A 57,267-nucleotide genomic window follows, 5' to 3' on the forward strand; every position below is an offset into this window, starting at 1 on the left:
GGATCCAACCATCCACGACATTCGTTTCGTGGAAGATAACTGGGAAAACCCAACGCTGGGTGCCTGGGGTCTGGGTTGGGAAGTGTGGCTGAACGGCATGGAAGTGACCCAGTTCACTTACTTCCAGCAGGTTGGCGGTCTGGAATGTAAGCCAATCACCGGTGAAATCACCTACGGTCTGGAACGTCTGGCGATGTACATTCAGGGCGTAGACAGCGTTTACGACCTGGTCTGGAGCGACGGCCCGCTGGGTAAAACCACCTACGGCGACGTGTTCCATCAGAACGAAGTGGAGCAATCCACCTATAACTTCGAATACGCGGATGTGGACTTCCTGTTCACCTGCTTCGAGCAGTATGAGAAAGAAGCGCAGCAGCTGCTGGCGCTGGAAACTCCGCTGCCGCTGCCTGCCTACGAGCGTATTCTGAAGGCCGCCCACAGCTTCAACCTGCTGGACGCCCGCAAAGCCATCTCCGTGACTGAACGTCAGCGCTACATTCTGCGTATTCGTACCCTGACCAAAGCCGTTGCAGAAGCTTACTATGCGTCCCGTGAAGCCCTTGGCTTCCCGATGTGCAACCGAAACAAATAAGAGGCGGCCATGTCTGAGAAAACTTTCCTGGTGGAAATCGGCACCGAAGAGCTGCCACCAAAAGCCCTGCGCAGCCTGGCTGAATCTTTCGCTGCGAACGTGACCGCCGAGCTGGATAACGCTGGCCTGGCTCACGGTAAAATTGAGTGGTTTGCTGCACCGCGCCGTCTGGCGCTGAAAGTGGCAAATCTGGCGGCGTCTCAGCCGGATCGCGAAGTTGAAAAACGTGGCCCGGCGATTGCCCAGGCGTTTGACGCGGAAGGCAAGCCGAGCAAAGCGGCTGAAGGCTGGGCGCGCGGTTGCGGCATCACCGTTGATCAGGCCGAGCGTCTGACTACGGATAAAGGCGAATGGCTGCTGTACCGTGCGCACGTGAAAGGCGAAAGCGCGGAAGCGCTGCTGCCGGACATGATTGCCACTTCTCTGGCGAAGCTGCCGATTCCTAAGCTGATGCGCTGGGGCGCCTCTGACGTGCACTTCGTGCGTCCGGTGCACACCGTGACCCTGCTGCTGGGCGATACCGTTATTCCGGCGACCATTCTGGGCGTGGCGTCCGATCGCGTGATCCGCGGCCACCGCTTTATGGGCGAGCCAGAGTTCACCATCGACAATGCCGACCAGTATCCGCAGATCCTGCTGGAGCGCGGTAAGGTCATTGCCGACTACGAGCAGCGTAAAGCCAAAATCAAAGCGGACGCGGAAGACGCGGCGCGCAAGATTGGCGGTAACGCAGACCTGAGCGACAGCCTGCTGGAAGAAGTCACCTCTCTGGTTGAATGGCCAGTTGTGCTGACCGCGAAGTTCGAAGAGAAATTCCTGGCCGTTCCGGCTGAAGCGCTGGTGTACACCATGAAGGGTGACCAGAAGTACTTCCCGGTCTATGCCAACGACGGCAAGCTGCTGCCAAACTTCATCTTCGTGGCGAACATCGAATCGAAAGATCCGATCCAGATTATCTCCGGTAACGAGAAAGTGGTGCGTCCACGTCTGGCAGATGCGGAGTTCTTCTTCAATACCGACCGTAAAAAGCGTCTGGAAGATCATCTCCCGCGCCTGCAGACCGTGCTGTTCCAGCAGCAGCTGGGTACGCTGCGCGACAAGACCGACCGCATTGCGGAGCTGTCCGGCTGGATTGCCCGTGAAATCGGTGCAGACGTCAACCACGCGACGCGTGCAGGCCTGCTGTCCAAGTGCGACCTGATGACTAACATGGTGTTCGAATTTACCGACACCCAGGGCGTGATGGGCATGCACTACGCGCGTCACGATGGCGAAGCGGAAGACGTGGCCGTCGCCCTGAACGAGCAGTATCAGCCGCGCTTTGCGGGTGACGAACTGCCGTCCAACCCGGTTGCATGTGCCGTCGCAATTGCCGATAAGATGGACACCCTGGCGGGTATCTTTGGTATCGGTCAGCATCCGAAAGGCGACAAAGATCCGTTTGCGCTGCGTCGTGCCGCGCTGGGCGTGCTGCGTATCATCGTTGAGAAGAACCTGAACCTCGATCTGCAGACCCTGACCGAAGAAGCGGTGCGTCTGTACGGCGACAAGCTGACTAACGCGAACGTTGTGGATGATGTGATCGACTTTATGCTCGGTCGTTTCCGCGCGTGGTATCAGGACGAAGGCTACACCGTTGACACTATTCAGGCGGTGCTGGCGCGTCGTCCGACCCGTCCGGCTGATTTCGATGCGCGTATGAAGGCGGTTTCCCACTTCCGTACCCTGGAAGCGGCATCTGCCCTGGCCGCGGCCAACAAGCGCGTATCCAACATTCTGGCGAAATCCGACGAGACGCTGAACGAGCGCGTGAACGCCGCAACCCTGAAAGAGCCGGAAGAGATCGCTCTGGCGATGCAGGTTGTGGTGCTGCGCGACAAGCTCGAGCCGTACTTCGCGGAAGGTCGCTACCAGGAAGCGCTGGTGGAGCTGGCCGAGCTGCGTGACGTGATCGACGCCTTCTTCGAGAAAGTGATGGTGAACGTAGAAGATAAAGAACTGCGTATTAACCGTCTCTCCATGCTCGAGAAACTTCGCGAGCTGTTCCTGCGCGTAGCGGATATTTCGCTGCTGCAGTGATGTGCCGCTGTTACACATGCTAAAAACCCGCTTCGGCGGGTTTTTTTATGGGTCTTTTGTAGGCCGGATAAGCGCAGCGCCATCCGGCAGGTTTAGCCGATCGCGATTGTGCCTTCGTCTGTCTGCAGCCAGCGCGGTGCCTTCAGCGTATCGGCAAAGTAGCTGACCAGCTCGCACAGCAAATCTTCCATCACGATTTCAGATTGTCGCGGCAGTGAGCCGTTCATCAGCATCTGCGTAAGCTCCTGACAGTAGCGCCCCAGCTGATCGCATTCGGGTTCGAAAGCCGGAACGCGTGACGGGAGTTCCTTCACGGTCAGGCCGGCTTTTAAAGCGTCCGGAACAGGTTCCAGAAGCGTGGGTTGCAGAAGATTCAGACAGGCATAAAGTCTGCCGTAAAGCGCCATTTTTGGGGCGGGTTCTTCGCAATCTACCAGTGCGTCGGTAAAACGTTCGCAGTTATCCGCCAGTTCGGTGAAGTCGGTGGCATGGTTGAAGGGCAGGGTGATTAAAGAGTTAATCAATGACATAAAATAACCTCAGTGAGTGGTATATCTTCCGCCACGGGAGGTTCCAGGCTCGCTGGTGGCGGAACCGAACAAGGTTGGAACGACTGGCCTCACTGACACCAGCGCGCTTTGCAGCGCCCCTGTCCGGCCCGCCATTGAGATGCAACAGGCCGTACGACACAGAGCCTGTGTCGCCAGTGAAGTGATTCAGGGTTCCAATCCCGGCACCTGATTTTGCAGGTGCGAAGAGAACTTACTGCTCATCAAAACAGGCGGCAACAGTTTTGAGCTATGTCGCTGAGGATATTACCATTTCTGGAAAGAGGCTCGCAAAATTACCGTAATGAGAAGCATACTGCGGGTAGAGGTTTTACAGCGACGCCATGGCGGTGGCGATTGAGCCGCCCTGGCACGTTCACAGGCCATGTCGTTACAGAGTAGCAAGGAACAACCCCCACAGCCGTATGCTCCCCCTCACCCCAGCCCTCTCCCTCAAGGGAGAGGGGGCCGTCTGTGCAGGCAATATTTGGTGGGGATCCCTCAGCCCAAAGGGGGAGGGAGTATAAATCGACCAAAATTTAACCTTGAAATGGTCAACACATTACCGCTATCCTCAACGCGTTAACTTTCTCGCGCTGGAGCACCCCCCAAAAATGAACAAACACGACTGATGAATTTCAATCCTTGCTAAACGCCACCGCGTCGGCAGGGGATGTTTTGATTTCATTCAGGAGTGCTTATGGCTCATTTTGCGCAGTCCCCTTCTTTTATTTTGCATCAGGTCACCTGTCAGTTTCCGACGGGCGATACCCTTTTTGGTCCGCTGAATCTCACGCTGGAACCCTCCCTGTGCGCGCTGGTTGGCCGCAACGGCAGCGGGAAAACGCGTCTGCTGCGTCTGCTGGCGGGGCTGGATGAACCGGCTTCCGGTCATATTGAACGCTTTGGCTCGCATGCCTGGGTGGCGCAGCAGCACCTCATTTCGCCGCAGACGACGCTTGCTGAACTGCTCGGGTATGACGCTATTTTTGCGGCGCGTAAGCGCATCGACAGCGGCAATTACCAGCCTGACGATCTGGACACGCTCGACGGCCGCTGGGATGTCGCCGAGCGTCTGAGCGAGGCGTTTATCAATGCGCAGCTCCCGCCGTTTGACCCGGATAAACCCGCCGGTGAACTCAGCGGCGGCGAGCGCATTCGCGCCCTGCTGTGCGGGGCGTTTACGGCTGAAGCCGATTTCATGCTGCTGGACGAGCCCACTAACCATCTGGACCGACAGGGCCGGGCGTGGTTCTACGACCAGCTCAGCCGTTTTCAGGGCGGCGTGCTGGTGGCTTCCCATGACCGTGAGTTGCTGGCTCAGGTACCGCGTATCCTTGAGCTGAGCGCCTCGGGTCTGCGCAGCTACGGCGGGAATTATGCGGATTATCAAACCCAGCGCGATGCCGAACAGCAGGCGGCCCGCGCGTCGCTGGAACATGCTGCAACCGAGCGCAAACGCACCCGGGCACGCATGCAAAAAGAGCATGACGACAGCCAGCGGCGTTCGGCAAAGACATTGCGCACCGTCGATACCCTGAATATCGCGTCGTTCGAACGGGTCAAATATAAAGGCGCGGCAAAGGAGCGGATCGGCTCCTGGAAAAAACAGCACAGCGAGCAAAATGAAGCCCTGAACGCCGCGGTAAATAAGGCGCGTGAACGCGTTGAGGAAGATAACCCGGTAATGTTCACCCTGCCGGGGAGTCAGATCCCGGAGGGGAAGCAGGTGCTGGTGCTGGAGGATCTGGTGCTGCCGCATGTGCCTGTTCCTCCGCTCAACTTGCGAATGGACGGACCGATGCGCGTGGCGTTAAAGGGACCGAATGGCTGCGGAAAATCGACGCTGTTAAAAATCCTTCTCGGCGAAATTGCCCCCCGTTCGGGTACCTGTAAGGTTTCAGTCAGCTGCGCTTATCTCGACCAGCATCTCTCCCGGCTCGATCTTTCACAGTCGGTCATGACGCATCTCAACCTGAGTCATACGCCTCTGGAAGAGGGGGTATTGCGAACCCGTCTGGCGCAGCTTCAACTGGGTGCCGACAAAGTGACGCTCCCGCTGGCGGAGCTCAGCGGCGGCGAGCGTCTTAAGGCCGCCCTGGCCTGCGTGCTGTGGCGCGCGGAGGCTACGCAGCTTCTGCTGCTGGATGAACCGACCAACCATCTGGATTTGGCCTCGGTCCAGGCCATTGAAGCGGCGCTGGTCGGTTTCCCCGGGGCTCTGCTGGTGGTATCACACGATGAGGCTTTTTTAAGAGGCTTAACGTTAACGCATGAATGGGTATGGGAAGAGGCGGGCTGGCGTTGCGAGAGCCTTTAAAACACAAGCCCCCGCAAAGGCGGGGGCATTCAATCTTCACTACGCTATCTGTTTGCTGAGTGCAGGGTTGGCCTGAATCAGGCGCATCAGCCTTAACTCGGTTGGGGTGGGTTTCTCACGTTTTGACTCCCACTCCTGCACCATAGCCACGCTGACACCCATCGCTCTGGCGAATTCTTCAGTTTTCAGTCCTGTCCCTTTGCGCAATTGCTCATATTCTGTAAAGGGATTGGATTTTTGTTGCAGGGTAATCGCCTGCGGCACGTCTTTAAAAATGATCTGTTCCAGACTGCTCAGCAGTTCAAACTCAGGATCTTTATATTCCATTGAGGACTCCTCTTAAATCTCACATCGTGATCAAGAACATCAGAGAGCCAGTTAAGAATAGTCCCTAATACGAACTCAGGATCGTAACGGGTGTGATTAATCGTGCGATAACGATCGCTTTACCCGATTCAGCGATATGGATAGTTATGCTAATTACCTGATTAGTCATATGTCGGCTTCGGCAGGTATTTTTTTGTAAATGGTAAGAAATAAATCGGCAATAGCCGTTTTGCATGAAAAGAGTATCTTGCAAGGCTGACCTGGACTATCCTTGTCAGCGTCGGGCACGCGTGTGCCGGTGTGCGCTTTTTTGGGTGAAAGGAGTAATAAAATGGCGACAGGAAAGTCCTGCTCTCGCTGGTTTGCGCCTATTGCGGCGTTGTTGATGGTTGTTAGCCTGAGTGGGTGTTTTGATAAAGAAGGCGATCAGCGCAAAGCGTTTATCGATTTTCTGCAGAATACAGTGATGCGCAGCGGCGAGCGGTTGCCGACGCTGACTGCGGATCAGAAAAAACAGTTTGGCCCCTTTGTGTCCGATTACGCCATTCTTTATGGTTATTCACAGCAGGTGAGCCAGGCGATGGATTCCGGTATCCGCCCGGTAGTGGATAGCGTGAACGCCATTCGCGTTCCGCAGGATTATATGACGCAGCGTGAACCGCTTCGCCAGTCCAACGGTGCGCTTGGCGTACTGAGCCAGCAGTTGCAGAATGCGAAAATGCAGGCTGACGCGTCACGTTCTGCGCTGAAGCAGGGTGACGATCTCAAACCGGTCTTCGACAAGGTGTATGAGAAAGTGGTGACGAAACCGTCTGAAGCGCTGCAACCGCTGATTCCGGCCGCGCAAATCTTCACGCAGCAGCTGGTTCAGGTGGGCGACTTTATTGCCCAGCAGGATACTCAGGTGAGCTTTGTTGCCAACGGCATTCAGTTCCCGACCTCCCAGCAGGCAAGCCAGTACAATACGCTGATTGGGCCGCTGGCCTCCCAGCATCAGGCCTTTAGCCAGGCCTGGAGTGCCGCTGTCACGGCCACAGAATAAACCGAAAAAACCCCGCGCATGGCGGGGTTTTTTTATGCTTATCGAAAATAACGCTTGTCATTCTTCTACCACATCGGTATAACTATCCCCGTCGGTTTGTTACACAGACCTAAAGCAGTTTAGTAAAGCAGTCCAGATTGTTATCCATAGATACCCTTCGTTGTGACCCTTCCTTCATCGCTTAAAAATCTGTAACGCAATCCATCAAGCCGGAAGGCTCAATATATTTGTTAATAAGGTAATTTCTATGTCTGCTAAAATGACTGGTCTGGTAAAATGGTTCAACGCTGATAAAGGTTTCGGCTTCATCACTCCTGACGATGGCTCTAAAGACGTGTTCGTACACTTCTCTGCTATCCAGAACGATGGCTACAAATCTCTGGACGAAGGTCAGAAAGTGTCCTTCACCATCGAAAGCGGCGCTAAAGGCCCAGCAGCTGGTAACGTTGTAAGCCTGTAAGCTTCCAACCCAGTAGCACAAAATTCAAAAACCCGCCTTCTGGCGGGTTTTTTCATTTCTATCGTTGCACCTGCGGGTTCACGCAGTTTATCTCCACCTTTCCGCTTAGGGCGGCGATGAGATTATCGACCGCAGTGGCCGCCATGTTGTAGCGCGTCTCATGGGTGGCTGAGCCGATGTGGGGCAGGGCGACGACGTTTGGCATTGTCAGCAGCGGGGAGTCCACCGGCAGCGGCTCCTGTTCAAACACGTCCAGACCTGCGGCATGGATCTCACCGTTCTGCAGGGCTTCAATCAGCGCCTTCTCATCTACCACCGGGCCACGACCCGCGTTGATGAAAATGGCGGATTTCTTCATTTTTTCAAATGCGGATTTGCCAATCAGATGACGCGTTTCGTCCGTCAGCGGCAGAACCAGACAAACAAAATCGGCTTCCTGCAGCAGAGTATCCAGCTCGCAGTAACGGGCGTTGAAGCGTTCTTCGGCTTCACCGTGATGGCGACGCGCGTTATACAGAATCGGCATGTTAAAACCAAAATGCGCGCGCTGCGCCAGTGCCAGCCCAATGCGCCCCATGCCAACAATGCCCAGCGTTTTGCCGTTAACGTCCACGCCGAACCAGTCCGGTCCAATGCTTTTTGTCCATTCGCCCGCTTTCACGCGCTCGGCCACTTCCACCACGCGACGGGCCGTGGTGAGTACCAGCGCCATCAGCGTATCGGCCACGGTTTCCGTCAGGGCATGGGGGGTGTGCATCAGCAGGATCTTGCGGGCGTTCAGGGCATCCACATCGAAATTGTCGTAACCCACGGAAACGGTAGAGGTAGCACGAAGCTTCGGCATTTTCTCCAGCAGGGCGACATCCACTTTCTCGCTTGAACCCAGCAGGCCTTCGGCGCTGGCGAACGCTTCGGCGTGCTGCGCCACGGTTTCCGGGCTCAGGTTCTTCACCTGCGTGACGGTGAAGTGTTCTTCAAGGCGTTTCTGCAGATCTTCCGGCAGTGCTTTGTACAAAATGACGGACGGCTTCATGCTAATCTCCGTTGATTTTTAAGGATTCAGGCGTGGCGTGCGCCGACAGGATGCTGTTGATTATTAGCAGGCTTAACAATCAGAGTAAGCCACACGGAGGCGAAAAGCGCCACCCCCATAAAGATGTACGATGCGGACGGGCTGCCGGTGGCACCGTTCAGGTAGCCGACGAACCAGGAGCCGCAGAACGACCCCAGCGCACCCATACTGTTAATTAATGCCATCGCGCCACCCGCGACGTTACGCGGCAGCATTTCCGGGATGATGGCAAAGAACGGACCGTACGGGGCATACATGGCGGCACCGGCGACCACCAGCAGGGTATAAGAGGCCCAGAAGTGATTTGCACCCACGGCCCACGAGCCGATAAAGGCAAAAGCAGCGATCAGCAGCAGCGGCCAGACAAACAATTTTCGGTTCTGCAGCTTGTCCGACGCCCATGAGACGACGATCATGGCGATGGTCGCGGCCAGATACGGTACGGAAGAGAGCCAGCCCACTTCTACCATGCCGAGGTTTTCGCCGCCGCTGCGGATAATCGACGGCAGCCACAGCACAAAGCCGTACACGCCAATGCTCCAGGTAAAGTACTGCGCGCAGAGCAGGATCACGTTACGCGAGCGGAAGGCTTCACCGTAGTTGCGTACCGCCTTCAGACCTTGCTGTTCTTTATCCAGCTGCGCCTGCAGCGCCGCTTTTTCATCTTCGGAAAGCCATTTCGCCTGGGCAGGTTTATCTTTTACCAGCACCCACCAGCAGAATGCCCAGATCACTGCCGGGACCCCTTCGATAATAAACATCTCGCGCCAGCCGAAGGACTGGATCAGGTAGCCAGACACCACCGACATCCACAGCACCGTCACCGGGTTACCGAGGATCAGGAAGGTATTCGCGCGCGAGCGTTCAGATTTGGTAAACCAGTTGCTGATGTAGATCAGCATCGCCGGCATCACCGCCGCCTCAACGACGCCGAGGATAAAGCGAATGGCGGCCAGGGCAGGAATATTGTTCACCACGCCGGTCAGTGACGCGCAGGCGCCCCACAGGATCAGGCAGACGAAGATTAGCTTACGCACGCTGCGGCGTTCCGCATAAATCGCGCCGGGGATCTGGAAGAAGAAGTAGCCCAGGAAGAAAAGGGCTCCCAGCAGGGAGGAGATACCTTTGGTGATGCCAAGGTCCTCTGTGATCCCCGCCGCGGACGCGAAGCTGAAGTTGGCACGGTCAAGATACGCCAGGCTGTACGTGATAAACACGATTGGCATGATGTACCACCAGCGTTTTACTGCATTGGTCGAACTGTTCATAGGCTTGCCTCTGTTGTTGAGGTTGTTACCGCCGTTGTCTGTAGGGTACACGGTGGTTTAATTATTTGGTGTGGCTTGCTGCCCTCACCCTGGCCCTCTCTCGCAGGGAGAGGGAATTTAAACGCCGAGCTCTGCTCGCGTGGGTAATCCTTCGCTGTCGCCCTGCACCTGAATGGCCAGCGAGCCAATCTTGTTGCCTCGCGCCACGGCCTGCGGCAGCGTTTTGCCTTCCAGCAGGGCGCTAATCACGCCCACGGCAAAACCGTCGCCCGCGCCGACGGTGTCGACCACGTTCTCAACCTTCACCGCCGCGACCGCGCCCTGTTGGCCGTCGGCCGTCTTAAACCATGCGCCATCGGCACCGGTCTTCAGCACCACCGCTTTTACCCCTTTATTCAGGTAGAAATCGGCAATGCCTTCCGGCGTGCTTTCGCCGGTCAGGATCATCCCTTCTTTCAGGCCCGGCAGAACCCAGTCCGCTCTGAACGCCAGACGGTTGAGCTTCTCGACCATTTCCGCTTCGCTTTTCCACAGCACCGGGCGCAGGTTCGGATCGAAAGAGATCGTTTTTCCCTGGGCTTTCAGAGTGGCTGCCGCGTGATCCAGCAGTTCATACGAGCTGGCGGATAGCGCTGCCGCCACGCCGCTCAGGTGCAGGTGGCGCGCGGAGGCGAAATAGTCGGCGTGGTAATCCGCCACTGAGAGGTGGCTTGCGGCCGATCCCTTACGGAAATACTCCACGATGGGATCGGTTCCATTTTCGACCTTGGATTTAAGCTGAAAGCCGGTAGGGAAGCGTCCGTCGAGGGTGACGCCTGCGGCATCAATCCCCTCTTTTTTCAGCGAATCGAGAACGAAATGGCCAAAGCTGTCGTCCCCCACGCGGCTGACCCAGCCGACATTCAGGCCGAGACGCGCCAGGCCGGTCGCGACGTTCAGCTCTGCGCCCGCCACGCGCTTGATAAAGTGCTCCACCGCGCTCAGCTCGCCCGTTTCGGTGGCGACAAACATCGCCATGGCCTCGCCGATGGTGATGACATCCAGCGTCTTGTGCATGGTTTACTCCTCGCGCAGCAGGTTGACGTAATGGCGGGTAACGGCGGTTAAATCCGTCCCTTCCAGCGGGAACTCGATACCGCGCGGGGCATCGGCAGGCAGCTGGCCGAGCAGATCCAGCCAGCGCGCATCGGCGTGGTCCGGCGCCACGGCGCGGAAGTTATCTTTATGCGGCACGGCGGCTTTCACGTGGATATAGCTCACCGCAGGGGCAAGATGACGCGCGGCCTCTTCGGGGGAATCACCGACCCACAGCCAGTTGCCCATGTCGAAGGTCAGCGTGACGGGCAATGCCATTTCCCGACAGGCGGCCTGGAAGCGCTGCATCGGCGCGAGCTGTCCACAGTCGGTCTGATCGTTCTCCACGACCAGCGCCATGCCGCTTGCGTTCAGCAGGCTACGCAGGGCGTCGAGAGGCTGCGCGTCGCGGAAATGGCCCAGGGAAACCTTCAGCCACAGGGCGTTCAGGGTGCTGGCCTCAGAGAGATAGCGGGTCAGATCCGGGTTGAGGGTGCCGTCGGGCATAAACAGGGCGGCGGGGGCGGAGTAGCACGCCAGCAGGCCGAGCAGCTCAATGGATTCTCCCAGCGCAGGCAGCGTCAGCAGCTCTTCGCTGCTGAACAGTTCCCGGCGGATCTCCACGCCGTCTGCCCCTGCGCCTGCAATAACGGGAAGCATCGCCCGCTGACCGCCTGCCTGTCGCACCTGTTCCGCACCGTACGCGGCGGTGACCACCATAATTTTCCTGCCCATCTTCGGACTCCATCGCAACATAACAATACTATTACGCTAGATGGAACCGGTTCCAAAGAAAAGGTCACGATGTTGAATTTATGATCGGTATCACAAGGGAAAATTAACGCGCCGTGGAGCCGCGAACGATCAGCTCGCCGGAGAAGACCTGCTCGCGAACGGCATCGCTGGTGCCTTCAATGCGGCGAACCACTTGTTCAACAGCAGCATAGCCAATCTGCCAGGTGGGCTGTTTGAGTGTCGTAATGCCGACGCCCGCCAGCTCCGCCCACTCCAGTTCATCAAACCCCAGCAGACCGATATCGCTGCCCCAGTGCAGGCCAATGCGCTTGAGCGAGCGGGCGACCTGAAGCGTCAGCGCCCCGTTTGCGGAGATAACGGCTTTGCGCATCCCGCGATGGCGCGTGTGGAACTGGCGCAGGGTGTTGTCGAGCTGGTCGGCTTCGTGAAGCGGCGTTTCGGCATTTTCGGCGATCACGCCGGGATATCGCTCCAGCGTGGTGCGAAATGCGCTCAGGCGCTCGCGACGGGTATTGACCATCCCTAACGGTTCGCTCAGAAACAGAATGGCCTCGAAGCCCTGTTCGATCAGATGTTCGGTGGCGGTCGTGGCGGCCTGGGTGTTATCCAGCCCGACCACATCGCAGGCAAATTCCGGGATTTTACGGTCGATGAGGACCATGGGCAGGGAGGATTGCTGCAGGCGATTTAAACCCTCTTCCCGCATGCCCACCGCGTTAACCACAATCCCTTCGACCTGATAGCTGCGCAGCAGATCGAGGTAATGCAGCTCCTGGTCGACTTCGTTGTTGGTATTACAGACCAGCGGCGTGAAGCCCTTCTCGCGACAGGCGGCTTCAATACCGCTGAGGACGTTAACGGAATAGGGGTTGGTGATATCGGCGATGATAAGCCCGATAAGGCGGGTGCGGCCGCGTTTGAGCCCGCGCGCCATGAGGCTGGGACGGTAGTCGAGATCGGCAATGGCCTGTTCAATACGCGCCAGCAATGCGTCGGACAGCAGGTGTTTCTCGCCGTTAAGGTAGCGCGAAATGCTGGTTTTACCGGTTTTAGCGGCTTTCGCCACGTCGCTGATGGTGGCCCGGGCTGGTTTGCTCATCGCTGATTTCCTTGAATTTAGTGAGAATACCTTAACGGGAAAATCAGACGAATCAAGTAATTTGCCCGGTGGCGCTGCGCTTACCGGAGGGTGCGGTCTGGTGCCCTCACCCCAACCCTCTCCCACGGGAGAGGGTGCCACCACTAAAAACGGCAACGAGCGTTGCCGTTTTGCTTTTACCTACTGAATTGGGCTTAACGTAATCTCAACGCGGCGGTTCTGCGCTTTGCCTTCCGCCGTGCTGTTGCTGGCGATAGGGTTGGCAGGGCCCATGCCGCTGGTGCGGATGCGGTTGGCTTCAACGCCCTGGGTGATCAGCGAGCTGGCTACGGCATCGGCGCGCTGCTGGGACAGACGCATGTTCAGATCCTGGCTGCCGGTGCTGTCGGTGTAGCCCATCACGTTCACGGCGGTCTTGTTGTACTCTTTCAGCACCATCGCCACGCCGGTGAGCGTGTTCGCGCCCGCGGGTTTCAGCGTTGCGCTGCTGCTGTCGAAGGTCACGTTGTTCGGCATATTCAGGATGATGTTATCGCCGCTGCGCGTCACGCTCACGCCGGTTCCCTTCATTTTGTCGCGCAGCTTCGCTTCCTGCACGTCCATGTAATAGCCAACGCCGCCGCCCAGTGCCGCGCCCGCCGCTGCGCCAATCAGCGCGCCTTTACCGCGGTCTTTCTTGGAGGAGGAGAGCGCCCCCACGCCTGCGCCGACCAGCGAGCCGATACCCGCGCCAATGCCGGATTTACCCGCTTCACGCTCACCGGTGTAAGGGTTAGTTGTGCAGCCAGAAACAGCCAGTGCACCGCTCACCAGAGCGGCAATAACGAGTACGCGTTTTTTCATCTTCTTTCCTTAATCCTTTTTATTCTTTGCCACGGCGAGCGTGGCAGTTGATTATGACGTCCAGATACGGAGAAAATTCCGGGTATAACTCTGAAATTTGTGACAAACCATAAACTGCCTCAGAAAGAAGGCCGTAAACCTGCACGCAACCAGGAGCGCACGCTTGAGCACCTCAACGAAAACCATTCTGACCGCCGCCCACTGGGGGCCGATGCTGGTCGAAACCGATGGCGAAAATGTTCTGTCGTCCCGCGGGGCACTGCCAACCCAACATCCCAACTCGTTACAGACCGTCGTTCGCGATCAGGTGCACAGCAAAACGCGCGTGCGCTGGCCGATGGTGCGTAAAGGTTTTCTGGCCTCGCCGGATAAACCGCAGGGGATCCGCGGTCAGGATGAGTTTGTTCGCGTGAGCTGGGATGACGTGCTGGCGCTGATCCACGCCCAGCATAAGCGCATTCGCGACACTTACGGTCCGTCGTCCATTTTTGCCGGCTCCTACGGCTGGCGTTCGAACGGCGTGCTGCACAAGGCCTCGACGCTGCTGCAGCGCTACATGAGCCTGGCGGGAGGCTATACCGGTCATCTCGGGGATTACTCCACCGGCGCGGCGCAGGCGATCATGCCGTACGTCGTAGGGGGGAACGAAGTGTACCAGCAGCAGACCAGCTGGCCGCTGGTGCTGGCGCATACCGACGTGGTGGTGCTCTGGAGCGCCAACCCGCTCAATACGCTGAAAATTGCCTGGAATGCCAGCGACGAGCAGGGGATTGGGTATTTCGACGCGCTGCGCAAAAGCGGCAAGCGCATCATCTGCATTGACCCGATGCGCTCTGAAACCATGGATTTCTTCGGCGACAGCGCCGAGTGGATTGCCCCCCATATGGGCACCGACGTGGCGATGATGCTGGGGATCGCCCATACGCTGGTAGAAAACGGCTGGCACGATGTTGAATTCCTGACGCGCTGTACCACCGGCTTCGATAAATTCGCCGACTACCTGACGGGCCAATCCGATGGGGTGGCGAAAACGGCAGCGTGGGCGGCAGATATTTGCGGCGTTCCTGCGGATAAAATCCGCGAACTGGCGGCGTTGTTCCATAAAAATACCACCATGTTAATGTCCGGCTGGGGAATGCAGCGTCAGCAGTTTGGCGAGCAAAAACACTGGATGCTGGTAACGCTTGCCGCAATGCTTGGGCAGATCGGCACGCCGGGCGGGGGTTTTGGTCTCTCCTATCACTTTGCAAACGGCGGTAACCCGACGCGTAAAGCGGCGGTGCTGGCGTCTCTGCAAGGCTCGGTGCAGGGCGGCGTCGATGCCGTGGATAAAATCCCGGTGGCGCGTATTGTTGAAGCCCTGGAAAACCCGGGCGGTTTCTATCAGCACAACGGTCTGGACCGCCACTTCCCGGACATTAAATTTGTCTGGTGGGCGGGCGGGTCGAACTTCACGCACCATCAGGATACCAACCGCCTGATCCGCGCCTGGCAAAAGCCGGAGCTGGTGGTGATTTCCGAGTGCTTCTGGACCGGCTCGGCTAAGCATGCAGATATTGTCCTGCCAGCGACCACCTCGTTTGAGCGTAACGATCTCACTATGACCGGCGACTACAGCAACCAGCATATGGTCCCGATGAAGCGCGTAGTGGCCCCGCGAGACGAAGCGCGTGATGATTTTGACGTGTTTGCTGAACTGAGCGAGCTGTGGGAAGCGGGCGGTCGCGAGCGTTTTACCGAGGGGAAAAGCGATCTGCAATGGCTGGAAACCTTCTACCAGATTGCCGGCCAGCGCGGCGCAGTGCAGGGCGTGACGCTTCCGCCATTTGCCGAATTCTGGGAAGCGAACCAGATCGTCGAGATGCCGGAGAGCGAACAGAACGCGAAGTTTGTCCGTTTTGCCGATTTCCGCCGCGACCCCGAGAACCACCCGCTGAAAACCGAGAGCGGAAAGATCGTGATCCACAGCGAGCGCATCGCCAGCTTTGGCTATGCCGACTGCCCGCCACACCCTATGTGGCTCGAGCCGGACGAGTGGCACGGCAACGCCCAGCCGGAACAGCTGCAGGTGTTGTCTGCGCATCCCGCGCACCGTCTGCACAGCCAGCTTAACTATACGTCTCTGCGCGAGCAGTATGCGGTCGCCGGGCGAGAGCCGATCACGCTGAATACCCTCGATGCGAAAGCCCGAGGGATTGCGGACGGCGACGTGGTGCGCGTCTGGAACTCGCGCGGGCAGGTGCTGGCAGGGGCGGTGGTGAGCGACGGAATTAAACCGGGCGTGATCTGCATTCATCAGGGCGCATGGCCCGACCTTGAGCCCGCCGAGGGAGGGATCTGTAAAAACGGGGCGGTTAACGTGCTGACCAAAGATCTCCCCAGCTCGAAGCTGGGGAATGGCTGCGCAGGGAACACGGCGCTGGCCTGGGTAGAAAAATATCAGGGACCCGAGCTTACCTTAACGGCGTTTGATCCGCCTGCCAGCTCATGATCCACGTCGGGTGCTGGGTATCATCCTGCCAGGCGCTGTCTTCAATGCGAAAGCCCTGAGCATGGTAGAAATTCACCGCCCGCACATTTTTCTGATATACCTCAAGCGTTAAATGCGGGAAGCGCTGTTGAACATGGTTCAGCAGCGCGCGCCCGATGCCTTTCCCGATGCATGACGGTGCGACAAACAGCGCGCCGACAAACTGAGACTGCATCACGCTGATAAATCCGTATGGCTCGCCATCCTGTTTCCAGACCCAGGTTTCCGCCGACGGCAGGTAAACGTCCCGCACCATGGCCTCGTTCTCTTTCCAGTAACCCGGCTCGATAAACGGATGCGCTTCCGTGGTGCTTTCAAGCCACAGGCTCAAAAGCGGCGCGGTATTCTCACTTTGCCATTTGCGGATCATGATGGCCTCCCGGATGACAGAAGCAGCCGGTAACGTGGTCGTTGACCAGGCCACAGGCCTGCATAAAGGCGTAGCAGATGGTGGAACCGACAAACTTAAAGCCGCGTTTTTTCAGGGCCTTCGAGAGCGCATCCGAGGCCGGGGTAGAGGCCGGGATTTCCGCGAGCGAGGCGGCCTGTGTGACCTGCGGATCGTTGTTCACAAACGTCCAGACAAAATCTGAAAATGATTCGCCGTTTTGCTCCATTGCCAGGTAAGCGCGTGCGTTACCGATGATGGCCTGGATCTTACCGCGATGACGGATAATACCGGCGTCCTGCACCAGGCGTTCCACGTCTTCATCGGTCATCGCGGCGACGGCGACAGGATCGAACTGGTGGAAGGCGTTGCGGTAGTTTTCGCGTTTCTTCAGTACCGTAATCCAGGACAACCCCGCCTGCTGGCCCTCCAGGCAGATCATCTCAAAGAGTTTTTTGCCATCCGTTTCCGGCACGCCCCATTCCCGATCGTGATAGTCGATATAAAGCTGATCCTGGCTCACCCAACCGCAACGTTCCATCCGTCATCTCCCTTATTGATACTGATTTCGCAAAATTTTCATTCTGACTGGCTTGACGTGTTTACTATAAAGACAATAGTTAATACAAGGGCTATAAGCTCTTCCTGAATAACGACAAATATCGCCGAATTCGGCTCTCTCTGGGGTCGCGTTGATGATGATAAAAAAAATCAGTGGTCGCCATGCTGCTTCTGGCCTGGTGGGGATTTCAGCCTGCCTGTTTTTTTGTAATACAGCGTCTGCCTGGCAACAGGAATATATCGTTTCAGACGCCCAAAATAATACGGCGGAACGCTATACATGGGACGCGGATCACCAACCGCGTTATGAGGATATTCTGGCTGAGCGTATTCAGTCTTCGCAAAACGCGCCGGGTCTGGCCCTGAATATACCGTCTGGCAGCACGACGGAGGGGGCAATGAGCGTGGGCTGGAATTTTCCGGTTTCAGCGCGTATCACCACCGGCCCGGTAGTGGCGTGGCGGTACGACGGCACGGCTCCCATGATGATCAACGAGTTTGGTGATAGCGCGTCGACGCAGGCACTTACCGACCCGCTCTGGCATGCCAGCGTCAGCACGCTGGGGTGGCGCGTGAATACCCAGTATGGCGATCTCCGTCAGTGGGCGCAGATTAGCTATAACCAGCAGTTTGGTGAAAACCAGTGGAAATCGCAGTTTGGCATGCCGCAAACGCCAGCCCCTGCCCAAAACGGTAGCTGGATGGACGTCACCGTGGGAACGGATATTCCTTTTAATACGCACGTGGCGGCCTATGCGTCGCTGGCTCAGGGGGAGCACACCACCACCGGTGAGGAGTTTTTATACACCCTCGGCGTTAGCGCAAATTTCTAGAGTTGTTACTTTTTTAAACGTTACGATAACATCTCGAATACAACAACCACGGGCTTTACAGCGATAGCGTATACTAACACGCTGTCGCTTTATTCTCGGGCCAGGCCATTCATTCCTGATTCCAGGCATTTCATTCCGTTCCGCCTGCATTTCATGCCGTTTTACCCCAGGCGTATTAAGGTTTTGTTTATCGTTGTCCTCAGCGAACTTCCTTAATTTCTCTTGCAGGACAACTGCCATGAACACATCAACTTATAACCGCACGCGCTGGCTCACGCTCTTTGGCACCATCGTCACCCAGTTTGCGCTGGGGTCGGTCTATACCTGGAGCCTGTTTAACAGCGCGCTTTCCGACAAACTCGGCGCGCCGGTCAGCCAGGTTGCGTTCTCCTTTGGTCTGCTGAGCCTGGGTCTGGCGATTTCGTCTTCCGTCGCGGGCAAGCTGCAGGAGCGTTTTGGCGTGAAGCGTGTGACCATGGCGTCCGGCATTCTGCTGGGTTTGGGCTTTTTCCTGACGGCGCATTCCAGCAACCTGATGATGCTGTGGCTGAGCGCCGGCGTGCTGGTGGGTCTGGCCGATGGCGCAGGTTACCTGCTGACCCTGTCGAACTGCGTGAAGTGGTTCCCGGAGCGTAAAGGCTTAATCTCCGCGTTCGCCATCGGCTCTTATGGCCTGGGCAGCCTCGGGTTCAAATTTATCGACTCCCATCTGCTGGCGTCCGTTGGCCTCGAAAACACCTTTATGATCTGGGGCGCAATCGTGCTGGTGATGATTCTGTTCGGCGCCACGCTGATGACCGATGCGCCGCAGCAGGAGGTCAAATCCGTTAACGGCGTGGTGGAGAACGACTTCACTCTCGCGCAGTCCATGCGTAAACCACAGTACTGGATGCTGGCGGTGATGTTCCTGACGGCCTGCATGAGCGGACTGTATGTTATCGGCGTGGCGAAGGATATCGCACAGGGGATGGTGAAGCTGGATGCGGCCACGGCGGCGAACGCGGTGACGGTCATCTCCATTGCCAACCTCTCCGGTCGTCTGGTGCTCGGTATTCTGTCTGACAAAATTGCCCGCATCCGTGTGATTACGATTGGGCAGGTGGTTTCGCTGGTCGGCATGGCGGCGCTGCTGTTCGCTCCGCTGAATGAAGCCACCTTCTTTGCGGCGATTGCCTGCGTGGCCTTTAACTTCGGCGGCACTATTACCGTCTTCCCGTCACTGGTAAGCGAGTTCTTTGGCCTGAACAATCTGGCGAAAAATTACGGCGTTATCTATCTTGGCTTCGGGATCGGCAGCATCTGCGGCTCGCTGATTGCCTCCCTGTTCGGCGGGTTCTACGTGACCTTCTGCGTCATATTTGCCCTGCTGATTATCTCGCTGGCGCTCTCGACCACGATTCGCCAGCCGCAGCGTGAAGTATTCAAAGAAGCGCACGCGTAAGCAGTATGAAAGAGGCCTCTGCGGCCTCTTTTTTCTTTATGCGAGACGCTTCCCGTCTCGATATTTTGTAAAAATTTATACCGATCACACTCTCTGCTGCCACTTTTCTCTCCCGCTGTGGTCTACTTATCGCGCTTGTAGACGTTTCTAATAACGCTTCCTTACGCATTTACGTACTCTGTCCGCTTTCTCTTTGAGATTCGTCGGGTTTTTATACCCCTTCCCCCAGGGTTGTTTGCATGAAATACATTAGGTCTCTTACCCAGCAAAGATTGTGTCTGATGCTGGCTGTCTATATCGGATTATTTCTGAATGGCGCGGTACTGTTCAGAAGAGTGGAAGGTTATTTTGAACACCTTACCGTGAGTAATGGTATTTTTGCCGCCATTGAAGTGTTCGGCTCCGTCCTCGCTACCTTCTTCCTCTTACGCCTGCTGTCCCTTTTTGGCCGACGTACCTGGCAAATTTTGGCCTCGCTGGTGGTGATTATTTCCGCCGCCGCAAGCTATTACATGACCTTTATGAACGTGGTCATTGGGTACGGTATCGTTGCCTCGGTGATGACCACGGATATCGATCTCTCGAAAGAGGTGGTAGGGAAAGGCTTTATCGTCTGGACAGTTTTAACCTGTCTGATACCGCTGTTCTTTATCTGGAACAATACGTGCCGCTATACGCTGTTACGCCAGCTGCGCACGCGTGGACAGCGGATCCGCAATATCGTCGTTGTCCTGCTGGCCGGACTGCTGGTATGGGCGCCAATCCGCCTGATGGAAACGCAGCAAAAACGCGTCGAAAAAGCGACGGGCGTGGATATGCCAAGCTATGGCGGCGTGGTGGCAAACTCCTATTTGCCGTCTAACTGGCTGTCAGCGTTAGGTCTGTATGCCTGGGCGCAGGCGGACGAATCCAGTGATGTGAAATCGCTGATTAATCCACTGAAAAAATTCACCTACCAGCCGCCAGCCGACGGGATTGATGATACGTACGTCGTCTTCGTCATCGGTGAAACGACGCGCTGGGATCATATGGGTATTCTCGGCTATAACCGGGATACCACGCCAAAGCTGGCGCAGGAGAAAAACCTGGTGGCTTACCGTGGCTACTCCTGCGATACCGCAACCAAGCTCTCGCTGCGCTGTATGTTTGTGCGTGAAGGCGGTGCAAGCGATAACCCGCAACGCACGCTGAAAGAGCAGAACGTGTTTGCCGTGCTGAAGCAGCTTGGGTTTAGCTCAGACCTGTTCGCTATGCAAAGTGAGATGTGGTTCTACACCAACACGCTGGCAGATAACATCGCGTACCGCGAGCAGATTGGCGCAGAGCCGCGTAACCGCGGTAAAAACGTCGACGACATGCTGCTGCTGGAAGAGATGTCGCAATCCCTCAAGAACCATCCGCAGGGCAAGCATCTGGTTATTCTGCATACCAAAGGGTCGCATTACAGCTACTACCAGCGCTACACGCGTGATTTTGCGAAGTGGCAGCCTGAGTGCGTGGGCATTAATAAAGACTGCAGCAAGCAGGAGCTGATCAACGCCTACGATAACTCGGTGCTGTACGTGGATACCTTCCTGAGCCGGGTGATCGACCAGCTGCGCGATAAAAAAGCGATTGTGATTTACGCGGCAGACCACGGTGAATCCATCAATGAGAAAGAGCACCTGCACGGTACGCCGCGCAAGCTGGCACCGCCGGAGCAGTTCCGCGTGCCGATGATCATGTGGATGTCGGATAAGTATCTTGAAAATCCGGAGAAGGCGAAGATGTTTGCTCAGCTGAAAAAAGAGGCGGAGATGAAGGTGCCGCGTCGTCACGTTGAGCTGTACGACACCATTATGGGTTGTCTCGGCTATACCTCACCGAATGGTGGGATTAACGAAAACAACAACTGGTGTAAAGTCCCTGATAACAGCGTAAAAGCCGCGCAGTAGCTGCCCTGGCGAGAATATCGCCAGTTGAATGGCTTTTTGAAAATAAGGGATTGACGGGGGCGCACCTCAGCAGTAAGATGCGCTCCGCATTCGGCGAGTAGCGCAGCTTGGTAGCGCAACTGGTTTGGGACCAGTGGGTCGGAGGTTCGAATCCTCTCTCGCCGACCACATTCTGAAAAGGGCTAACCGCAAGGTTAGCCCTTTTTGCATTATGATCTTATCCCGTCAGAGTATCCAAAACGCCCCTTAGGCCTGCTTCTCCCTGCCTGTTAACGATTTTGTGACATAATCCATTGTATTTTTTTATATATAGATTGATCTTTTTTCGCGTTGCTTATGGATAACCTCAGCATTTTTCGCTGTGCGTTTTAACGTTCGCGGTATTTAGTGCTCAGATAATCACCATTCTGCAAGAAAATTTACCCATTCTGAATAAAAGTTAATCACTGATTGTTGCGAAATATGAAGAGACTTGTGCTGCAAGATAGCGAGTAGCATAAATTTCCCTGCTGAAAACTGGCATGCATAGTTTTTTTAATCTTTGTTTGCGGTTTCTCACACTCAGCGTAAATCCCCGTCACCTGTATTGACGTTTTCACATTCTGTTGACAGATTGTAGGGCATGAGGGGCATTTCAGGGACGATCTGCGCTGCAACTCAAACGCTCTTCTGAAAGGATTCTCCATCCCTTTAAAGCCTTCGGGCATCACCGACTGGACCGGGTAAAAAATAAATAAAGGTCTGGCGGCGTAACACAACAAAGCAAAACATCACATTGGAGCAGAATAATGAGTATTTCCTTGAAGAAGTCAGGGATGCTGAAGCTTGGTCTGAGCCTGGTGGCTATGACCGTGGCAGCAAGCGTACAGGCAAAAACCCTGGTTTACTGTTCTGAAGGCTCGCCGGAAGGCTTTAACCCACAGCTCTTTACCTCTGGTACGACTTACGACGCAAGCTCTGTACCGATCTATAACCGTCTGGTTGAATTCAAAACCGGTACCACGGAAGTGATTCCGGGTCTGGCCGAGAAGTGGGACGTCAGCGAAGACGGCAAAACCTATACCTTCCACCTGCGCCAGGGCGTGAAGTGGCAGGACAGCAAAGAATTCAAACCAACGCGCGACTTTAACGCCGACGACGTTGTGTTCTCCTTCGACCGTCAGAAAAACGCTCAGAACCCGTACCACAAAGTGTCTGGCGGCAGCTATGAATACTTCGAAGGGATGGGTCTGCCTGACCTGATTGCTGAAGTGAAAAAAGTGGACGATAAAACGGTTCAGTTCGTGCTGACGCGTCCGGAAGCGCCATTCCTGGCTGACCTGGCCATGGACTTCGCCTCAATTCTGTCCAAAGAGTATGCGGACAACATGCTGAAAGCCGGTACGCCGGAAAAAGTTGACCTGAACCCAATCGGTACCGGTCCATTCCAGCTGCTGCAGTACCAGAAAGACTCCCGCATTCTGTATAAAGCGTTCGAAGGCTATTGGGGCACCAAGCCGCAGATCGACCGTCTGGTCTTCTCCATCACGCCTGATGCGTCAGTGCGTTATGCAAAACTGCAGAAAAACGAATGCCAGGTAATGCCGTACCCGAACCCGGCTGATATCGCCCGCATGAAGCAGGACAAGAATATCAACCTGCTGGAGCAGGCTGGCCTGAACGTGGGCTATCTCTCCTTCAACACCGAGAAGAAACCGTTTGATGACGTGAAAGTACGTCAGGCGCTGACCTACGCGGTGAACAAAGAAGCGATTATCAAGGCGGTTTACCAGGGCGCTGGCGTTGCTGCCAAAAACCTGATCCCACCAACCATGTGGGGCTATAACGACGACGTTAAAGACTACACCTACGATCCTGAGAAAGCGAAAGCGCTGCTGAAAGAAGCGGGCCAGGATAAAGGCTTTACCGTTGAGCTGTGGGCGATGCCGGTACAGCGTCCGTACAACCCGAACGCACGCCGTATGGCGGAAATGGTTCAGGCTGACTGGGCTAAAGTTGGCGTTCAGGCCAAGATTGTGACCTACGAGTGGGGCGAGTACCTGAAGCGCGCCAAAGCGGGTGAGCACCAGGCGGTAATGATGGGCTGGACCGGTGATAACGGGGATCCGGACAACTTCTTCGCCACCCTGTTCAGCTGCGCGGCGGCGAAAGACGGTTCTAACTACTCTCGCTGGTGCTACAAGCCGTTTGAAGACCTGATCCAGCCGGCGCGTGCGACCGACGATCACAACAAACGTATTGAACTGTACAAGCAGGCTCAGGTTGTTATGCACGATCAGGCTCCGGCGCTGATTGTTGCTCACTCCACCGTGTACGAGCCAGTGCGTAAAGAAGTGAAGGGCTACGTGGTTGATCCACTGGGCAAACACCACTTCGAAAACGTATCTGTTGAATAATAAGTAGGGTGTTCTCCCTCTCCCTCTGGGAGAGGGCAGGGGTGAGGGGATGCATGCACGCCCTTCACCCTAACCCTCTCCCGCCAGGAGAGGGAATTTACATTTGTGAGCAATACAGACGTCACGCCACTGGTCGTGCGTCATCAGAGAGAATCCGGGTTATGTTGCAGTTCATCCTCCGACGTCTGGGACTTGTTATCCCCACGTTTATCGGTATCACCCTTCTCACTTTTGCCTTCGTCCATATGATCCCCGGCGACCCGGTAATGATTATGGCGGGCGAGCGTGGTATTTCCCCTGAGCGCCATGCACAGCTGCTGGCGGAACTCGGTCTCGATAAGCCGATGTGGCAGCAGTACCTCCACTATATCTGGGGCGTGTTGCACGGTGATTTAGGGATTTCGCTGAAAAGCCGTCTTCCGGTGTGGGACGAGTTCGTGCCGCGTTTTAAAGCGACGCTGGAGCTTGGCGTCTGCGCCATGATTTTCGCCACTGCGGTGGGTATTCCTGTCGGGGTACTGGCTGCCGTCAAGCGTGGCTCTATTTTTGACCACACCGCCGTGGGCCTGGCGCTGACCGGCTACTCCATGCCTATCTTCTGGTGGGGCATGATGCTGATCATGCTGGTGTCGGTGCAGCTTAACCTGACACCGGTCTCCGGGCGCGTCAGCGATATGGTCTTCCTGGATGACTCCAACCCGCTCACCGGCTTTATGCTGATCGATACGGCTATCTGGGGCGAAGAGGGCAACTTCATTGATGCCGTGGCGCACATGATCCTGCCTGCCATGGTGCTGGGCACCATTCCTCTGGCGGTGATCGTGCGAATGACCCGTTCATCGATGCTGGAAGTGCTGGGTGAGGATTATATCCGCACCGCGCGCGCCAAGGGCCTGACGCGTATGCGCGTCATCATCGTCCATGCGCTGCGTAATGCCATGCTGCCGGTGGTGACCGTTATCGGCCTTCAGGTGGGGACGTTGCTGGCGGGGGCGATCCTGACCGAAACCATCTTCTCCTGGCCGGGCCTTGGACGCTGGCTGATTGACGCGCTGCAACGCCGTGACTATCCGGTTGTGCAGGGCGGTGTACTGCTGGTCGCGACGATGATTATCCTCGTCAACCTGCTGGTCGATTTGCTGTACGGCGTGGTGAACCCGCGTATTCGTCATAAGAAGTAAGGGACCATCATGTCACAAGTCACTCAAAATAAAGTGGTCGCTGCACCGGTTCCTATGACGCCGCTGCAGGAATTCTGGCACTACTTCAGGCGCAATAAAGGCGCGGTGGTAGGGCTGGTGTATGTCGTAATCATGATCCTGATTGCGGTGTTTGCGAACTTCCTCGCACCGTATAACCCGGCGGACCAGTTCCGCGATGCGCTGCTCGCGCCGCCTGCGTGGCAGGATGGCGGTAGCCTGACGCACCTGCTGGGTACCGATGACGTGGGCCGCGACGTGCTGTCGCGTCTGATGTACGGCGCGCGCCTGTCGCTGCTGGTCGGCTGTCTCGTTGTTGTGCTGTCGCTGATCATGGGCGTTGTACTCGGCCTGGTTGCCGGTTACTTCGGCGGCATCGTTGATAACATCATCATGCGTATCGTCGACATCATGCTGGCGCTGCCAAGCCTGCTGCTGGCGCTGGTGCTGGTGGCAATCTTCGGCCCGTCGATAGGCAATGCCGCGCTGGCGTTGACCTTCGTGGCGCTCCCTCACTACGTGCGTTTAACCCGTGCGGCGGTGCTGGTGGAAGTGAACCGCGATTACGTCACCGCCTCTCGCGTGGCGGGTGCCGGTGCGATGCGCCAGATGTTCGTGAATATCTTCCCTAACTGCCTGGCGCCGCTGATTGTTCAGGCGTCGCTCGGTTTCTCTAACGCCATTCTTGATATGGCCGCTCTTGGCTTCCTGGGCATGGGTGCGCAGCCGCCAACACCGGAGTGGGGCACCATGCTCTCCGACGTGTTGCAGTTCGCACAAAGCGCCTGGTGGGTTGTCACCTTCCCGGGTCTGGCAATCCTGCTGACGGTGCTGGCATTTAACCTGATGGGTGATGGTCTGCGTGATGCGCTTGATCCCAAACTGAAGCAGTAAGAGGCACGAGATGGCGTTATTAAATGTAGATAAATTATCGGTGCACTTCGGCGACGAAGGCACCCCGTTTCGCGCCGTGGACCGCATCAGCTACAGCGTAAATCAGGGCGAAGTGGTTGGCATTGTCGGGGAGTCCGGTTCCGGTAAGTCAGTGAGCTCGCTGGCGATCATGGGGCTGATTGATTACCCGGGCCGCGTGATGGCGGAAAACCTGCAGTTCAACGGTCAGGATCTGAAGCGCATTTCTGAAAAACAGCGCCGCCAGCTGGTGGGCGCCGAAGTGGCGATGATTTTCCAGGATCCCATGACCAGCCTGAACCCTTGCTACACCGTTGGTTTCCAGATTATGGAAGCGATTAAGGTGCATCAGGGCGGGAATAAGAAAACCCGTCGTCAGCGGGCGATCGATCTGCTGAACCAGGTGGGTATTCCTGATCCGGCATCACGTCTGGACGTTTACCCGCACCAGCTCTCCGGTGGGATGAGCCAGCGCGTGATGATCGCGATGGCGATTGCCTGTCGACCAAAACTGCTGATTGCGGATGAACCTACGACGGCGCTGGATGTGACCATTCAGGCGCAAATCATCGAACTGCTGCTGGAGCTGCAGCAGAAAGAGAATATGGCGCTGGTGCTGATTACGCACGATCTGGCGCTGGTGGCCGAAGCCGCGCACAAAATCATCGTGATGTACGCCGGCCAGGTGGTCGAAACCGGAAATTCACACGATATTTTCCGCGCGCCGCGTCATCCGTATACCCAGGCGCTTTTACGCGCGCTGCCGGAGTTTGCTCAGGACAAAGCGCGTCTGGCGTCGCTGCCGGGTGTGGTACCGGGTAAATATGACCGTCCGCAGGGCTGTCTGCTCAATCCGCGCTGCCCGTATGCGACGGACAAATGCCGGGCAGAAGAGCCAGAGCTTAACCAGCTTGCTGACGGCCGTCAGTCGAAATGCCACTACCCACTCGATGATGCCGGGAGGCCAACACTATGAGTACGCAACAGGCCACCACGCAACAACCGCTGTTGCAGGCCATCGACCTGAAAAAATACTACCCGGTCAAGAAGGGACTGTTTGCCCCTGAACGCCTGGTGAAAGCGCTGGACGGCGTTTCCTTTAACCTCGAACGCGGTAAAACGCTGGCGGTGGTGGGGGAGTCAGGCTGCGGCAAATCCACGCTGGGCCGTCTGCTCACGATGATTGAAGTGCCGACCGGCGGGGAGCTCTATTATCAGGGGCAGGATCTGCTCAAGCACGATCCGCAGGCGCAGAAGCTGCGTCGCCAGAAAATCCAGATTGTGTTCCAGAACCCGTACGGTTCTTTGAACCCGCGTAAAAAAGTGGGGCAGATTCTGGAAGAGCCGCTGCTGATCAACAGTAATCTGAGCAAAGAGCAGCGCCGTGAAAAAGCGCTGGCGATGATGGCGAAGGTCGGCCTCAAAACCGAGCATTACGATCGCTATCCGCACATGTTCTCCGGCGGCCAGCGTCAGCGTATCGCTATTGCGCGCGGGCTGATGCTGGATCCGGACGTGGTGATTGCCGATGAGCCGGTCTCCGCGCTCGACGTATCCGTGCGTGCGCAGGTGCTAAACCTGATGATGGATCTCCAGCAGGAGCTGGGGCTCTCTTACGTGTTCATCTCCCACGACCTGTCGGTGGTTGAGCATATTGCCGATGAAGTGATGGTGATGTACCTGGGGCGCTGCGTGGAGAAGGGGACCAAAGACCAGATCTTTAATAACCCTCGTCACCCGTATACCCAGGCGCTGCTGTCTGCGACGCCGCGTCTGAACCCGGACGATCGTCGTGAGCGTATTAAGCTGACGGGTGAACTGCCAAGCCCGCTGAATCCGCCTCCGGGATGTGCATTCAATGCCCGCTGCAGTCGCCGCTTTGGCCCATGTACCCAGCTCCAGCCGCAGCTGAAGGATTATGGCGGCCAGCTGGTTGCCTGCTTCGCGGTCGATCAGGATGAAAATGGCGAGAAGCCACAGGCATAACGAAAAAAACCGGCGCTAAGCCGGTTTTTTTTATGTCTGCTAGATTATTTCCGCAGGCGAATCTGGTCGACGGCGTGCTTCTCGCTCTTGGTGAGGATCAGGCTTGCACGCTCGCGAGTCGGCAGGATGTTCTCTTTGAGGTTCACGTAGTTGATCTCATTCCACAGCCCCGTCGCCACGTTGATCGCTTCTTCTTCAGAAAGCTGGGCATAGTGGTGGAAATAGGAATCCGGGTCAGTGAACGCCCCCTCGCGGAACTTCAGGAAACGGTTGATGTACCAGTTTTGCAGCAGGTCTTCCGGCGCATCGACATAAATAGAGAAATCGACGAAGTCCGAGACGAATACGTGATGCGGGTCGTGAGGATAGTCCATCCCGCTTTGCAGCACGTTCAGACCTTCCAGAATCAGGATGTCCGGCTGGACCACGGTTTTATCCCCACCCGGGATGCGATCGTAGATCAGGTGCGAATAGACTGGCGCAGTCACGTGCGGCACGCCGGATTTCAGGTCAGAGACAAATTTCACCAGACGGTGCATATCATAAGAAAGCGGGAAACCTTTCTTCTTCATTAGCCCACGTTCTTTTAACACCTCGTTCGGGTGCAGGAAGCCGTCGGTGGTGATCAGCTCCACGCTGCGGTGTTCCGGCCAGCGGCTTAACAGCGCCTGCAGGACGCGCGCGGTGGTACTTTTACCCACGGCCACGCTGCCTGCGATACTAATGATATAAGGAATGCGTTGACCGTTCGTCCCGAGAAACTGCTCCAGCACGGCCTGACGACGCAGGTTCGAGCTGATATAGAAGTTAAGCAAGCGAGAGAGGGGGAGATAAATTTCTGCCACCTCTTCCAGGGACAGATCTTCGTTTATCCCTTTTAACCGTGCGATTTCACCTTCCGTCAGCGTCATAGGGACGGAATCACGCAGGGCAGCCCACTGGCTGCGGTTAAAGTGAAGATAAGGCGTCATTAACGTTTGCTCTTTTTTGCTCATAAGCATGCTTCAGTGAGCCAGCACCACACTGCCGGATCGTGGCTCATCACACAGTTAATTTTGGACAATGGGCAGGAGGTTAACACCAGATGACGGGAATAATAAGAAAAAAGATGGAAAGCGCTGCGTTACGCGGAAGCCGTCACGCTACGGTGAATACGGTGCAAATCACGATGATATGTTGAATATTTGACCTCAAATGACTACTTTTACAGCGTCCGATACGCTGTTCGCATAAAATGTGAGCGAAAGAACGTTTTATGCAAATTTTTAGTTGCATGACCGCGCAGGTATCCATAGAATGCGCGCTACTTGATGCCGACTTAGCTCAGTAGGTAGAGCAACTGACTTGTAATCAGTAGGTCACCAGTTCGATTCCGGTAGTCGGCACCATCAAGTCCGGTGGGGTTCCCGAGCGGCCAAAGGGAGCAGACTGTAAATCTGCCGTCACAGACTTCGAAGGTTCGAATCCTTCCCCCACCACCACTTTCTGGCAGCGTAAATGCCGCCGGAGCTGGTTGGAAAAATTAGCCAGCTCAAACTGAAAAAGAGAGAAATCTCTTTTTTTGTTACAGAAAGAACTGGGTAGCCGAGTTTCAGGATGCGGGCATCGTATAATGGCTATTACCTCAGCCTTCCAAGCTGATGATGCGGGTTCGATTCCCGCTGCCCGCTCCAATACGTGCTGATATGGCTCAGTTGGTAGAGCGCACCCTTGGTAAGGGTGAGGTCCCCAGTTCGACTCTGGGTATCAGCACCACTTCACTTCTCCTTCCCGTTTCTCTCTGTTTCAATTTTACTGTATTCAACAATTCAGGCATTTCGCCTGGTTGATGTGGTGATATCACCGATTTATCCGTGTCTTAGAGGGACAATCGATGTCTAAAGAAAAGTTTGAACGTACAAAACCGCACGTTAACGTCGGTACTATCGGCCACGTTGACCATGGTAAAACAACGCTGACCGCTGCAATCACTACCGTTCTGGCAAAAACCTACGGTGGTTCTGCTCGTGCATTCGACCAGATCGATAACGCACCAGAAGAAAAAGCTCGTGGTATCACCATCAACACCTCTCACGTTGAGTACGACACCCCGACTCGCCACTACGCACACGTAGACTGCCCAGGCCACGCCGACTATGTTAAAAACATGATCACCGGTGCTGCGCAGATGGACGGCGCGATCCTGGTTGTTGCTGCGACTGATGGCCCAATGCCTCAGACTCGTGAGCACATCCTGCTGGGTCGTCAGGTAGGCGTTCCTTTCATCATCGTGTTCCTGAACAAATGCGACATGGTTGATGACGAAGAGCTGCTGGAACTGGTAGAGATGGAAGTTCGTGAACTGCTGTCTCAGTACGATTTCCCGGGCGACGATACCCCAATCGTTCGTGGTTCTGCTCTGAAAGCGCTGGAAGGCGACGCAGAGTGGGAAGCGAAAATCATCGAACTGGCTGGCTTCCTGGATTCTTACATCCCAGAACCAGAGCGTGCGATTGACAAGCCATTCCTGCTGCCAATCGAAGACGTATTCTCCATCTCCGGTCGTGGTACCGTTGTTACCGGTCGTGTAGAGCGCGGTATCATCAAAGTTGGTGAAGAAGTTGAAATCGTTGGTATCAAAGAGACTGCGAAGTCTACCTGTACTGGCGTTGAAATGTTCCGCAAACTGCTGGACGAAGGCCGTGCTGGTGAGAACGTTGGTGTTCTGCTGCGTGGTATCAAACGTGAAGAAATCGAACGTGGTCAGGTTCTGGCGAAGCCAGGCTCAATCAAGCCACACACCAAGTTCGAATCTGAAGTGTACATCCTGTCCAAAGACGAAGGCGGCCGTCATACTCCGTTCTTCAAAGGCTACCGTCCACAGTTCTACTTCCGTACAACTGACGTGACCGGTACCATCGAACTGCCAGAAGGCGTTGAGATGGTAATGCCAGGCGACAACATCAAGATGGTTGTGACTCTGATCCACCCAATAGCGATGGACGACGGTCTGCGTTTCGCAATCCGTGAAGGTGGCCGTACCGTTGGCGCGGGCGTGGTTGCTAAAGTTCTCGGCTAATCGCTGATAACATTTGACGCAATGCGCATGAAAAGGGCATCATTTGATGCCCTTTTTGCACGCTTTCACATCAGAACCTGGCTCATCAGTGATTATTTTTGTCATAATCATTGCTGAGACAGGCTCTGCAGAGAGCGTATAATCCATAAAGGGATTAGCGTTTCGATTTGGCTCGCCTCGCAATCGCGGGGTGAAATTATTTGTAGAATTCTTCTGACAGGTTGGTTTATGAGTGCGAATACCGAAGCTCAAGGGAGCGGGCGCGGCCTGGAAGCGATGAAGTGGGTCGCTGTTGCCGTGCTGCTGATTGTGGCAATCGTTGGCAACTATCTTTATCGTGACATGATGCTGCCGCTCCGCGCGCTGGCAGTGGTGATTCTGATTGCTGCAGCGGGCGGTGTCGCGCTGTTGACGACTAAGGGTAAAGCAACCGTTGCTTTCGCTCGCGAAGCACGTACCGAAGTCCGCAAGGTCATTTGGCCGACTCGCCAGGAAACATTGCACACCACGCTGATCGTGGCTGCAGTGACTGCGGTAATGTCACTGATCCTGTGGGGACTGGATGGTATTCTGGTTCGCCTGGTTTCCTTTATTACTGGCCTGAGGTTCTAAGATGTCTGAAGCCCCTAAAAAGCGTTGGTACGTCGTTCAGGCGTTTTCCGGTTTTGAAGGCCGCGTAGCAACGTCGCTGCGTGAGCATATCAAATTACACAACATGGAAGAGTTATTTGGCGAAGTTATGGTTCCGACCGAAGAAGTGGTTGAGATCCGTGGCGGCCAACGTCGCAAAAGCGAGCGTAAATTCTTCCCGGGTTACGTGCTGGTTCAGATGGTGATGAACGACGCGAGCTGGCACCTGGTGCGCAGCGTACCGCGCGTGATGGGCTTTATCGGCGGCACGTCTGACCGTCCGGCGCCAATCAGCGACAAAGAAGTTGATGCGATTATGAACCGCCTGCAGCAGGTGGGTGATAAGCCGCGTCCGAAAACGCTGTTTGAACCGGGTGAAATGGTTCGTGTTAGCGACGGTCCGTTTGCTGACTTTAACGGTGTGGTTGAAGAAGTGGACTACGAGAAGTCCCGCCTGAAAGTTTCTGTTTCTATCTTCGGTCGTGCGACCCCGGTAGAACTGGACTTTGCGCAGGTCGAAAAAGCCTAAGCAGCGATCAAAAAAGCGGCGATTTAATCGTTGCACAGGGCGCGAGATTGGAATACAATTTCGCGCCTTTTGTTTTTATGGGCCCGGCCCGTAAAACGAATTTTATTCACGGGGAGCCTCCCTGAGGCGCTATCACCCAATCAGAGGATTTTACAATGGCTAAGAAAGTACAAGCCTACGTCAAGCTGCAGGTTGCAGCTGGTATGGCGAACCCAAGTCCACCAGTTGGTCCAGCTCTGGGTCAGCAGGGTGTGAACATCATGGAATTCTGTAAAGCGTTCAACGCCAAAACCGAATCCCTGGAAAAAGGTCTGCCAATCCCAGTCGTAATCACTGTTTACGCTGACCGTTCTTTCACTTTCGTTACCAAAACCCCTCCAGCAGCTGTTCTGCTGAAGAAAGCGGCTGGTATCAAGTCTGGTTCCGGTAAACCGAACAAAGACAAAGTGGGTAAAATTTCCCGCGCTCAGCTGCAGGAAATCGCGCAGACCAAAGCTGCCGACATGACTGGTGCCGACATTGAAGCGATGACTCGCTCAATCGAAGGTACTGCACGTTCCATGGGCCTGGTAGTGGAGGACTAAGAAATGGCTAAACTGACCAAGCGCATGTCCGTGATCCGTGACAAAGTTGATGCGACCAAACAGTACGACATCAACGAAGCTATCGCTCTGCTGAAAGAACTGGCAACTGCTAAGTTCGTTGAAAGCGTTGACGTTGCCGTTAACCTCGGCATCGACGCGCGTAAATCCGATCAGAACGTTCGTGGCGCAACTGTACTGCCACACGGTACTGGCCGTTCCGTTCGCGTAGCTGTATTTGCTCAGGGTGCAAACGCTGAAGCTGCTAAAGCTGCCGGCGCTGAACTGGTAGGTATGGAAGATCTGGCTGATCAGATCAAGAAAGGCGAAATGAACTTTGACGTTGTTATTGCTTCTCCAGATGCAATGCGCGTTGTTGGCCAGCTGGGCCAGGTTCTGGGTCCACGCGGCCTGATGCCTAACCCGAAAGTCGGTACTGTAACTCCTAACGTTGCTGAAGCGGTTAAGAACGCTAAAGCAGGTCAGGTTCGTTATCGTAACGACAAAAACGGCATCATCCACACCACCATCGGTAAAGTGGACTTTGACGCTGACAAACTGAAAGAAAACCTGGAAGCTCTGCTGGTTGCGCTGAAAAAAGCAAAGCCAACTCAGGCGAAAGGCGTGTACATCAAGAAAGTTAGCATCTCCACCACCATGGGTGCAGGTGTTGCAGTTGACCAGGCTGGCCTGAGCGCTGCTGCAAACTAATGCCTTTACGTGGGCGGTGATTTTGTCTACAATCTTACCCCCACGTTTGCTAACGAAAGTTAGCGGCTAAAAGATTTGTTCGTTGGAGCCTGGCCTAATCCAGGCCTCCGTCGAAGACCGCAGGTGTTTCGCAAGAGACTTAATCCCCTGCGTAGACGGTGACAGAACGCTAAGATTATTTTTGGATACTCTGGCTTGTTTCTGCTCACCGTATTAAGACGCTCTTTCCGTTTGGGAGAGTGAAGTGAGTTCCGGAACATGAGTTCCGGCAAACATCCAGGAGCAAAGCTAATGGCTTTAAATCTTCAAGACAAACAAGCGATTGTTGCTGAAGTCAGCGAAGTAGCCAAAGGCGCGCTGTCTGCAGTAGTTGCGGATTCCCGTGGCGTTACTGTAGACAAAATGACTGAACTGCGTAAAGCAGGTCGTGAAGCTGGCGTATACATGCGTGTTGTTCGTAACACCCTGCTGCGTCGCGTAGTTGAAGGTACTCAGTTCGAGTGCCTGAAAGACACGTTTGTTGGTCCGACCCTGATTGCATACTCTATGGAACACCCGGGCGCTGCTGCTCGTCTGTTCAAAGAGTTCGCGAAAGCGAATGCAAAATTTGAGGTCAAAGCTGCAGCCTTTGAAGGTGAGTTGATCCCGGCATCGCAAATCGATCGCCTGGCAACCCTGCCGACCTACGAAGAAGCAATTGCACGCCTGATGGCAACCATGAAAGAAGCTTCGGCTGGCAAACTGGTTCGCACTCTGGCTGCTGTTCGCGATGCGAAAGAAGCTGCTTAATCGCAGTTATCTTTATAAAGCATTTGCTTACGTATAAACTTATTCTGATTTTCAGGAACAATTTAAATGTCTATCACTAAAGATCAAATCATTGAAGCAGTTGCAGCTATGTCCGTAATGGACGTTGTAGAACTGATTTCTGCAATGGAAGAAAAATTCGGTGTTTCTGCTGCTGCTGCTGTAGCTGTAGCTGCGGGCCCGGCTGAAGCTGCTGAAGAAAAAACTGAATTCGACGTAATTCTGAAAGCTGCTGGCGCTAACAAAGTTGCTGTTATCAAAGCAGTACGTGGCGCAACTGGCCTGGGTCTGAAAGAAGCTAAAGACCTGGTAGAATCTGCTCCAGCTGCGCTGAAAGAAGGCGTGAGCAAAGACGACGCAGAAGCACTGAAAAAATCTCTGGAAGAAGCTGGCGCTGAAGTTGAAGTTAAATAAGCCAACTTTTCTGGTTGCAGCCTGAGTAATTAGGCTGATGGCTGGTGACTTTTTAGTCACCAGCCTTTTTGCGCTGTAAGGCATCAGTAGCATTTCACACTGTTTGACTGCTGATTGTCCTGACAATGCATGTTTCTATCGACGACTTAATATATTGCGACAGGGTGCTCGCTCTGTGTAAATCGCGACGAAATGATTTAAGCGTGATAGCAACAGGTATTGCGGAAAGTATTCAATTTTCCGGTCCACAAAATGGTGTTGCACAAACTGTCCCTTCGTCGGACAGATGGGTCGACTTGTCAGCGAGCTGAGGAACCCTATGGTTTACTCCTATACCGAGAAAAAACGTATTCGTAAGGATTTTGGTAAACGTCCACAAGTTCTGGACATTCCATATCTCCTTTCTATCCAGCTTGACTCGTTCCAGAAGTTTATCGAGCAAGATCCTGAAGGGCAGTACGGTCTGGAAGCAGCCTTCCGCTCCGTGTTCCCGATTCAGAGCTACAGCGGTAACTCCGAGCTGCAGTACGTCAGCTACCGCCTTGGCGAACCGGTGTTTGACGTTCAGGAATGTCAGATCCGTGGCGTGACCTATTCCGCACCGCTGCGCGTAAAACTGCGTCTGGTGATCTACGAGCGCGAAGCGCCGGAAGGCACCGTAAAAGACATTAAAGAACAAGAAGTCTACATGGGTGAAATTCCACTCATGACAGACAACGGTACTTTCGTTATCAACGGTACTGAGCGTGTTATCGTTTCCCAGCTGCACCGTAGCCCGGGCGTCTTCTTCGACAGCGATAAAGGTAAAACACACTCTTCCGGTAAAGTACTGTATAACGCACGCATCATTCCTTACCGTGGTTCATGGCTGGACTTCGAGTTCGATCCGAAAGACAACCTGTTTGTCCGTATCGACCGTCGTCGTAAGCTGCCTGCAACCATCATTCTGCGTGCGCTGCAATACACCACTGAACAGATCCTGGACCTGTTCTTTGAGAAAGTGATCTTTGAAATCCGCGACAACAAGCTGCAGATGGAGCTGGTGCCGGAACGTCTGCGTGGCGAGACCGCGTCGTTCGACATCGAAGCCGACGGCAAAGTGTATGTGGAAAAAGGTCGCCGTATCACCGCGCGCCACATCCGCCAGCTGGAAAAAGATGATATCAAACTCATCGAAGTTCCGGTTGAGTACATTGCAGGAAAAGTAGCCGCGAAAGATTACGTTGACGAGTCAACGGGTGAGCTGATCTGCCCAGCGAACATGGAGCTGAGCCTGGATCTGCTGGCTAAGCTGAGCCAGTCTGGCCACAAACGTATCGAAACGCTGTTCACCAACGATCTGGACCACGGCGCGTATATCTCTGAGACTATTCGCGTCGACCCAACCACCGATCGTCTGAGCGCGCTGGTAGAAATCTACCGCATGATGCGTCCTGGTGAGCCACCAACTCGCGAAGCGGCGGAAAGCCTGTTCGAGAACCTGTTCTTCTCCGAAGACCGCTACGATCTGTCCGCGGTTGGTCGTATGAAGTTCAACCGTTCTCTGCTGCGCGACGAAATCGAAGGTTCCGGTATCCTGAGCAAAGACGACATCATCGAAGTGATGAAGAAGCTCATCGATATCCGTAACGGTAAAGGCGAAGTGGACGATATCGACCACCTCGGCAACCGTCGTATCCGTTCCGTAGGCGAAATGGCGGAAAACCAATTCCGCGTTGGCCTGGTACGTGTAGAGCGTGCGGTGAAAGAGCGTCTGTCTCTGGGCGATCTGGATACCCTGATGCCTCAGGATATGATCAACGCCAAACCGATTTCTGCAGCAGTGAAAGAGTTCTTCGGTTCAAGCCAGCTGTCTCAGTTCATGGACCAGAACAACCCGCTGTCTGAGATTACGCACAAACGTCGTATCTCTGCACTCGGCCCAGGCGGTCTGACCCGTGAACGCGCAGGCTTTGAAGTTCGAGACGTACACCCGACGCACTACGGTCGCGTATGTCCAATCGAAACGCCTGAAGGTCCAAACATCGGTCTGATCAACTCCCTGTCCGTGTACGCACAGACTAACGAATACGGTTTCCTCGAGACCCCGTACCGTAAAGTGACCGACGGTGTTGTAACCGACGAAATTCACTACCTGTCTGCTATCGAAGAAGGCAACTACGTTATCGCTCAGGCGAACTCCAACCTGGATGACGAAGGCCACTTTGTAGAAGATCTGGTTACCTGCCGTAGCAAAGGCGAATCCAGCTTGTTCAGCCGCGACCAGGTTGACTACATGGACGTATCCACCCAGCAGGTGGTATCCGTCGGTGCGTCCCTGATCCCGTTCCTGGAACACGATGACGCCAACCGTGCATTGATGGGTGCGAACATGCAACGTCAGGCCGTTCCAACTCTGCGCGCTGATAAGCCGCTGGTTGGTACCGGTATGGAACGTGCTGTTGCCGTTGACTCCGGTGTTACTGCAGTTGCTAAACGTGGCGGTACTGTTCAGTACGTCGATGCATCCCGTATCGTTATCAAAGTTAACGAAGACGAGATGTATCCGGGCGAAGCTGGTATCGACATTTATAACCTGACCAAATACACCCGTTCTAACCAGAACACCTGTATCAACCAGATGCCTTGCGTATCTCTGGGTGAGCCAGTTGAGCGCGGCGACGTGCTGGCAGACGGTCCGTCCACCGACCTCGGTGAACTGGCGCTCGGTCAGAACATGCGCGTAGCGTTCATGCCGTGGAACGGTTACAACTTCGAAGACTCCATCCTCGTCTCCGAGCGTGTGGTTCAGGAAGATCGTTTCACCACCATCCACATTCAGGAACTGGCATGTGTGTCTCGTGACACCAAGCTGGGGCCAGAAGAGATCACCGCTGACATCCCTAACGTGGGTGAAGCTGCGCTCTCCAAACTGGATGAATCCGGTATCGTTTACATCGGTGCGGAAGTGACCGGCGGCGACATTCTGGTTGGTAAGGTTACGCCGAAAGGTGAAACCCAGCTGACGCCAGAAGAGAAACTGCTGCGTGCAATCTTCGGTGAGAAAGCGTCTGACGTTAAAGACTCTTCTCTGCGCGTACCAAACGGTGTTTCCGGTACGGTTATCGACGTTCAGGTCTTCACCCGTGACGGCGTTGAGAAAGATAAGCGTGCGCTGGAAATCGAAGAGATGCAGCTCAAACAGGCTAAGAAAGACCTGTCTGAAGAACTGCAGATCCTCGAAGCGGGTCTGTTCAGCCGTATCTATGCTGTGCTGGTTGCCGGTGGCGTTGAAGCTGAGAAGCTCGACAAACTGCCACGCGATCGCTGGCTGGAACTGGGCCTGACCGACGAAGAGAAACAAAATCAGCTGGAACAGCTGGCTGAGCAGTATGACGAACTGAAACACGAGTTCGAGAAAAAACTCGAAGCGAAACGCCGCAAAATCACTCAGGGCGACGATCTGGCACCAGGCGTGCTGAAGATTGTTAAGGTGTATCTGGCCGTTAAACGTCAGATCCAGCCTGGTGATAAGATGGCAGGTCGTCACGGTAACAAGGGTGTTATCTCTAAGATCAACCCGATCGAAGATATGCCGCACGATGCTAACGGTACGCCGGTAGATATCGTACTGAACCCGCTGGGCGTACCGTCTCGTATGAACATCGGTCAGATCCTGGAAACTCACCTGGGTATGGCTGCGAAAGGTATTGGCGACAAGATTAACGCCATGCTGAAGCAGCAGGAAGAAGTCGCGAAACTGCGTGAATTCATCCAGCGTGCCTACGATCTGGGTACCGACGTGCGTCAGAAAGTCGACCTGAATACCTTCAGCGATGAAGAAGTGCTGCGTCTGGCTGAGAACCTGAAAAAAGGTATGCCAATCGCAACGCCGGTCTTCGATGGTGCGAAAGAAGCTGAAATTAAAGAGCTGCTGCAACTGGGTGGTCTGCCAACGTCTGGTCAGATTACGCTGTTTGACGGCCGTACCGGTGAACAGTTCGAGCGTCCGGTAACCGTAGGTTACATGTACATGCTGAAACTGAACCACCTGGTCGACGACAAGATGCACGCTCGTTCTACCGGTTCTTACAGCCTGGTTACTCAGCAGCCGCTGGGTGGTAAGGCGCAGTTCGGTGGTCAGCGCTTCGGGGAGATGGAAGTGTGGGCGCTGGAAGCATACGGCGCGGCATACACCCTGCAGGAAATGCTCACCGTTAAGTCTGATGACGTGAACGGTCGTACCAAGATGTATAAAAACATCGTGGACGGCAACCATCAGATGGAGCCGGGCATGCCAGAATCCTTCAACGTACTGTTGAAAGAGATTCGTTCGCTGGGTATCAACATCGAACTGGAAGACGAGTAATTCTCGCTCAAACAGGTCACTGGTGCCGGGTTAACCCCCGGCACCAGATTGTGCTAACTCCGACGGGAGCAAATCCGTGAAAGATTTATTAAAGTTTCTGAAAGCGCAGACTAAAACCGAAGAGTTTGATGCGATCAAAATTGCTCTGGCTTCGCCAGACATGATCCGTTCATGGTCATTCGGTGAAGTTAAAAAGCCGGAAACCATCAACTACCGTACGTTCAAACCTGAGCGTGACGGCCTTTTCTGTGCGCGTATTTTCGGGCCAGTAAAAGATTACGAGTGCCTGTGCGGTAAGTACAAGCGCCTGAAACACCGTGGTGTGATCTGTGAGAAGTGCGGCGTTGAAGTGACCCAGACCAAAGTGCGTCGTGAGCGCATGGGCCACATCGAGCTGGCGTCTCCGACCGCTCATATCTGGTTCCTGAAATCTCTGCCGTCCCGTATCGGTCTGCTGCTGGATATGCCGCTGCGCGATATCGAACGCGTTCTGTACTTCGAATCTTATGTGGTTATCGAAGGCGGGATGACGAACCTGGAACGTCATCAGATCCTGACTGAAGAGCAGTATCTGGACGCGCTGGAAGAGTTCGGTGACGAATTCGACGCGAAGATGGGTGCGGAAGCTATTCAGGCCCTGCTGAAGAGCATGGATCTGGAGCAAGAGTGCGAGCAGCTGCGTGAAGAGCTGAACGAAACCAACTCCGAAACCAAACGTAAAAAGCTGACCAAGCGTATCAAACTGCTGGAAGCGTTCGTTCAGTCTGGTAACAAACCAGAGTGGATGATCCTGACCGTTCTGCCGGTTCTGCCGCCAGATCTGCGTCCACTGGTTCCGCTGGATGGTGGTCGTTTCGCAACGTCCGATCTGAACGATCTGTATCGTCGCGTTATCAACCGTAACAACCGTCTGAAACGTCTGCTGGATCTGGCTGCGCCGGACATCATCGTACGCAACGAAAAACGTATGCTGCAGGAAGCGGTTGACGCCCTGCTGGATAACGGCCGTCGCGGTCGTGCGATCACCGGTTCTAACAAACGTCCTCTGAAATCTTTGGCCGACATGATCAAAGGTAAACAGGGTCGTTTCCGTCAGAACCTGCTCGGTAAGCGTGTTGACTACTCCGGTCGTTCTGTAATCACCGTAGGTCCATACCTGCGTCTGCATCAGTGCGGTCTGCCGAAGAAAATGGCACTGGAGCTGTTCAAACCGTTCATCTACGGCAAGCTGGAACTGCGTGGCCTGGCCACCACCATCAAAGCCGCTAAGAAAATGGTTGAGCGTGAAGAAGCTGTCGTTTGGGATATCCTGGACGAAGTTATCCGCGAACACCCGGTACTGCTGAACCGTGCACCAACTCTGCACCGTTTGGGTATCCAGGCATTTGAGCCAGTCCTGATCGAAGGTAAAGCTATCCAGCTGCACCCGCTGGTTTGTGCGGCGTATAACGCCGACTTCGATGGTGACCAGATGGCTGTTCACGTACCGCTGACGCTGGAAGCCCAGCTCGAAGCGCGTGCGCTGATGATGTCTACCAACAACATCCTGTCCCCAGCGAACGGTGAACCTATCATCGTTCCTTCTCAGGACGTTGTATTGGGTCTGTACTACATGACCCGTGACTGTGTTAACGCCAAAGGCGAAGGCATGGTGCTGACTGGCCCGAAAGAAGCTGAGCGTATTTATCGCGCTGGCCTGGCCTCTCTGCATGCGCGCGTTAAAGTGCGTATCACCGAATATGAAAAAGATGAAAACGGCGAATTCGTTGCGAAAACCAGCCTGAAAGACACGACCGTTGGCCGTGCCATTCTGTGGATGATCGTACCGAAAGGTCTGCCTTTCTCCATCGTCAACCAGGCGCTGGGCAAGAAAGCGATCTCCAAAATGCTGAACACCTGTTACCGCATTCTGGGTCTGAAGCCGACCGTTATCTTCGCTGACCAGACAATGTATACCGGCTTTGCTTATGCAGCGCGTTCAGGTGCATCTGTTGGTATCGATGACATGGTCATCCCAGAGAAGAAACACGAGATCATCTCTGAAGCGGAAGCCGAAGTTGCTGAGATCCAGGAGCAGTTCCAGTCTGGTCTGGTTACCGCGGGCGAACGCTATAACAAAGTTATCGATATCTGGGCAGCGGCGAACGATCGTGTATCCAAAGCGATGATGGATAACCTGCAGACCGAAACCGTGATTAACCGTGACGGCGTAGAAGAGCAGCAGGTTTCCTTCAACAGCATCTACATGATGGCCGACTCCGGTGCGCGTGGTTCCGCAGCACAGATTCGTCAGCTGGCAGGTATGCGTGGTCTGATGGCGAAGCCAGATGGCTCCATCATCGAAACGCCAATCACCGCGAACTTCCGTGAAGGTCTGAACGTACTCCAGTACTTCATCTCCACCCACGGTGCTCGTAAGGGTCTGGCGGATACCGCACTGAAAACTGCGAACTCCGGTTATCTGACGCGTCGTCTGGTTGACGTTGCGCAGGATCTGGTTGTGACCGAAGACGATTGTGGCACCCTCGAAGGTATCACCATGACCCCGGTTATCGAGGGTGGTGATGTTAAAGAGCCACTGCGCGATCGCGTTCTGGGTCGTGTAACCGCGGAAGACATTCTGAAGCCGGGTACTGCAGACATTCTGGTTCCACGCAACACGCTGCTGCACGAGCACTGGTGTGATCTGCTGGAAGCGAACTCTGTTGACTCCGTGAAAGTACGTTCCGTTGTATCCTGTGACACCGACTTTGGTGTATGTGCGCACTGCTACGGTCGTGACCTGGCGCGTGGCCACATCATCAACAAAGGTGAAGCAATCGGCGTTATCGCGGCACAGTCCATCGGTGAGCCGGGTACACAGCTGACGATGCGTACGTTCCACATCGGTGGTGCGGCATCTCGTGCGGCTGCTGAATCCAGCATCCAGGTGAAAAACAAAGGTAGCATCAAGCTCAGCAACGCGAAGTCTGTTGTTAACTCCGCTGGCAAGCTGGTTGTGACCTCTCGTAACACCGAGCTGAAGCTGATCGACGAATTCGGTCGTACCAAAGAGAGCTATAAAGTGCCTTACGGTGCGGTTATGGCGAAAGGTGATGGCGAGCAGGTTGCCGGCGGTGAAACCGTTGCAAACTGGGATCCACACACCATGCCGGTTATCACCGAAGTAAGTGGTTTCATCCGCTTCACTGACATGATCGACGGCCAGACCATTACTCGTCAGACTGACGAGCTGACCGGTCTGTCTTCTCTGGTGGTTCTGGATTCTGCTGAACGTACTACCGGTGGTAAAGATCTGCGTCCTGCACTGAAAATCGTTGATGCTCAGGGTAACGACGTTCTGATCCCGGGTACCGACATGCCTGCGCAGTACTTCCTGCCAGGTAAAGCGATCGTTCAGCTGGAAGATGGCATTCAGATCGGTGCGGGTGACGCTCTGGCGCGTATTCCACAGGAATCCAGCGGTACCAAGGATATCACCGGTGGTCTGCCACGCGTTGCGGACCTGTTCGAAGCACGTCGTCCGAAAGAGCCTGCAATCCTGGCTGAAATCAGCGGTATCATCTCCTTCGGTAAAGAGACCAAAGGGAAACGCCGTCTGGTTATCACTCCAGTAGATGGCAGCGAACCGTACGAAGAGATGATTCCTAAGTGGCGTCAGCTCAACGTGTTCGAAGGTGAACGTGTAGAACGTGGTGACGTGGTTTCCGATGGTCCAGAAGCTCCGCACGACATTCTGCGTCTTCGTGGCGTCCACGCGGTAACGCGTTACATCACCAACGAAGTACAAGACGTTTACCGTCTGCAGGGCGTTAAGATTAACGATAAGCACATCGAAGTTATCGTTCGTCAGATGCTGCGTAAAGCAACCATCGAAAACGCAGGCAGCTCCGAGTTCCTGGAAGGCGAGCAGGTTGAATACTCACGCGTCAAGATCGCTAACCGCGAACTGGAAGCGAACGGCAAAATCGGTGCGACCTTCTCGCGCGATCTGCTGGGTATCACCAAAGCGTCTCTGGCAACCGAGTCCTTCATCTCTGCAGCATCGTTCCAGGAAACGACTCGTGTCCTGACCGAAGCCGCTGTTGCAGGTAAACGTGATGAACTGCGCGGTCTGAAAGAGAACGTCATCGTGGGGCGTCTGATCCCAGCTGGTACCGGTTATGCGTACCATCAGGATCGTATGCGTCGTCGTGCTGCGGGCGAACTGCCAGCTGCACCGCAGGTGACTGCTGAAGATGCATCCGCGAGCCTGGCAGAACTGCTGAACGCAGGTCTGGGCGGTTCCGACAACGAGTAATCGTTGATGCCCGGTGATGAACATTACCGGGCATGTGCCTCGTAGGTCGGGTAAGCGCAGCGCCACCCGACAATAAAAAACCCGCCTCGGCGGGTTTTTTTACATCCGTAGGTTATCAGTTTACCAACGGGATCCGACGATAAAGCTCAATCATATCGCCCGCCAGATCCTGAATGACCATCGCGTTCATCAGGTGATCCTGAGAGTGGACGGTAATCAGGTTTACCGGAAGCTTCCCGGTCCCTTCGTCAAGACCGATAAGCTGCGTCTGGATCGTGTGCGCATGCTTCACATATTCGCGCGACTCTTCCATCGCTTTTTCTGCTTCGTCAAACTCACCTTTACGCGCCATCTGTAGCGCCGTCAGGGCCGCACTGCGCGCCGCGCCTGCGTTGACCAGCAGTTCCATTATCGTAGTTTCTAAGTCTTCCATTATGACTCCAGAAGTTTGAGCGCTTTTTCCAGGACGGCATCGCCTTTCATCATGCCGTAATCCATCATGTCGATCACCGCGACCTTTTTACCCAGCGGCTCGGCCTGCGCCTGTAGCTTGGCCTGCTCGTATTTAACCTGTGGCCCCAGCAATACGATGTCGGCCGTCGCGATGTTGTCTTTAAACTCCGCAACCGGAACGGCTTTAATGGTGACTTCAACCCCTTTTTTCTGCGCGGCGTCTTTCATACGTTGAACCAGCATGCTGGTTGACATTCCCGCTGCACAGCATAAAACGATGTTCTTCATAATCAGCCTCGATCTACATGTGTTTATTGATAATTATCCCGTGCAGAGCGCTTCAACAACCGGTTTACCGCGATTGTGTGTCAGGCATCACAAAGAAACCGGCGATTTTCTGAAACCGGTTACAATTTTACATTGTCGGGTACCCGGCCCGTGGAAACGGGCAGGGTGAAAGTGGGAGGATTAGCTGATGGACGTTCGATTGATGCGGTTTTTGCCCTGCTGTTTGGCGCTGTAGAGGGCGCTATCAACGCTTCCGACAAATTGCTCCAGCGGTTCAAAATGCCACTCCCCAAGACCGCCGCTGAACGTAACCCGCAGGTTTTCTTCTCGCCAGACGCGTTTTTCAACTGCGGTACGCCAGGCTTCCAGCAATGAGAGCGCAGACGTCATCTGCTCAGCCTGGAAGATTACCGCGAACTCTTCTCCACCGTACCGGTAAATCGAGACGTGATGTGGCTGCATAATCTGGATCCCTTCGCGGGCCACGTTGCGCAGAACGATATCACCGGTCAGGTGGCCCAGCGTGTCGTTAATCGACTTGAAGTTATCGATGTCCACCAGCGCCAGCGCGAAAGGCTGCTGAGCATTCAGCAGCTCCGCGATATCGCTATCGAACGCGCGGCGGTTTTTACAGCCCGTCAGCGCATCGTGAGTCGCCTGGCGCACATAGGCCATCTCACGCTCTTTATTGGACTGGATAGTGTGGCTCAGCATCGCTTCCAGGCGCGGCGCCTCGCTGACGTCGCCGGTTTTAATGGCATTGATAATGTGCATCAGCACGGTACGCGAGGCGTGACGGAGGTATAAGCCGAAGAGGATGATGATGATTGCCGCCAGCGCAAACCCCCAGCCAACAATCGTCGTTTCGTGGCGGGTGATATCGGTGAGCGTCTCGCCAGAGACCCGGTAGATGACAAACCAGTCCGGATTGGTAAACGAGTAGTAGTAGTACCAGGCGTTGCTTTTCTTATCGTAAAGGTGGCCTTCGCCGCTGGTCATTTTGTCCATCAGCGCTTCGCTCACGTACTGTTTGAAGAGCGCGCCCGTATCTGGGTGAAGCACAACGGTGCCGTCGCGTTCAACGACGAAGAATTCCCCCTGAACGGGCGCCACCATCTGACGCAGGGTGAAGCCCATTGACGTCAAATCGAGATGAAACGCGATCGTTCCCTTCAGTCTTCCTTCGGGTGAAATCAAGGGTTTATAAAGTGTGACCGTCGGATGGCCGGTGAAGTAGTCCATGTACGGGCGAGTATAGTGGCTGAAGATACTGGCTTCGGCCTGCGCGATAAACCACGGCCGCGTCCGGGGATCGAAGGTTTTACTCTTCTCCGTGGGGAGCACTTCCGGCGCGCGGAGATAATGCCCCTGCGTATCCGCCAGCGAGATGGAGGACACGGTCGGCATCAGGTTCTGCAAATGCATCATCATCTGCAGCCCCTGCGTCGGGTTAACGTTGAGCGTCTCGTTTAGCCTGTCGTCGCGGGCAAAGTACATCGCGGAACGGCCCAGGATATAGTCGTTTTCACGCAGGATAGATTCGGTATAGTTCACCGCCAGGTTGTGCGTGAAATTGCTGTTTATCTTATGATAATCCTCAAGAAAATCCTTTCGTTGCGAAAGCGTCACCGCGATCGCGATCACCGCAAAACTGCAGAGGATCCCCGCGAAGCTGAGCATGATTGGCCGGGTAAAAGAGAGCTTTTTGCTGTGAAGTGCCATGAGCTGTACATCGTTCCTGATGGTGAATACTTTTCGTCTGCCGATATCCTCTCAGCATAGTCGCTGTCCTGCGGTTAGCGGTGAATTATACGGCACACGATTTCTGGCGGGATGATTTATCTTAAGAACCATTAAGAAAATACTTATTCAACCTGCTGACGGCCTTGTGCGCAATGAACCAGAGGCAGGGCGAAACGAGGAAGAAGCTTTTCGCCCTGGTCAGCATCCGTTGCTGACCGTGTGACAATAAAAAACCGGACGATCGCTGACAACCACCCGGTTTTGCCTTTTCGTAGCGCCTCGACAATTTTTTATGGCGTTGCAGTGCGTTTCAGCGTCATTGCGAGACTCTTCCCAGCCAGCTGTCCCAGTCTTTCCAGACAGGCTGGAGACCCTGCGCCGTCAGGGCTGCGGCGACCGCTTCCGGACGTCGTCCGTCATGAGGCACAAATTGCTCCAGCTCCGGACGATCGTCGGCGTAGCCGCCAGGCTGCGTTTTGGAAAACGCGCTGACGTTGTTAATCGCAAGCGGGATAACGCGATCGCGAAACGCCGGGGATTCACGCGTTGAGAGCGATAACTCCACTTCCGGGGCGAGCAGGCGAAACGCACAGATGGCCTGCACCAGCTGGCGTTCATCCATCAGCGAAGCCGGTTCAATCCCGCCCGCGCAAGGCCTCAGGCGCGGGAAGGAGATGGAATAACGGCTCTTCCAGTAGTGCTGCTGAAGCCACAGCAAATGTTCCGCCACCATGTAACAATCTACCCGCCAGCTGTCAGAGAGCCCGATCAGCGCGCCCAGACCGATTTTGTCGATCCCCGCGCGACCCAGCCTGTCCGGCGTTTCCAGGCGGAAAAAGAAATCCTGTTTCTTGCCCTTCAGGTGATGCCGGGCGTACGTCACCTCGTGATAGGTTTCCTGGTAGACCATGACCCCGTCCAGCCCGAGGGTTTTGAGCTCCGCGTACTCCTCCTGCGCCAGGGGCTGTACTTCCATCTGCAGCGACGCAAACTGACGACGAATGGCGGGAAGGTGCTGACGGAAATAGTCCATTCCCACCTTTCCCTGATGTTCGCCCGTGACCAGCAGAAGATGTTCAAAGCCCATTTCACGAATAGCCGCGCACTCAAGGGCAATCTCACCTTCATCGAGCGTTTTACGCTTGATGCGGTTGCTCATGGAAAAACCGCAGTAGGTGCAGTCATTGGCGCACAGGTTTGAGAGATAGAGCGGCACGTAGAAGCTCACCGTGTTGCCAAAACGCTGGCGGGTGAGCCGCTGTGCTCGCTGGGCCATCGGTTCGAGGTACGCGCTGGCCGCCGGGGAGAGCAGGGCCATCAGATCCTCGCGGGTCAGATGGCGGGCATGCAGCGCGCGCTCCACGTCAGCCGCCGTTTTGCTGTTGATGCGCAGGGCAATGTCGTCCCAGCTAAGCTGCCGCCAGCGCTCGGTAAACGTGCTCATGAGATCGCCTCCAGAAAACCGGTCAGCGGGCTGGTGGCCTGTGCCTGGAAACTGCGCGAGCCGGGGCCGGACTCCCTTGCCAGCAGGCCAGCCTCTACGGCCATGCGGAACGCACGCGCCATCATGACCGGATCGTCGGCAACCGCGATGGCCGTGTTGACCAGCACCGCGTCGGCGCCCATCTCCAGCGCCTGCGCGGCATGGCTGGGCACGCCGATGCCCGCATCAACCACCACCGGTACGGTAGCCTGCTCAATAATGATTTCCAGCATCGCACGGGTTTCCAGCCCCTGGTTGGAGCCAATGGGGGCGCCCAGCGGCATGACGGCGGCGCAGCCGACCTCTTCCAGCCGTTTGCACAGAACAGGATCGGCGCCGCAGTAAGGCAGGACGATAAACCCTTGTTGCACCAGCTTTTCAGCCGCTTTCAGCGTTTCGATGGGGTCGGGCAGCAGCCAGCGGGCGTCAGGATGAATTTCCAGCTTCAGCCAGCGGGTGCCGAGCGCCTCGCGGGCCAGCTGCGCGGCGAAAATCGCCTCTTCGGCCGTTTTGGCACCGGAGGTGTTGGGCAGCAGCGTGACGCCAGCCTCCAGTAAAGGCGCCAGAATGGCATCGCTGTGATGGCGCAGATCCACACGCTTGAGCGCCAGCGTCACCAGCTGGCTGCCGCTTTCGCGAATGGCATCCACCATCAGCTGCGGCGAGGCGAATTTTCCGGTTCCGGTAAACAGATGTGAATCAAAGACTTTATCGGCAATACGTAACATCTCAGCCCCCTGCGATAACCTGAAACAGCAGGATCTGGTCGCCGTCATTGACCTGCTGATGTTCCCACTGCTCGCGCGGCAGGATCTGTTGATTGAGCGCCAGCGCCGTTCCCGGCTTGAGCTGGCGCAGCTTGTCGAGCAGTACCGCAACGGTGAGCCCGTCGTCGCATTTCATCGGCTCATCGTTAAACAGAATGCGCATCGCGGCCTCCGCATACCGGGCAGCGGCTGGCGCGGTGTAACGCCAGATGACGCCAGCCGCTGGAGCGGGCATCAAACAGCCGCAGCGTATTGCGTTCCGTCTCCATGCCGCTGAGCAGCTTGATGGCCTCCAGCGCCTGCATTGTGCCCATTACGCCGACCACCGGACCCAGAATGCCCGCCGTACGGCAGTTGCGCGCCGGCTCGGCATCGTCCGGCCACAGGCAGCGATAGCAGCCCTGCGACCACGGCGGGGTCAGGACCATCATCTGCCCGCCGAAACCCACCGCGCTGGCGGTGATAAGCGGCGTATTACTTGCCACGCAGGCGGCGTTAATCGCCTGGCGCGTCGCCATGTTGTCCGTGCAGTCCAGCACCACATCGGCAAGGGCGACCTCACGGCTGAGGTTGTCACCGCTGAGCCGTTCCTGCAGGGCGATCAGCGCGATATCCGGGTTGAGCTGGTTCAGGCGCTGCCGGGTGATTTGCGCTTTCGGCTGGTTGATATCCTCGGTGGTAAAGAGAATTTGTCGCTGCAGGTTGCTGAGGTGAACCTCGTCGTCGTCGGCCAGCACCAGCGTACCGATACCTGCGCCTGCCAGATAAAGCGCGGCGGGCGCGCCTAGCCCGCCCAGACCGACAATCAGCACCCGGCTGGCGAGCAGCTTTTGCTGTCCGTCGATGGCGATATCTTCCAGCAGGATCTGACGGCTATAGCGCATAAAATCACGATCGTTCATCACCCGCTCCTGCCAGCTGTAACAGCTGTTCGGTGGCGAGACGCCAGTCTGCGGCCTGGGTGATGGCGCTGACGACGGCGATACTGCCGACGCCGGTCTCCAGCACCGCCGGGGCGCGTTCAAGACTGATTCCGCCGATGGCAACGGTGGGGTAATCGGCAAGGCGTTTAACGTGACTCGCCAGCTGCGTCAGCCCCTGCGGTGCGGAGGGCATCTGCTTGGTTTGCGTCGGGAAGACGTGACCCAGCGCGATGTAAGAGGGACGGGCCGCCAGGGCCACGTCGATCTCCATGTCATCGTGTGTGGAAACGCCAAGACGCAACCCGGCTTCGCGGATAGCGCTCAGGTCCGTTGTTTCCAGATCCTCCTGACCCAGATGCACGCCGTACGCCTGGTGCTTAACGGCCAGCCGCCAGTAGTCGTTGATAAACAGGCGGGCGTTATGCCGACGCCCAAGCGCGATGGCGGCAACCACATCGGCTTCCACCTCGTCATCGCGTTTATCCTTGATGCGCAGCTGGATCGTTCGAACGCCTGTCTCCAGCAGGCGCTCTATCCACTCCACGCTGTCCACCACCGGATAGAGCCCTAAACGGTAGGGAACGGGCGGGAAATCGGGCTTATACATTACGCCTCCTCTTTTTTGAGGTAGATTTCGCCGCCTTTGGCGCGGAAGGTTTCAGACATGTCCGCCATGCCCACTTCAATGGTCTGCGCGGCGGCGTAGTCGCGCACCTCCTGGCTGATTTTCATCGAGCAGAATTTGGGCCCGCACATAGAGCAGAAGTGCGCGACTTTGCCTGATTCCTGCGGCAGGGTCTCGTCGTGGTAGGCGCGGGCGGTGAACGGGTCCAGCGCCAGGTTGAACTGGTCTTCCCAGCGGAATTCAAAGCGTGCCTTCGACATGGCGTTATCGCGGATTTGCGCGCCCGGATGGCCTTTGGCCAGATCCGCGGCGTGGGCGGCAATTTTGTAGGTGATCAGCCCCTGCTTCACATCCTCTTTGTTTGGCAGGCCGAGGTGCTCTTTTGGCGTGACGTAGCAGAGCATGGCGCAGCCGAACCAGCCGATCATCGCCGCCCCAATGCCCGACGTGAAGTGGTCATAGCCCGGCGCAATATCTGTGGTCAACGGCCCCAGGGTGTAGAACGGCGCTTCGTGGCAGTGCTCCAGCTCCTCGGTCATGTTGCGGCGGATCATCTGCATCGGCACGTGGCCCGGGCCTTCAATCATCACCTGCACGTCATACTCCCAGGCGATTTTGGTCAGTTCGCCCAGCGTGTGCAGCTCGGCAAACTGCGCTTCGTCGTTCGCGTCGCGAATAGAGCCCGGACGCAGGCCGTCGCCCAGCGACAGAGAGACATCGTACGCGGCGCAGATTTCGCAAATTTCGCGGAAGTGTTCGTAGAGGAAGTTTTCCTGATGATGGGACAGGCACCACTTCGCCATGATGGAACCGCCGCGCGAGACGATGCCGGTCAGGCGCTTCGCCGTCATCGGCACGTAGCGCAGCAGCACGCCCGCGTGAATGGTGAAATAGTCCACGCCCTGTTCGGCCTGCTCCAGCAGCGTGTCGCGGAACGCTTCCCAGGTGAGGTCTTCGGCAATGCCGTTGACCTTTTCCAGCGCCTGATAAATCGGGACGGTGCCAATCGGTACCGGGCTGTTACGCAGGATCCATTCGCGGGTTTCGTGAATATAGCGGCCAGTGGAGAGATCCATTACCGTGTCCGCGCCCCAGCGCGTGGACCAGACCAGCTTCTCCACCTCTTCTTCGATGGAGGAGGTGACGGCCGAGTTACCGATGTTAGCGTTGACCTTCACCAGGAAGTTGCGGCCGATAATCATCGGCTCGGATTCCGGATGGTTGATATTGGCAGGGATAATCGCGCGGCCTGCGGCCACTTCGTCACGCACAAATTCCGGCGTGATGTTCTCCGGCAGGCGAGCGCCAAAGCCTTCACCCGGATGCTGATAGCGCAGCACTTCGCTACGGATGCGCTCGCGACCCATGTTTTCGCGGATGGCGATGAACTCCATCTCCGGCGTGACGATGCCCCGGCGCGCGTAGTGCAGCTGGGTCACGCATTTGCCCGCTTTAGCGCGTTTTGGCGTCAGCAGGCCGGTAAAGCGCAGCTCGTCCAGGCCGTCGTCGGCCAGGCGCTCTTTGGTGTACGCAGAACTCAGGACGCTCAGCTCTTCGCAGTCGCTACGCGCGTCAATCCACGGCTGGCGCAGCTTAGCCAGACCCTGCTGGACGTTGATGGCAACATCAGGATCGCCGTACGGACCGGAGGTGTCATATACCGGCACGGCTTCGTTGTCTTCATACTGCGGGTTATCTTTGCTGCCGCCGATAAGCGTCGGGCTAAGCTGGATTTCGCGCATTGGGACGCGGATATCGGTCTGCGAGCCGGAAATGTAGATGCGCTTCGAGTTCGGGAAAGCGCTGCCTTCCAGCGTGTCGATGAAGTGTTGGGCATGTGCGCGCTGTTCGCGGCGGGTCAGTTTTGCAGTAGACATAGCTCATTCCAAAAGTGAAGGACATGGCTTGTCAGACGACGGATGAAGCAAGAGAGGATCGCCCTCAGGCGATACAACAGCAGTGTGACTCTTGTTCCCTTCGCAGGTATTAGCCTGATCAGGTTCCGCGGATCCCGAATTAACGGTCTCAGCCCGCGCTTTCAGGCGCTGGGCACTCCGACAAGAAAAATCCCCCTCGTGAGAGGGGCGAATGGTTGTAAATTACTCGTTAACGGTGAAGAACTCAAGCAGGGCGCGCGACGTTCTCTTCGTTACTGATGTTCAAATCATTATCCAGCACGAGGGCGATCAGCTTATCTTCCAGCGTGAATCGCTCTTCCAGCGCTTCACCGAGGTCTGATAGCGCCTGCTGGAACTCAAGATAGTTATCGTGGTCGATAGCGTTCTCGAGCGCGGAATCATAGTAATCCATGATCTGCTGGGTGTTGGCTTCCAGCAGCGGATAGAGCTTGCTGGCCGCTAAATACGGCGTTGTCCCTTCCATTTCGCGGATAATGCGTTCATAAATATTGAAATGGCCGTCGGACAGATAGTCGACCAGGCCCTGACAAAAATCATCCAGCGCTTTTTCGTTCAGTCGCATAAACGATTCTTTGCCAGGCTTAATACCGACCAGATTGTAATAAGCCACGAGTAGATGCTTGCGTACATGTAGCCAGCGATCCACCAGTTTGTTATTTCCTCTAACGCGCTCAGTCAGGCTTTGCAGCTGGTTTAACATGGTCGACTCCGCAAAATGTAAGATTGAATCTGCTTATCCAGAATGTAACCACAATGCTAACAACATGTCAGTGAAGCGAAGGTAGTGCAATAGATATGGATCGTATTATTGAAAAATCAGATCTTGGTTGGTGGATCGTCAGTCACGAACAAAAATTATGGCTTCCTGCCGGGGAAATCCCCTACGGTGCAGCTGAGGCGTTCGATCTCGTAGGCCAGCCAGCGCTACAGATCGGCGAGTGGCAGGGTGAGCCCGTGTGGTTGATCCAACAGCCCCGCCGCCAGGATATGGGATCGGTGCGCCAGGTGCTGGATCTGGACGTGGGGCTGTTCCAGCTGGCGGGGCGCGGCGTGCAGCTTTCTGAATTTTACCGCTCGCATAAATACTGCGGCTACTGCGGTCATACCATGCGCCCGAGCAAAACCGAGTGGGCGATGCTCTGCAGCCACTGCCGCGAACGCTACTATCCGCAGATAGCGCCGTGCATTATCGTCGCTATCCGCCGGGAGGATTCCATCCTGCTGGCGCAGCATACCCGCCATCGCAACGGCATTCACACCGTGCTGGCCGGCTTCGTCGAAGTGGGCGAAACGCTGGAGCAGGCGGTAGCGCGCGAGGTGATGGAGGAGAGCGGGATCAAAGTGAAGAACCTGCGCTACGTTACCTCCCAGCCGTGGCCGTTCCCGCAGTCTCTGATGACGGCATTTATGGCCGAATATGATAGCGGCGAGATCGTTATCGATCAGAAAGAGCTGCTGGAGGCAAACTGGTATCGCTATGACGATCTACCGCTGTTGCCTCCGCCGGGCACCGTGGCGCGTCGGCTGATAGAAGATACCGTGGCGATGTGTCGGGCCGAGTATGAGTAGTGTTACACTGAGGCCATGACGCTTAAGGAACTGCAAAAATGACCGAACTGAAGAACGATCGTTATCTGCGTGCGCTGCTGCGCCAGCCCGTTGATGTCACCCCGGTGTGGATGATGCGCCAGGCGGGACGCTATCTCCCGGAGTACAAAGCCACGCGCGCGCAGGCGGGCGATTTTATGTCGCTGTGCAAAAATGCCGAGCTGGCCTGCGAAGTGACGCTCCAGCCGCTGCGCCGCTTCCCGCTGGATGCTGCGATCCTCTTCTCGGATATTCTGACCATTCCGGATGCAATGGGCCTTGGCCTGTACTTCGAAACCGGTGAAGGCCCGCGTTTCACCTCCCCAATCAAAAGCAAAGCCGACGTGGATAAGCTGCCGATCCCCGATCCGGAAGGCGAGCTGGGCTACGTGATGAACGCCGTGCGCACCATTCGCCGCGAGCTGAAAGGTGAAGTGCCGCTGATTGGCTTCTCCGGCAGCCCGTGGACGCTGGCGACCTATATGGTTGAAGGAGGCAGCAGCAAAGCCTTCACCATGATTAAAAAGATGATGTACGCCGAGCCGCTGGCCCTGCACGCGCTGCTCGATAAGCTGGCGAAGAGCGTCACCCTCTACCTGAACGCGCAGATTAAGGCGGGTGCGCAGTCGGTGATGATTTTCGATACCTGGGGCGGCGTGCTGACCGGGCGCGATTATCAGCAGTTCTCCCTGTACTACATGCACAAAATCGTCGACGGCCTGCTGCGTGAAAACGAAGGCCGCCGCGTGCCGGTGACGCTGTTCACCAAAGGTGGCGGCCAGTGGCTGGAAGCGATGGCGGCAACCGGCTGCGACGCGCTGGGCCTCGACTGGACCACCGATATCGCCGATGCGCGCCGTCGCGTGGGCGACAAAGTGGCGCTGCAGGGCAATATGGACCCGTCCATGCTCTATGCGCCGCCAGCGCGCATTGAAGAAGAAGTGTCGACTATACTGTCTGGTTTCGGCCAGGGTGAAGGCCACGTCTTTAACCTCGGCCACGGCATTCATCAGGATGTGCCGCCAGAACACGCAGGCGTATTTGTGGAGGCGGTGCATCGGCTTTCTGCCCAGTATCACAAGTAAGGAGTGGTTATGGATCTCGCGTCGCTACGCGCTCAACAAATCGAACTGGCCTCATCGGTGATCCGCGAGGATCGTCTGGATAAAGATCCTCCGCAGTACATTGGCGGAGCAGACGTCGGATTCGAGCAGGGCGGGGAAGTGACGCGAGCGGCGATGGTGGTACTGAAATATCCTTCGCTTGAGCTGGTGGAGTTCAAGGTTGCGCGTATCGCGACCACCATGCCGTACATTCCGGGCTTTCTCTCCTTCCGCGAATATCCCGCGCTGCTGGCAGCGTGGGAGCAACTCTCGCAAAAACCTGACCTGCTGTTTGTCGACGGACACGGTATTTCACACCCGCGCCGTTTAGGCGTTGCCAGCCACTTTGGGCTGCTGGTGGATGTGCCGACCATTGGCGTTGCCAAGAAACGCCTGTGCGGCGCGTTTGAACCTCTTTCAGCCGAGCCGGGCGCGCTGGCGCCGCTTATCCATAAAGGTGAACAGCTGGCGTGGGTCTGGCGCAGCAAGGCGCGCTGTAACCCGCTCTTTATCGCCACCGGGCACCGGGTGAGCATGGACAGCGCCCTGGCGTGGGTGCAGCGATGCATGAAGGGCTACCGCTTGCCGGAGCCGACGCGCTGGGCAGATGCCGTGGCCTCTTCGCGTCCGGCTTTTGTTCGTTGGCAGGAAATTCAGCGATGATTCAGGTAAACTGCGCCTAATTTTCGATTCGAGAGATCATCATGCTACAAAACCCGATTCACCTGCGCCTTGAGAAACTTGAAAGCTGGCAGCACGTGACGTTTATGGCTTGCCTTTGCGAGCGCATGTATCCCAACTATGCCGCGTTTTGTAAGGAGACGGGCTTTGGTGATGGCCATATCTACCGCCGCATTCTGGATCTGATCTGGGAAACGCTGACGGTGAAAGACGCGAAGGTGAACTTCGACTCCCAGCTGGAAAAGCTGGAAGAGGCGATTCCGGCTGCGGATGATTTTGACCTGTACGGTGTCTACCCGGCGATTGACGCCTGCGTGGCGTTAAGCGAACTGCTTCACTCCCGTCTGAGCGGTGAAACGCTGGAGCACGCAATTGAAGTCAGTAAGGCGTCTATTACGACCGTCGCGATGCTGGAAATGACCCAGGAAGGTCGCGAGATGACCGACGAAGAGCTGCGTGCGAACCCGGCGGTTGAGCAAGAATGGGACATTCAGTGGGAAATTTTCCGCCTGCTGGCAGAGTGTGAAGAACGCGATATTGAGCTGATAAAAGGGCTGCGCGCGGACTTACGAGAGGCTGCGGAGAGCAATATTGGTATAATTTTTAACCAATGAGACAATAAATCTTGAGATAACGCCCGTTTTGTCGCTCCTCGACTCTTCCCTTTCGCCCCTTGTCTGGTCTACATTTGGGGGGCGAAAAAAAGTGGCTATCGGTGCGTGTATGCAGGAGAGTGCTTTTTTGGCATTTTCGTCGCACTCGATGCTTAGCAAGCGATAAACACATTGAAAGGATAACTTATGAACAAGACTCAACTGATTGATGTAATTGCGGACAAGGCTGATCTGTCTAAAGTGCAGGCTAAAGCTGCTCTGGAATCTACCCTGGCTGCTATTACTGAGTCTCTGAAAGAAGGCGATGCTGTGCAACTGGTTGGTTTCGGTACCTTCAAAGTGAACCACCGCGCTGAGCGTACTGGCCGCAACCCGCAGACCGGTAAAGAAATCAAAATCGCCGCAGCTAACGTGCCGGCATTTGTTTCTGGTAAAGCACTGAAAGACGCTGTTAAGTAAGACGCGTGGCAGTGAACAGTTTTAGCGAAGGGGCGGCAACGCCCCTTTTGTCTTTCTGGCGTGGAACGCTCGCGCTGGCAGGCATGCTGCTGCTGTCAGCCTGCAGCCACGACACCTCCCTGCCGCCGTTTACCGCCAGCGGCTACGCGGACAACCAGGGTGCTGTGAGGATCTGGCGCAAAGATTCCGGCGGCGAAGTGCATCTGCTTTCTGCCTTCAGCCCGTGGCATAACGGCAATACGTCGACTGCGGAATATCGCTGGCAGGGAGATGACCTGTCGCTGATTGAACTGAACGTCTACAGCAAGACCCCCGAACACGTGAAAGTGCGTTTTGACGACCATGGCGAGCTGAGCTTTATGCAGCGCGAAGTCAGCGGCCAAAAACAGCAGCTTTCCAGCGATCAAATCGCTCTCTACCGTTATCGTGCCGAACAAATCCGCCAGACCAGCGATGCGCTTCGTCTGGGACGCGTTGTGCTGCGCCAGGGGCGCTGGCATGCCGATGGGACGGTGACAACCTGCGAAGGACAGACGGTTAAGCCTGAGCTTGAATCCTGGGCAACCGAACACATTCAACGCCGTCAGCGTCATTCATCAATGGAAGTGAGTGTGGCGTGGCTTGAAGCGCCGGAAGGCTCTCAGCTGCTGCTGGTGGCGAACGAAGACTTCTGCACCTGGCAGCCGACAGAGAAGAGTTTTTGATTTAAGTTCCCTCTCCCTTGAGGGAGAGGGTTAGGGTGAGGGTGTGAAATTACTCGCCCTGCTCGCGCGCAATCGCACGATAACCGATATCCTGACGGCTAAAGCTGCCGTTCCAGTGAATATCCGCCATCAGCGCATAGGCGCGTTTCTGCGCTTCTGCCACGGTATGGCCCAGCGCGGTTGCACACAGCACGCGTCCGCCGTTGGTGAGGACGCGATCGTCGTCAGCCAGCTTCGTACCCGCATGGAACACCTTCGCACCGTCAATCTCTTCCAGCGGCAGGCCGTGGATTTCATCCCCGGTGTTGTAGTTGCCCGGATAACCGCCTGCAGCAATCACCACGCCCAGAGACGCACGCTCGTCCCACTCTGAGGTTTTCTCGTCGAGCTTGCCTTCGCAGGCTGCCAGACACAGTTCCACCAGATCGGATTTCATGCGCAGCATGATGGGCTGCGTTTCCGGATCGCCAAAGCGGCAGTTGAATTCGATGACCTTAGGGTTACCCTGCTTGTCGATCATCAGACCCGCATAGAGGAAACCGGTGTAGGTGTTGCCTTCCGCCGCCATCCCTTTCACGGTTGGCCAAATGACGCGATCCATGGTGCGCTGGTGGACTTCATCAGTCACTACCGGAGCGGGGGAGTAAGCGCCCATTCCGCCAGTATTCGGGCCGGTATCGCCATTGCCCACGCGCTTGTGATCCTGGCTGGTGGCCATCGGCAGAACGTGCTCGCCGTCGACCATCACGATAAAGCTGGCCTCTTCACCGTCGAGGAACTCTTCGATCACGATGCGGTGGCCCGCGTCGCCAAAGGCGTTACCCGCCAGCATATCCTGAACCGCGGCTTCCGCTTCTTCGAGCGTCATCGCCACGATCAC

The 57,267-nt window shown here is 55.8% G+C and carries 51 protein-coding genes, 5 tRNA genes and 1 riboswitch (2 of these 57 cut by a window edge); of the genes, 34 read left to right on the top strand and 22 right to left on the bottom strand.

Annotated features, from left to right (window positions below; all coding sequences use genetic code 11):
* Together glyQ and glyS are read left to right on the top strand one after the other, a co-directional pair.
* Window positions 1–592, top strand: the 3' portion of a protein-coding gene (gene glyQ / locus ACERY3_RS22200) for a glycine--tRNA ligase subunit alpha (RefSeq protein WP_003860141.1). It extends 320 nt beyond the left edge of the window; only the last 592 of its 912 coding nucleotides appear in the window; its start codon lies beyond the left edge, outside the window; the stop codon is at window positions 590–592.
* A 9-nt stretch (window positions 593–601) separates the two neighbouring features.
* A complete protein-coding gene (gene glyS, locus ACERY3_RS22205) occupies window positions 602–2,671 on the top strand; it encodes a glycine--tRNA ligase subunit beta (RefSeq protein ID WP_039261172.1) in 2,070 nt (689 codons plus the stop codon).
* A gap of 92 nt (window positions 2,672–2,763) precedes the next feature.
* Here glyS and ACERY3_RS22210 read toward each other — a convergent pair whose 3' ends face one another.
* The gene (locus tag ACERY3_RS22210; RefSeq protein WP_058841884.1) at window positions 2,764–3,201 is read right to left on the bottom strand and encodes a hypothetical protein; all 438 of its coding nucleotides are present in this window, start codon (window positions 3,199–3,201) and stop codon (window positions 2,764–2,766) included.
* A gap of 718 nt (window positions 3,202–3,919) precedes the next feature.
* Here ACERY3_RS22210 and ACERY3_RS22215 point away from each other — a divergent pair.
* On the top strand, window positions 3,920–5,539 hold the full coding sequence (locus ACERY3_RS22215) for an ABC-F family ATP-binding cassette domain-containing protein (RefSeq protein ID WP_373226541.1): 1,620 nt from the start codon (window positions 3,920–3,922) through the stop codon (window positions 5,537–5,539).
* A 39-nt stretch (window positions 5,540–5,578) separates the two neighbouring features.
* On the opposite strand, the gene ACERY3_RS22220 is transcribed toward ACERY3_RS22215, so the two are convergent.
* Entirely contained in the window at window positions 5,579–5,866 is a 288-nt protein-coding gene (locus ACERY3_RS22220; RefSeq protein ID WP_029740975.1) for an HTH-type transcriptional regulator, read from the bottom strand.
* Window positions 5,867–6,197: 331 nt separating this feature from the next.
* Here ACERY3_RS22220 and ACERY3_RS22225 point away from each other — a divergent pair, with 331 nt between their 5' ends.
* Both ACERY3_RS22225 and cspA read left to right on the top strand, forming a co-directional pair.
* A complete protein-coding gene (locus tag ACERY3_RS22225) occupies window positions 6,198–6,908 on the top strand; it encodes a DUF3053 domain-containing protein (protein ID WP_023309949.1) in 711 nt (236 codons plus the stop codon).
* A gap of 247 nt (window positions 6,909–7,155) precedes the next feature.
* Window positions 7,156–7,368 carry an RNA chaperone/antiterminator CspA gene (gene cspA, locus ACERY3_RS22230; RefSeq protein WP_003860775.1) on the top strand — a complete coding sequence of 71 codons (213 nt, stop codon included), beginning with the start codon at window positions 7,156–7,158 and terminating at the stop codon, window positions 7,366–7,368.
* 58 nt (window positions 7,369–7,426) lie between these two features.
* On the opposite strand, the gene ghrB is transcribed toward cspA, so the two are convergent.
* The 6 genes from ghrB to ACERY3_RS22260 form a co-directional block, all read right to left on the bottom strand.
* Window positions 7,427–8,401: a glyoxylate/hydroxypyruvate reductase GhrB gene (gene ghrB, locus ACERY3_RS22235; protein ID WP_213788123.1), complete on the bottom strand. Its 975-nt coding sequence runs from the start codon at window positions 8,399–8,401 to the stop codon at window positions 7,427–7,429.
* A 26-nt stretch (window positions 8,402–8,427) separates the two neighbouring features.
* On the bottom strand, window positions 8,428–9,708 hold the full coding sequence (locus ACERY3_RS22240) for an MFS transporter (protein WP_023309951.1): 1,281 nt from the start codon (window positions 9,706–9,708) through the stop codon (window positions 8,428–8,430).
* A 117-nt stretch (window positions 9,709–9,825) separates the two neighbouring features.
* Window positions 9,826–10,764 (bottom strand): sugar kinase, encoded by a 939-nt coding sequence (locus ACERY3_RS22245; protein ID WP_058841888.1) that lies wholly within the window; start codon window positions 10,762–10,764, stop codon window positions 9,826–9,828.
* Window positions 10,765–10,767: 3 nt separating this feature from the next.
* The gene (locus tag ACERY3_RS22250) at window positions 10,768–11,517 is read right to left on the bottom strand and encodes a sugar phosphate isomerase/epimerase (protein WP_039261178.1); all 750 of its coding nucleotides are present in this window, start codon (window positions 11,515–11,517) and stop codon (window positions 10,768–10,770) included.
* A 103-nt stretch (window positions 11,518–11,620) separates the two neighbouring features.
* Complete coding sequence (locus ACERY3_RS22255) at window positions 11,621–12,637, bottom strand: LacI family DNA-binding transcriptional regulator (RefSeq protein WP_023309954.1); 1,017 nt, start codon at window positions 12,635–12,637, stop codon at window positions 11,621–11,623.
* A 180-nt stretch (window positions 12,638–12,817) separates the two neighbouring features.
* Window positions 12,818–13,480: an OmpA family lipoprotein gene (locus ACERY3_RS22260; protein ID WP_024909080.1), complete on the bottom strand. Its 663-nt coding sequence runs from the start codon at window positions 13,478–13,480 to the stop codon at window positions 12,818–12,820.
* 211 nt (window positions 13,481–13,691) lie between these two features.
* On the opposite strand from ACERY3_RS22260, the gene ACERY3_RS22265 reads away from it, so the two are divergent.
* Window positions 13,692–15,971, top strand: a complete 2,280-nt coding sequence (locus ACERY3_RS22265) for a molybdopterin guanine dinucleotide-containing S/N-oxide reductase (protein WP_373226559.1) — start codon at window positions 13,692–13,694, stop codon at window positions 15,969–15,971.
* On the opposite strand, the gene ACERY3_RS22270 is transcribed toward ACERY3_RS22265, so the two are convergent.
* Together ACERY3_RS22270 and tag are read right to left on the bottom strand one after the other, a co-directional pair.
* Window positions 15,934–16,380: an N-acetyltransferase gene (locus ACERY3_RS22270; protein WP_373226544.1), complete on the bottom strand. Its 447-nt coding sequence runs from the start codon at window positions 16,378–16,380 to the stop codon at window positions 15,934–15,936. The genes ACERY3_RS22265 and ACERY3_RS22270 overlap by 38 nt on opposite strands.
* A complete protein-coding gene (tag, locus tag ACERY3_RS22275) occupies window positions 16,358–16,939 on the bottom strand; it encodes a DNA-3-methyladenine glycosylase I (RefSeq protein WP_039261185.1) in 582 nt (193 codons plus the stop codon). The genes ACERY3_RS22270 and tag overlap by 23 nt, the downstream gene beginning before the upstream one ends.
* 154 nt (window positions 16,940–17,093) lie before the next feature.
* Between tag and ACERY3_RS22280 the strand changes: the two genes are divergently transcribed.
* The 9 genes from ACERY3_RS22280 (at window position 17,094) to dppF (ending at window position 27,660) form a co-directional block, all read left to right on the top strand.
* Complete coding sequence (locus ACERY3_RS22280) at window positions 17,094–17,792, top strand: autotransporter domain-containing protein (protein WP_373226546.1); 699 nt, start codon at window positions 17,094–17,096, stop codon at window positions 17,790–17,792.
* Window positions 17,793–18,030: 238 nt separating this feature from the next.
* Window positions 18,031–19,233: an MFS transporter gene (locus ACERY3_RS22285; RefSeq protein ID WP_033146995.1), complete on the top strand. Its 1,203-nt coding sequence runs from the start codon at window positions 18,031–18,033 to the stop codon at window positions 19,231–19,233.
* A gap of 239 nt (window positions 19,234–19,472) precedes the next feature.
* Window positions 19,473–21,167, top strand: a complete 1,695-nt coding sequence (eptB, locus tag ACERY3_RS22290; RefSeq protein WP_373226547.1) for a kdo(2)-lipid A phosphoethanolamine 7''-transferase — start codon at window positions 19,473–19,475, stop codon at window positions 21,165–21,167.
* A 91-nt stretch (window positions 21,168–21,258) separates the two neighbouring features.
* Window positions 21,259–21,335, top strand: a tRNA-Pro gene (locus ACERY3_RS22295).
* 620 nt (window positions 21,336–21,955) lie between these two features.
* Window positions 21,956–23,563 carry a dipeptide ABC transporter periplasmic-binding protein DppA gene (gene dppA, locus ACERY3_RS22300; protein ID WP_033146993.1) on the top strand — a complete coding sequence of 536 codons (1,608 nt, stop codon included), beginning with the start codon at window positions 21,956–21,958 and terminating at the stop codon, window positions 23,561–23,563.
* Between the two features lie 161 nt (window positions 23,564–23,724).
* Entirely contained in the window at window positions 23,725–24,744 is a 1,020-nt protein-coding gene (gene dppB, locus ACERY3_RS22305; RefSeq protein ID WP_023334097.1) for a dipeptide ABC transporter permease DppB, read from the top strand.
* Between the two features lie 9 nt (window positions 24,745–24,753).
* Complete coding sequence (gene dppC, locus ACERY3_RS22310; protein ID WP_058841892.1) at window positions 24,754–25,656, top strand: dipeptide ABC transporter permease DppC; 903 nt, start codon at window positions 24,754–24,756, stop codon at window positions 25,654–25,656.
* Between the two features lie 10 nt (window positions 25,657–25,666).
* Window positions 25,667–26,650: a dipeptide ABC transporter ATP-binding protein gene (gene dppD, locus ACERY3_RS22315; RefSeq protein ID WP_008502772.1), complete on the top strand. Its 984-nt coding sequence runs from the start codon at window positions 25,667–25,669 to the stop codon at window positions 26,648–26,650.
* Window positions 26,647–27,660, top strand: a complete 1,014-nt coding sequence (dppF, locus tag ACERY3_RS22320; RefSeq protein WP_023309965.1) for a dipeptide ABC transporter ATP-binding subunit DppF — start codon at window positions 26,647–26,649, stop codon at window positions 27,658–27,660. The genes dppD and dppF overlap by 4 nt, the downstream gene beginning before the upstream one ends.
* 44 nt (window positions 27,661–27,704) lie before the next feature.
* Here dppF and coaA read toward each other — a convergent pair whose 3' ends face one another.
* Complete coding sequence (gene coaA / locus ACERY3_RS22325) at window positions 27,705–28,655, bottom strand: type I pantothenate kinase (RefSeq protein ID WP_021242480.1); 951 nt, start codon at window positions 28,653–28,655, stop codon at window positions 27,705–27,707.
* A gap of 317 nt (window positions 28,656–28,972) precedes the next feature.
* On the opposite strand from coaA, the gene ACERY3_RS22330 reads away from it, so the two are divergent.
* From ACERY3_RS22330 to rpoC, 13 genes are all read left to right on the top strand, one after another.
* A tRNA-Thr gene (locus ACERY3_RS22330) sits at window positions 28,973–29,048 on the top strand.
* 8 nt (window positions 29,049–29,056) lie between these two features.
* Window positions 29,057–29,141 (top strand) — tRNA-Tyr (locus tag ACERY3_RS22335).
* A gap of 117 nt (window positions 29,142–29,258) precedes the next feature.
* Window positions 29,259–29,333 (top strand) — tRNA-Gly (locus ACERY3_RS22340).
* Window positions 29,334–29,339: 6 nt separating this feature from the next.
* A tRNA-Thr gene (locus ACERY3_RS22345) sits at window positions 29,340–29,415 on the top strand.
* A 118-nt stretch (window positions 29,416–29,533) separates the two neighbouring features.
* Window positions 29,534–30,718: an elongation factor Tu gene (tuf, locus tag ACERY3_RS22350; RefSeq protein WP_023309456.1), complete on the top strand. Its 1,185-nt coding sequence runs from the start codon at window positions 29,534–29,536 to the stop codon at window positions 30,716–30,718.
* A 228-nt stretch (window positions 30,719–30,946) separates the two neighbouring features.
* Window positions 30,947–31,330 (top strand): preprotein translocase subunit SecE, encoded by a 384-nt coding sequence (gene secE, locus ACERY3_RS22355; RefSeq protein WP_014068449.1) that lies wholly within the window; start codon window positions 30,947–30,949, stop codon window positions 31,328–31,330.
* A 1-nt stretch (window position 31,331) separates the two neighbouring features.
* Entirely contained in the window at window positions 31,332–31,877 is a 546-nt protein-coding gene (nusG, locus tag ACERY3_RS22360; RefSeq protein ID WP_002438628.1) for a transcription termination/antitermination protein NusG, read from the top strand.
* A gap of 155 nt (window positions 31,878–32,032) precedes the next feature.
* Window positions 32,033–32,461: a 50S ribosomal protein L11 gene (gene rplK / locus ACERY3_RS22365; RefSeq protein WP_008503452.1), complete on the top strand. Its 429-nt coding sequence runs from the start codon at window positions 32,033–32,035 to the stop codon at window positions 32,459–32,461.
* 3 nt (window positions 32,462–32,464) lie between these two features.
* A complete protein-coding gene (gene rplA, locus ACERY3_RS22370; RefSeq protein ID WP_006810530.1) occupies window positions 32,465–33,169 on the top strand; it encodes a 50S ribosomal protein L1 in 705 nt (234 codons plus the stop codon).
* Window positions 33,170–33,460: 291 nt separating this feature from the next.
* Window positions 33,461–33,958: a 50S ribosomal protein L10 gene (rplJ, locus tag ACERY3_RS22375; RefSeq protein ID WP_001207203.1), complete on the top strand. Its 498-nt coding sequence runs from the start codon at window positions 33,461–33,463 to the stop codon at window positions 33,956–33,958.
* A gap of 66 nt (window positions 33,959–34,024) precedes the next feature.
* Entirely contained in the window at window positions 34,025–34,390 is a 366-nt protein-coding gene (gene rplL / locus ACERY3_RS22380) for a 50S ribosomal protein L7/L12 (protein ID WP_006176746.1), read from the top strand.
* A gap of 319 nt (window positions 34,391–34,709) precedes the next feature.
* The gene (rpoB, locus tag ACERY3_RS22385; RefSeq protein WP_023334099.1) at window positions 34,710–38,738 is read left to right on the top strand and encodes a DNA-directed RNA polymerase subunit beta; all 4,029 of its coding nucleotides are present in this window, start codon (window positions 34,710–34,712) and stop codon (window positions 38,736–38,738) included.
* 76 nt (window positions 38,739–38,814) lie between these two features.
* Entirely contained in the window at window positions 38,815–43,038 is a 4,224-nt protein-coding gene (rpoC, locus tag ACERY3_RS22390) for a DNA-directed RNA polymerase subunit beta' (RefSeq protein WP_023309968.1), read from the top strand.
* Window positions 43,039–43,153: 115 nt separating this feature from the next.
* On the opposite strand, the gene ACERY3_RS22395 is transcribed toward rpoC, so the two are convergent.
* The 10 genes from ACERY3_RS22395 to ACERY3_RS22440 form a co-directional block, all read right to left on the bottom strand.
* Window positions 43,154–43,471: a PTS lactose/cellobiose transporter subunit IIA gene (locus ACERY3_RS22395; protein WP_008503455.1), complete on the bottom strand. Its 318-nt coding sequence runs from the start codon at window positions 43,469–43,471 to the stop codon at window positions 43,154–43,156.
* Window positions 43,471–43,779, bottom strand: a complete 309-nt coding sequence (locus tag ACERY3_RS22400; protein WP_023334100.1) for a PTS sugar transporter subunit IIB — start codon at window positions 43,777–43,779, stop codon at window positions 43,471–43,473. Before ACERY3_RS22400 ends, ACERY3_RS22395 begins: the two co-directional genes overlap by 1 nt.
* Before the next feature lie 180 nt (window positions 43,780–43,959).
* Window positions 43,960–45,501: a diguanylate cyclase gene (locus tag ACERY3_RS22405; protein ID WP_373226551.1), complete on the bottom strand. Its 1,542-nt coding sequence runs from the start codon at window positions 45,499–45,501 to the stop codon at window positions 43,960–43,962.
* A gap of 337 nt (window positions 45,502–45,838) precedes the next feature.
* On the bottom strand, window positions 45,839–46,966 hold the full coding sequence (thiH, locus tag ACERY3_RS22410) for a 2-iminoacetate synthase ThiH (protein WP_373226553.1): 1,128 nt from the start codon (window positions 46,964–46,966) through the stop codon (window positions 45,839–45,841).
* On the bottom strand, window positions 46,963–47,733 hold the full coding sequence (thiG, locus tag ACERY3_RS22415) for a thiazole synthase (protein ID WP_047059535.1): 771 nt from the start codon (window positions 47,731–47,733) through the stop codon (window positions 46,963–46,965). The genes thiH and thiG overlap by 4 nt, the downstream gene beginning before the upstream one ends.
* Before the next feature lies 1 nt (window position 47,734).
* Window positions 47,735–47,935: a sulfur carrier protein ThiS gene (thiS, locus tag ACERY3_RS22420; protein ID WP_039262358.1), complete on the bottom strand. Its 201-nt coding sequence runs from the start codon at window positions 47,933–47,935 to the stop codon at window positions 47,735–47,737.
* Window positions 47,919–48,674, bottom strand: a complete 756-nt coding sequence (gene thiF, locus ACERY3_RS22425; protein WP_039262359.1) for a thiazole biosynthesis adenylyltransferase ThiF — start codon at window positions 48,672–48,674, stop codon at window positions 47,919–47,921. Before thiF ends, thiS begins: the two co-directional genes overlap by 17 nt.
* Complete coding sequence (gene thiE / locus ACERY3_RS22430; RefSeq protein ID WP_058841895.1) at window positions 48,661–49,302, bottom strand: thiamine phosphate synthase; 642 nt, start codon at window positions 49,300–49,302, stop codon at window positions 48,661–48,663. Before thiE ends, thiF begins: the two co-directional genes overlap by 14 nt.
* Complete coding sequence (thiC, locus tag ACERY3_RS22435; protein WP_058841896.1) at window positions 49,302–51,197, bottom strand: phosphomethylpyrimidine synthase ThiC; 1,896 nt, start codon at window positions 51,195–51,197, stop codon at window positions 49,302–49,304. The genes thiE and thiC overlap by 1 nt, the downstream gene beginning before the upstream one ends.
* A gap of 78 nt (window positions 51,198–51,275) precedes the next feature.
* A riboswitch (TPP riboswitch) is annotated at window positions 51,276–51,387 on the bottom strand.
* 54 nt (window positions 51,388–51,441) lie between these two features.
* Window positions 51,442–51,939 (bottom strand): Rsd/AlgQ family anti-sigma factor, encoded by a 498-nt coding sequence (locus tag ACERY3_RS22440; protein ID WP_023309976.1) that lies wholly within the window; start codon window positions 51,937–51,939, stop codon window positions 51,442–51,444.
* A gap of 95 nt (window positions 51,940–52,034) precedes the next feature.
* On the opposite strand from ACERY3_RS22440, the gene nudC reads away from it, so the two are divergent.
* The 6 genes from nudC to ACERY3_RS22470 all read left to right on the top strand — a co-directional run bounded on the left by nudC (window position 52,035) and on the right by ACERY3_RS22470 (window position 56,387).
* Window positions 52,035–52,808, top strand: coding sequence for an NAD(+) diphosphatase (nudC, locus tag ACERY3_RS22445; protein ID WP_058841897.1), 774 nt, complete (start codon window positions 52,035–52,037; stop codon window positions 52,806–52,808).
* 38 nt (window positions 52,809–52,846) lie between these two features.
* The gene (gene hemE, locus ACERY3_RS22450) at window positions 52,847–53,911 is read left to right on the top strand and encodes a uroporphyrinogen decarboxylase (RefSeq protein ID WP_029742041.1); all 1,065 of its coding nucleotides are present in this window, start codon (window positions 52,847–52,849) and stop codon (window positions 53,909–53,911) included.
* A 9-nt stretch (window positions 53,912–53,920) separates the two neighbouring features.
* The gene (nfi, locus tag ACERY3_RS22455; protein ID WP_033146984.1) at window positions 53,921–54,592 is read left to right on the top strand and encodes a deoxyribonuclease V; all 672 of its coding nucleotides are present in this window, start codon (window positions 53,921–53,923) and stop codon (window positions 54,590–54,592) included.
* A 41-nt stretch (window positions 54,593–54,633) separates the two neighbouring features.
* Entirely contained in the window at window positions 54,634–55,224 is a 591-nt protein-coding gene (locus ACERY3_RS22460; RefSeq protein WP_033146983.1) for a YjaG family protein, read from the top strand.
* Between the two features lie 186 nt (window positions 55,225–55,410).
* Window positions 55,411–55,683 (top strand): nucleoid-associated protein HU-alpha, encoded by a 273-nt coding sequence (gene hupA, locus ACERY3_RS22465; protein ID WP_002445246.1) that lies wholly within the window; start codon window positions 55,411–55,413, stop codon window positions 55,681–55,683.
* Between the two features lie 11 nt (window positions 55,684–55,694).
* A complete protein-coding gene (locus ACERY3_RS22470; protein ID WP_033146981.1) occupies window positions 55,695–56,387 on the top strand; it encodes a DUF1481 domain-containing protein in 693 nt (230 codons plus the stop codon).
* A 49-nt stretch (window positions 56,388–56,436) separates the two neighbouring features.
* Here ACERY3_RS22470 and purD read toward each other — a convergent pair whose 3' ends face one another.
* Window positions 56,437–57,267: the 3' portion of a phosphoribosylamine--glycine ligase gene (gene purD / locus ACERY3_RS22475; protein ID WP_045357745.1), read on the bottom strand. Its footprint extends 462 nt past the window's final position; only the last 831 of its 1,293 coding nucleotides appear in the window; its start codon lies beyond the right edge, outside the window; the stop codon is at window positions 56,437–56,439.

The sequence above is a fragment of the Enterobacter cloacae complex sp. ESBL7 genome, assembly GCF_041679625.1.
GTDB lineage: Bacteria > Pseudomonadota > Gammaproteobacteria > Enterobacterales > Enterobacteriaceae > Enterobacter > Enterobacter asburiae_B.

Bases quoted from the DNA above. Each gene is read 5' to 3' on its own strand.
- hupA (WP_002445246.1), top strand. From the start codon at position 55,411: ATGAACAAGACTCAACTGATTGATGTAATTGCGGACAAGGCTGATCTG.
- ACERY3_RS22285 (WP_033146995.1), top strand. From the start codon at position 18,031: ATGAACACATCAACTTATAACCGCACGCGCTGGCTCACGCTCTTTGGC.
- eptB (WP_373226547.1), top strand. From the start codon at position 19,473: ATGAAATACATTAGGTCTCTTACCCAGCAAAGATTGTGTCTGATGCTG.
- thiG (WP_047059535.1), bottom strand. From the start codon at position 47,733: ATGTTACGTATTGCCGATAAAGTCTTTGATTCACATCTGTTTACCGGA.
- ACERY3_RS22220 (WP_029740975.1), bottom strand. From the start codon at position 5,866: ATGGAATATAAAGATCCTGAGTTTGAACTGCTGAGCAGTCTGGAACAG.
- ACERY3_RS22440 (WP_023309976.1), bottom strand. From the start codon at position 51,939: ATGTTAAACCAGCTGCAAAGCCTGACTGAGCGCGTTAGAGGAAATAAC.
- dppC (WP_058841892.1), top strand. From the start codon at position 24,754: ATGTCACAAGTCACTCAAAATAAAGTGGTCGCTGCACCGGTTCCTATG.
- ACERY3_RS22245 (WP_058841888.1), bottom strand. From the start codon at position 10,764: ATGCACAAGACGCTGGATGTCATCACCATCGGCGAGGCCATGGCGATG.
- tag (WP_039261185.1), bottom strand. From the start codon at position 16,939: ATGGAACGTTGCGGTTGGGTGAGCCAGGATCAGCTTTATATCGACTAT.
- dppB (WP_023334097.1), top strand. From the start codon at position 23,725: ATGTTGCAGTTCATCCTCCGACGTCTGGGACTTGTTATCCCCACGTTT.
- thiC (WP_058841896.1), bottom strand. From the start codon at position 51,197: ATGTCTACTGCAAAACTGACCCGCCGCGAACAGCGCGCACATGCCCAA.
- cspA (WP_003860775.1), top strand. From the start codon at position 7,156: ATGTCTGCTAAAATGACTGGTCTGGTAAAATGGTTCAACGCTGATAAA.
- rplK (WP_008503452.1), top strand. From the start codon at position 32,033: ATGGCTAAGAAAGTACAAGCCTACGTCAAGCTGCAGGTTGCAGCTGGT.
- ACERY3_RS22260 (WP_024909080.1), bottom strand. From the start codon at position 13,480: ATGAAAAAACGCGTACTCGTTATTGCCGCTCTGGTGAGCGGTGCACTG.
- rplJ (WP_001207203.1), top strand. From the start codon at position 33,461: ATGGCTTTAAATCTTCAAGACAAACAAGCGATTGTTGCTGAAGTCAGC.
- thiF (WP_039262359.1), bottom strand. From the start codon at position 48,674: ATGAACGATCGTGATTTTATGCGCTATAGCCGTCAGATCCTGCTGGAA.
- glyS (WP_039261172.1), top strand. From the start codon at position 602: ATGTCTGAGAAAACTTTCCTGGTGGAAATCGGCACCGAAGAGCTGCCA.
- dppD (WP_008502772.1), top strand. From the start codon at position 25,667: ATGGCGTTATTAAATGTAGATAAATTATCGGTGCACTTCGGCGACGAA.
- rplA (WP_006810530.1), top strand. From the start codon at position 32,465: ATGGCTAAACTGACCAAGCGCATGTCCGTGATCCGTGACAAAGTTGAT.
- ACERY3_RS22250 (WP_039261178.1), bottom strand. From the start codon at position 11,517: ATGGGCAGGAAAATTATGGTGGTCACCGCCGCGTACGGTGCGGAACAG.
- ACERY3_RS22270 (WP_373226544.1), bottom strand. From the start codon at position 16,380: ATGATCCGCAAATGGCAAAGTGAGAATACCGCGCCGCTTTTGAGCCTG.
- nusG (WP_002438628.1), top strand. From the start codon at position 31,332: ATGTCTGAAGCCCCTAAAAAGCGTTGGTACGTCGTTCAGGCGTTTTCC.
- ACERY3_RS22395 (WP_008503455.1), bottom strand. From the start codon at position 43,471: ATGGAAGACTTAGAAACTACGATAATGGAACTGCTGGTCAACGCAGGC.
- nudC (WP_058841897.1), top strand. From the start codon at position 52,035: ATGGATCGTATTATTGAAAAATCAGATCTTGGTTGGTGGATCGTCAGT.
- ACERY3_RS22265 (WP_373226559.1), top strand. From the start codon at position 13,692: ATGCTGGTCGAAACCGATGGCGAAAATGTTCTGTCGTCCCGCGGGGCA.
- nfi (WP_033146984.1), top strand. From the start codon at position 53,921: ATGGATCTCGCGTCGCTACGCGCTCAACAAATCGAACTGGCCTCATCG.
- ACERY3_RS22255 (WP_023309954.1), bottom strand. From the start codon at position 12,637: ATGAGCAAACCAGCCCGGGCCACCATCAGCGACGTGGCGAAAGCCGCT.
- ACERY3_RS22400 (WP_023334100.1), bottom strand. From the start codon at position 43,779: ATGAAGAACATCGTTTTATGCTGTGCAGCGGGAATGTCAACCAGCATG.
- thiE (WP_058841895.1), bottom strand. From the start codon at position 49,302: ATGTATAAGCCCGATTTCCCGCCCGTTCCCTACCGTTTAGGGCTCTAT.
- ACERY3_RS22240 (WP_023309951.1), bottom strand. From the start codon at position 9,708: ATGAACAGTTCGACCAATGCAGTAAAACGCTGGTGGTACATCATGCCA.
- ACERY3_RS22225 (WP_023309949.1), top strand. From the start codon at position 6,198: ATGGCGACAGGAAAGTCCTGCTCTCGCTGGTTTGCGCCTATTGCGGCG.
- ACERY3_RS22405 (WP_373226551.1), bottom strand. From the start codon at position 45,501: ATGGCACTTCACAGCAAAAAGCTCTCTTTTACCCGGCCAATCATGCTC.
- ghrB (WP_213788123.1), bottom strand. From the start codon at position 8,401: ATGAAGCCGTCCGTCATTTTGTACAAAGCACTGCCGGAAGATCTGCAG.
- dppA (WP_033146993.1), top strand. From the start codon at position 21,956: ATGAGTATTTCCTTGAAGAAGTCAGGGATGCTGAAGCTTGGTCTGAGC.
- thiH (WP_373226553.1), bottom strand. From the start codon at position 46,966: ATGAGCACGTTTACCGAGCGCTGGCGGCAGCTTAGCTGGGACGACATT.
- ACERY3_RS22210 (WP_058841884.1), bottom strand. From the start codon at position 3,201: ATGTCATTGATTAACTCTTTAATCACCCTGCCCTTCAACCATGCCACC.
- rpoB (WP_023334099.1), top strand. From the start codon at position 34,710: ATGGTTTACTCCTATACCGAGAAAAAACGTATTCGTAAGGATTTTGGT.
- hemE (WP_029742041.1), top strand. From the start codon at position 52,847: ATGACCGAACTGAAGAACGATCGTTATCTGCGTGCGCTGCTGCGCCAG.
- ACERY3_RS22215 (WP_373226541.1), top strand. From the start codon at position 3,920: ATGGCTCATTTTGCGCAGTCCCCTTCTTTTATTTTGCATCAGGTCACC.
- ACERY3_RS22280 (WP_373226546.1), top strand. From the start codon at position 17,094: ATGATGATAAAAAAAATCAGTGGTCGCCATGCTGCTTCTGGCCTGGTG.
- tuf (WP_023309456.1), top strand. From the start codon at position 29,534: ATGTCTAAAGAAAAGTTTGAACGTACAAAACCGCACGTTAACGTCGGT.
- rplL (WP_006176746.1), top strand. From the start codon at position 34,025: ATGTCTATCACTAAAGATCAAATCATTGAAGCAGTTGCAGCTATGTCC.
- ACERY3_RS22460 (WP_033146983.1), top strand. From the start codon at position 54,634: ATGCTACAAAACCCGATTCACCTGCGCCTTGAGAAACTTGAAAGCTGG.
- secE (WP_014068449.1), top strand. From the start codon at position 30,947: ATGAGTGCGAATACCGAAGCTCAAGGGAGCGGGCGCGGCCTGGAAGCG.
- dppF (WP_023309965.1), top strand. From the start codon at position 26,647: ATGAGTACGCAACAGGCCACCACGCAACAACCGCTGTTGCAGGCCATC.
- coaA (WP_021242480.1), bottom strand. From the start codon at position 28,655: ATGAGCAAAAAAGAGCAAACGTTAATGACGCCTTATCTTCACTTTAAC.
- thiS (WP_039262358.1), bottom strand. From the start codon at position 47,935: ATGCGCATTCTGTTTAACGATGAGCCGATGAAATGCGACGACGGGCTC.